The 45710-nt window shown below is 60.7% G+C and carries 38 protein-coding genes and 1 tRNA gene (1 of these 39 cut by a window edge); 18 read left to right on the top strand and 21 right to left on the bottom strand.

The annotated features are described in order from the left end of the window. Window positions 1-110 precede the first annotated feature (110 nt). The gene (gene poxB / locus ACIQY3_RS09935; protein WP_403018961.1) at window positions 111-1835 is read right to left on the bottom strand and encodes a ubiquinone-dependent pyruvate dehydrogenase; all 1725 of its coding nucleotides are present in this window, start codon (window positions 1833-1835) and stop codon (window positions 111-113) included. Between the two features lie 87 nt (window positions 1836-1922). Further along, a complete protein-coding gene (locus tag ACIQY3_RS09930) occupies window positions 1923-3146 on the bottom strand; it encodes an NADH:flavin oxidoreductase/NADH oxidase family protein (RefSeq protein WP_403018958.1) in 1224 nt (407 codons plus the stop codon). A gap of 78 nt (window positions 3147-3224) precedes the next feature. On the opposite strand from ACIQY3_RS09930, the gene ACIQY3_RS09925 reads away from it, so the two are divergent. Next, window positions 3225-3635, top strand: coding sequence for a MerR family transcriptional regulator (locus ACIQY3_RS09925; RefSeq protein ID WP_403018957.1), 411 nt, complete (start codon window positions 3225-3227; stop codon window positions 3633-3635). A gap of 156 nt (window positions 3636-3791) precedes the next feature. Here the strand turns inward: ACIQY3_RS09925 and ACIQY3_RS09920 are convergent, their stop codons facing one another. Beyond that, window positions 3792-5327 (bottom strand): MFS transporter, encoded by a 1536-nt coding sequence (locus ACIQY3_RS09920; RefSeq protein WP_403018956.1) that lies wholly within the window; start codon window positions 5325-5327, stop codon window positions 3792-3794. A 141-nt stretch (window positions 5328-5468) separates the two neighbouring features. Between ACIQY3_RS09920 and ACIQY3_RS09915 the strand changes: the two genes are divergently transcribed. Then, on the top strand, window positions 5469-6335 hold the full coding sequence (locus ACIQY3_RS09915; RefSeq protein WP_403018955.1) for a LysR family transcriptional regulator: 867 nt from the start codon (window positions 5469-5471) through the stop codon (window positions 6333-6335). Between the two features lie 375 nt (window positions 6336-6710). Then, window positions 6711-8270 carry a transporter associated domain-containing protein gene (locus tag ACIQY3_RS09910; RefSeq protein WP_403018954.1) on the top strand — a complete coding sequence of 520 codons (1560 nt, stop codon included), beginning with the start codon at window positions 6711-6713 and terminating at the stop codon, window positions 8268-8270. 142 nt (window positions 8271-8412) lie between these two features. Here ACIQY3_RS09910 and ACIQY3_RS09905 read toward each other — a convergent pair whose 3' ends face one another. Then, window positions 8413-8844, bottom strand: a complete 432-nt coding sequence (locus tag ACIQY3_RS09905; protein ID WP_403018953.1) for a thioredoxin family protein — start codon at window positions 8842-8844, stop codon at window positions 8413-8415. A gap of 356 nt (window positions 8845-9200) precedes the next feature. On the opposite strand from ACIQY3_RS09905, the gene ACIQY3_RS09900 reads away from it, so the two are divergent. The 8 genes from ACIQY3_RS09900 to ACIQY3_RS09865 all read left to right on the top strand — a co-directional run bounded on the left by ACIQY3_RS09900 (window position 9201) and on the right by ACIQY3_RS09865 (window position 15956). Next, the gene (locus ACIQY3_RS09900; RefSeq protein WP_403018952.1) at window positions 9201-10049 is read left to right on the top strand and encodes a transporter substrate-binding domain-containing protein; all 849 of its coding nucleotides are present in this window, start codon (window positions 9201-9203) and stop codon (window positions 10047-10049) included. Window positions 10050-10102: 53 nt separating this feature from the next. Continuing rightward, window positions 10103-10765: an amino acid ABC transporter permease gene (locus ACIQY3_RS09895; RefSeq protein WP_054046642.1), complete on the top strand. Its 663-nt coding sequence runs from the start codon at window positions 10103-10105 to the stop codon at window positions 10763-10765. Between the two features lie 9 nt (window positions 10766-10774). After that, entirely contained in the window at window positions 10775-11437 is a 663-nt protein-coding gene (locus tag ACIQY3_RS09890; protein WP_403018951.1) for an amino acid ABC transporter permease, read from the top strand. Continuing rightward, entirely contained in the window at window positions 11434-12225 is a 792-nt protein-coding gene (locus ACIQY3_RS09885) for an amino acid ABC transporter ATP-binding protein (protein WP_054615006.1), read from the top strand. The genes ACIQY3_RS09890 and ACIQY3_RS09885 overlap by 4 nt, the downstream gene beginning before the upstream one ends. A 23-nt stretch (window positions 12226-12248) precedes the next feature. Further along, window positions 12249-12638: a RidA family protein gene (locus ACIQY3_RS09880; protein WP_403018949.1), complete on the top strand. Its 390-nt coding sequence runs from the start codon at window positions 12249-12251 to the stop codon at window positions 12636-12638. A gap of 230 nt (window positions 12639-12868) precedes the next feature. Then, window positions 12869-13633, top strand: a complete 765-nt coding sequence (locus ACIQY3_RS09875; RefSeq protein WP_403019142.1) for an IclR family transcriptional regulator — start codon at window positions 12869-12871, stop codon at window positions 13631-13633. Between the two features lie 39 nt (window positions 13634-13672). Next, window positions 13673-14890: an amino acid deaminase gene (locus tag ACIQY3_RS09870; RefSeq protein ID WP_403018947.1), complete on the top strand. Its 1218-nt coding sequence runs from the start codon at window positions 13673-13675 to the stop codon at window positions 14888-14890. A 133-nt stretch (window positions 14891-15023) separates the two neighbouring features. Beyond that, window positions 15024-15956 carry a sugar kinase gene (locus ACIQY3_RS09865; protein ID WP_403018946.1) on the top strand — a complete coding sequence of 311 codons (933 nt, stop codon included), beginning with the start codon at window positions 15024-15026 and terminating at the stop codon, window positions 15954-15956. Between the two features lie 114 nt (window positions 15957-16070). Here the strand turns inward: ACIQY3_RS09865 and ACIQY3_RS09860 are convergent, their stop codons facing one another. Continuing rightward, the gene (locus ACIQY3_RS09860; RefSeq protein ID WP_256672389.1) at window positions 16071-16370 is read right to left on the bottom strand and encodes a peptidylprolyl isomerase; all 300 of its coding nucleotides are present in this window, start codon (window positions 16368-16370) and stop codon (window positions 16071-16073) included. Between the two features lie 29 nt (window positions 16371-16399). Beyond that, window positions 16400-18937, bottom strand: a complete 2538-nt coding sequence (locus ACIQY3_RS09855) for a PAS domain S-box protein (protein ID WP_403018945.1) — start codon at window positions 18935-18937, stop codon at window positions 16400-16402. Between the two features lie 131 nt (window positions 18938-19068). Between ACIQY3_RS09855 and ACIQY3_RS09850 the strand changes: the two genes are divergently transcribed. Beyond that, entirely contained in the window at window positions 19069-20178 is a 1110-nt protein-coding gene (locus ACIQY3_RS09850; protein WP_403018944.1) for a PilT/PilU family type 4a pilus ATPase, read from the top strand. A gap of 114 nt (window positions 20179-20292) precedes the next feature. On the opposite strand, the gene ACIQY3_RS09845 is transcribed toward ACIQY3_RS09850, so the two are convergent. The 10 genes from ACIQY3_RS09845 to ACIQY3_RS09800 form a co-directional block, all read right to left on the bottom strand. Beyond that, on the bottom strand, window positions 20293-22248 hold the full coding sequence (locus ACIQY3_RS09845) for an acetoacetate--CoA ligase (protein WP_403018943.1): 1956 nt from the start codon (window positions 22246-22248) through the stop codon (window positions 20293-20295). Window positions 22249-22387: 139 nt separating this feature from the next. Further along, window positions 22388-23161 carry a 3-hydroxybutyrate dehydrogenase gene (hbdH, locus tag ACIQY3_RS09840; protein ID WP_265045337.1) on the bottom strand — a complete coding sequence of 258 codons (774 nt, stop codon included), beginning with the start codon at window positions 23159-23161 and terminating at the stop codon, window positions 22388-22390. A gap of 7 nt (window positions 23162-23168) precedes the next feature. Further along, complete coding sequence (locus ACIQY3_RS09835; RefSeq protein WP_403018941.1) at window positions 23169-24560, bottom strand: GntP family permease; 1392 nt, start codon at window positions 24558-24560, stop codon at window positions 23169-23171. Window positions 24561-24847: 287 nt separating this feature from the next. Further along, window positions 24848-26263 carry a sigma-54 interaction domain-containing protein gene (locus ACIQY3_RS09830; protein ID WP_403018940.1) on the bottom strand — a complete coding sequence of 472 codons (1416 nt, stop codon included), beginning with the start codon at window positions 26261-26263 and terminating at the stop codon, window positions 24848-24850. Between the two features lie 126 nt (window positions 26264-26389). Further along, a complete protein-coding gene (locus ACIQY3_RS09825) occupies window positions 26390-27964 on the bottom strand; it encodes an ABC transporter ATP-binding protein (RefSeq protein WP_403018939.1) in 1575 nt (524 codons plus the stop codon). A gap of 14 nt (window positions 27965-27978) precedes the next feature. Next, a complete protein-coding gene (locus ACIQY3_RS09820) occupies window positions 27979-29001 on the bottom strand; it encodes an ABC transporter permease (protein ID WP_403018938.1) in 1023 nt (340 codons plus the stop codon). After that, a complete protein-coding gene (locus tag ACIQY3_RS09815) occupies window positions 29001-30062 on the bottom strand; it encodes a microcin C ABC transporter permease YejB (protein ID WP_123407743.1) in 1062 nt (353 codons plus the stop codon). The genes ACIQY3_RS09820 and ACIQY3_RS09815 overlap by 1 nt, the downstream gene beginning before the upstream one ends. Beyond that, window positions 30062-31930: an extracellular solute-binding protein gene (locus tag ACIQY3_RS09810; protein WP_403018936.1), complete on the bottom strand. Its 1869-nt coding sequence runs from the start codon at window positions 31928-31930 to the stop codon at window positions 30062-30064. The genes ACIQY3_RS09815 and ACIQY3_RS09810 overlap by 1 nt, the downstream gene beginning before the upstream one ends. A gap of 137 nt (window positions 31931-32067) precedes the next feature. Further along, the gene (locus ACIQY3_RS09805) at window positions 32068-32349 is read right to left on the bottom strand and encodes a peptidylprolyl isomerase (protein WP_008150918.1); all 282 of its coding nucleotides are present in this window, start codon (window positions 32347-32349) and stop codon (window positions 32068-32070) included. A gap of 120 nt (window positions 32350-32469) precedes the next feature. Next, window positions 32470-33351, bottom strand: a complete 882-nt coding sequence (locus ACIQY3_RS09800; protein WP_403018934.1) for an esterase/lipase family protein — start codon at window positions 33349-33351, stop codon at window positions 32470-32472. A gap of 340 nt (window positions 33352-33691) precedes the next feature. Between ACIQY3_RS09800 and ACIQY3_RS09795 the strand changes: the two genes are divergently transcribed. Beyond that, the gene (locus tag ACIQY3_RS09795; RefSeq protein WP_403018933.1) at window positions 33692-34735 is read left to right on the top strand and encodes a hypothetical protein; all 1044 of its coding nucleotides are present in this window, start codon (window positions 33692-33694) and stop codon (window positions 34733-34735) included. A gap of 50 nt (window positions 34736-34785) precedes the next feature. On the opposite strand, the gene ACIQY3_RS09790 is transcribed toward ACIQY3_RS09795, so the two are convergent. After that, entirely contained in the window at window positions 34786-35862 is a 1077-nt protein-coding gene (locus ACIQY3_RS09790) for a 3-deoxy-7-phosphoheptulonate synthase (RefSeq protein WP_403018932.1), read from the bottom strand. Between the two features lie 336 nt (window positions 35863-36198). Further along, a complete protein-coding gene (locus ACIQY3_RS09785) occupies window positions 36199-36327 on the bottom strand; it encodes a hypothetical protein (RefSeq protein ID WP_403018931.1) in 129 nt (42 codons plus the stop codon). A 159-nt stretch (window positions 36328-36486) separates the two neighbouring features. Between ACIQY3_RS09785 and ACIQY3_RS09780 the strand changes: the two genes are divergently transcribed. From ACIQY3_RS09780 to ACIQY3_RS09760, 5 genes are all read left to right on the top strand, one after another. Continuing rightward, on the top strand, window positions 36487-36930 hold the full coding sequence (locus tag ACIQY3_RS09780) for a GNAT family N-acetyltransferase (RefSeq protein ID WP_403018930.1): 444 nt from the start codon (window positions 36487-36489) through the stop codon (window positions 36928-36930). A 126-nt stretch (window positions 36931-37056) separates the two neighbouring features. Further along, a complete protein-coding gene (uvrY, locus tag ACIQY3_RS09775; RefSeq protein WP_082356623.1) occupies window positions 37057-37698 on the top strand; it encodes a UvrY/SirA/GacA family response regulator transcription factor in 642 nt (213 codons plus the stop codon). A 2-nt stretch (window positions 37699-37700) separates the two neighbouring features. After that, window positions 37701-39524 carry an excinuclease ABC subunit UvrC gene (uvrC, locus tag ACIQY3_RS09770; protein WP_403018927.1) on the top strand — a complete coding sequence of 608 codons (1824 nt, stop codon included), beginning with the start codon at window positions 37701-37703 and terminating at the stop codon, window positions 39522-39524. A gap of 32 nt (window positions 39525-39556) precedes the next feature. After that, window positions 39557-40117 carry a CDP-diacylglycerol--glycerol-3-phosphate 3-phosphatidyltransferase gene (gene pgsA, locus ACIQY3_RS09765; protein ID WP_054046593.1) on the top strand — a complete coding sequence of 187 codons (561 nt, stop codon included), beginning with the start codon at window positions 39557-39559 and terminating at the stop codon, window positions 40115-40117. Between the two features lie 63 nt (window positions 40118-40180). After that, window positions 40181-40256 (top strand) — tRNA-Gly (locus tag ACIQY3_RS09760). A 163-nt stretch (window positions 40257-40419) separates the two neighbouring features. On the opposite strand, the gene ACIQY3_RS09755 is transcribed toward ACIQY3_RS09760, so the two are convergent. The 3 genes from ACIQY3_RS09755 to ACIQY3_RS09745 all read right to left on the bottom strand — a co-directional run. After that, a complete protein-coding gene (locus ACIQY3_RS09755) occupies window positions 40420-41310 on the bottom strand; it encodes a hypothetical protein (RefSeq protein ID WP_403019140.1) in 891 nt (296 codons plus the stop codon). 67 nt (window positions 41311-41377) lie between these two features. Beyond that, window positions 41378-43921, bottom strand: coding sequence for a bacteriophage N4 adsorption protein A (locus ACIQY3_RS09750; protein WP_403018926.1), 2544 nt, complete (start codon window positions 43919-43921; stop codon window positions 41378-41380). Beyond that, a protein-coding gene (locus ACIQY3_RS09745) for a glycosyl transferase family protein (RefSeq protein ID WP_403018924.1) crosses the window boundary here: on the bottom strand, window positions 43918-45710 show its 3' portion. Its footprint extends 322 nt past the window's final position; 1793 of the gene's 2115 nt are visible here — the last part of the coding sequence; the start codon falls outside the window, past its right edge — the gene reads right to left on this strand; the stop codon is at window positions 43918-43920. Before ACIQY3_RS09745 ends, ACIQY3_RS09750 begins: the two co-directional genes overlap by 4 nt.

Genomic DNA, 45710 nt, shown 5'->3' with positions numbered 1-45710 from the left:
GGGGGGGGGGGGGGGTGGCGGGGTGTGGGGTTGTTACCTCACTTTTTTCGGCACCCCCCCCCCCCCCCCCCCCCCCCCCCCCCCGCTCCCACATAGGATCTTCACCAGCCTTAACGAAACCAGTTCGTCCGCGCCAACTCAATCACTTCATCCCCACGCCCACTCATCACCGCTTTAAGCATGTACAGGCTGAACCCTTTGGCCTGTTCCAGCTTGATCGTCGGCGGCATCGCCAGTTCCTGGGTCGCGGTGATCACATCCACCAGCACCGGCCCGTCATGGTCCAGCGCCCGGCGCAGTGCCGGTTCCAGGGCTTCGGACTCTTCAACCCGAATCCCGAGAATGCCCATGGCATTCGCCATCGCCGCAAAGTCCGGGTTGTGCAAATCCGTGCCGGTGTCGAGCAATCCGCTGGACTTCATTTCCATCGCGACAAAGCCCAACGATGCGTTGTCGTAGACGATGATTTTCACCGGCAACTTCAACTGCGCCAGAGAAATGAAATCCCCCATCAACATGCTGAAACCGCCGTCGCCGGACAATGAAATGACCTGCCGATCCGGATAAGCAGCCTGGGCGCCGATGGCCTGGGGCATGGCGTTGGCCATCGAGCCGTGGTTGAACGAACCCAGCAGCCGGCGCTTGCCATTCATTTTCAAATAGCGCGCTGCCCACACGGTCGGTGTGCCAACGTCGGCGGTGAAGATCGCGTCATCATCCGCGAGTTCGCTGAGCAGGCGGGTGAGGTATTGCGGGTGAATCGGCCGTCCCGGCGCGGACGGCTGGGCCAGGTCATCGAGGCCCTGGCGCGCTTTTTCATAATGCTTGAGCGACGATTCGAGAAAACTCCGGTCGCCGCGATAGGGCAGGCGCGGCAGCAGCGCGGCGAGGGTTTCGCCGACGTCGGCGGCGATGCCCAGGTCCAGGGTGGTGCGGCGCCCGAGGGCTTCGGGGTTGTGGTCGATCTGAATGATGGTCGCGTCGGTGGGGTAGAACTGCCGATACGGGAAGTCGGTGCCGAGCATCACCAAGGTGTCGCAGTTGAGCATCGCGTGATAACCGGAGCTGAAGCCGATCAGCCCGGTCATGCCGACGTCGAACGGGTTGTCCCACTCCACATGCTCCTTGCCACGCAAGGCATGCACCACCGGCGCGCCGAGGGCATCGGCCAGGGCCACCACTTGATCGTGAGCCCCGGCGCATCCGGCGCCGCACATCAGGGTCACGGCTTTGCTTTGACTCAGCAGTTCGACCAGTCGATCCAGATCCTGGGGCGCGGGCAGGGTGCGCGGCTTGGACAGGGCCGGCCACGGCTTGAGGTTGTCTTCGACTTCCTGCAACGCCACATCACCGGGAATCACCACCACTGCGACGCCGCGATTGAGGATCGCACTGCGCATCGCCCGGTGCAGCACCTGCGGCATCTGCGCCGGGTTGCTGACCAGTTCGACAAAGTGGCTGCATTCCTTGAACAGCTCCTGCGGGTGGGTTTCCTGAAAGTAGTTGAGGCCGACTTCCGACGAAGGAATCTGCGCCGCGATGGCCAGCACCGGCACATGGTTTTTATGGCAGTCGAACAGCCCGTTGATCAGGTGCAGATTGCCCGGCCCGCAACTGCCGGCACACACTGCCAGCCCCCCGGTGACCGCCGCTTCAGCCCCGGCGGCAAACGCCGCGACTTCTTCGTGGCGCACGTGCATCCACTCGATGCTGTCCATGGTGCGCAGGGCTTCGGTCAGACCGTTGAGGCTGTCGCCGGTCAGGCCCCAGATGCGTTTGACGCCGGCCTGTTCAAGGGTGGTTGCCAGTTGCTGGGCAATGATGATTTTCGCCATGAATGAGGTGCTCCAGTGATCGATGAATTGTCCTCGGGGTTCAAAGAGGACAACTCAACGGCACTCATGACTCACACCGATTTGCGCTTACTTGGCCATGGCCTGTTTGTACTGGCGGGTGCGTCGGGCGATGTAGACCTGATCGCGGATCAGCGCCCACAGCGCCGAAACCTGCGGCCGGGGCTGATGCCCACGGCTCAGGCGATGCAACTGGAATTTCACCACCGCCATGGTCGCCAGCGCCGCCAGAGGTTTGCGCTTCCAGTGGATCGGCGGCAGTTGCGGGTGGCTGTTCTTGCCTTCGCGCCAGTGCTTGACCAACTGCGGTTCAACCGCCATCGCGGTGCCGATCCCGGCCATGGCAATGCCGCTATCGAGCACTTGTTCGACGATCGCCAGACGGCGGATGCCGCCGGTCACCATCACCGGCATGCGCGCCACGCTGGCCAATTCGCCGGCCATTTCCAGAAAGTAGGCTTCGCGGGCGAGGGTGCGGCCGTCCCGGGCCTCGCCTTGCATGGCCGGGGCTTCGTAGCTGCCGCCGGACAATTCCAGCAAGTCGAGCTGCTGTTCGTTGAGCCACTGGATCACTTGTTTCGCATCGTCGGCATCGAAGCCGCCGCGCTGGAAGTCCGCGGAGTTGAGCTTCACCGACACACAGAACTGCGGCGACACCGCGTTGCGCACGGCGCTGACCACATTCAGCAGCAGGCGCGCACGGTTTTCCAGGGGACCGCCCCATTGATCGGTGCGGCGATTGGTCAGCGGCGACAAAAACTGGCTGAGCAAATAACCGTGGGCCGCGTGAATCTGCACCCCGGTGAACCCGGCTTTTTCTGCCAGGGTCGCGCTGGTGGCGAAACGCTGGATCACTTCGTGGATATCGCTTTCCGACATCGGCTTGGGCTCAGCGAACATCTTTGAGAACCCACCCAGATCCAGCGCCACCGCCGACGGCGCCCAGGCTTGCTGGCCGAGATTGGCCATGGTCTGGCGCCCCGGATGGTTGAGCTGCACCCAGAACTGCGCGCCACCGGCCCGGCCAATGGTCGCCCACTGGCGAAAACGTTCAAGATGCCGCTCGTCTTCCAGCACCACGCCGCCGGGGCCAGTCATGGCGCGACGGTCGATCATCACGTTACCGGTCAGCAACAACCCGGCTTCGCCCTCGGCCCAGGCTTGATATAAACGCAGCAGCGCATCCGAAGGGGCCTGCTGCCGGTCCGCGAGATTTTCTTCCATCGCGGCTTTGGCAATGCGATTGCCGATGGTCTGGCCGTTGGGCAAATTCAGGGTTTGGAAAGGTGACATGACTTGACTCCTCATCAGTAATGCGTGGAGGCTAAGCTTAAAGTTAACTTTAATGTCAAGCAGGCAAATGAGGCACAGATGAAGATTGGTGAATTGGCGGAGTTAAGCGGGTTCAATCCGTCGCGCATTCGGTTTTATGAGGCTCAAGGGCTGATCCAGAAAGTCGAACGCCGGGCCAATGGCTACCGGCATTACCCTGAGCAGGTGTTGCAGACGCTGTACCTGATCCAGTGCGCCCAGCAGGCCGGGTTCAGTCTGGAAGAGTTGAAGCTGTTGATGCCGGACGCAGCGACGGGTGAGTTCAAGCACGACGAACTGCTGGCAGGCCTGACCCGCAAAGTCGAGCAGATCGAAGAAATGCAGCAGCATCTGGCGCAGAGCAAGGCGAAGCTGCTGGCGGTGATCGACGACATCCAGGCCAAACCCGCAGGCATGGCATGCAACGCCAATGCGGAGCGTGTGTTGGCGTCGTTCAAACAGCCGCGCTGATCGCCGCATGAGTGGCGATTGACAGGGCCTCTTCGCGAGCAAGCCCGCTCCCACAATTGATCATTGCCGAGCACAAATTTTGTGCCCGTCGCAGATCCCCTGTGGGAGCGGGCTTGCTCGCGAAGAGGCCCTCCCATTCAACATCGAATCAAGCGGTCAAACCCGCGCCGTTTCCGGTAAGTGGTTTGAAGGAACCGGAATCGGATTACGCATCAACGTCCCCACCACCAACGCACCCAGCAGCGCCAATAACCCCGCGACCAGCAGCAATAAACTGAAACCGCCAACAAACGCTTGCCGAGCCAACGGTTCAACCACACCGCGTGCTGTGTCCGGCAACAACCCCAGCGCCGCTGTCATATCCCCGGCCACTACCCGCGAGGCGATGCCGCGGATCTGCTCCGGCCATTGCCCCGACAGGCTGTTGCGCAGCAACAACTCGGTATGACTGGCGAGTAACGCGCCGTACACGCCGATGGCCAGCATGATCGCGCTGAAGCGCATGGTGGTGCTCATGCCCGAGGCCATGCCGGCGCGGTCCCGGGGCACGCAAGCCATGATGTTTTTCTGGGTGTCGCCATTCAGCAGCCCGGCACCGGCGCCCGTCACGGCAATCGCCAGGGCGAAGGGCAGGTAGCCGCCGCTGTTGACCGCCCAGGCGCTGAGCAGGTTGCCGCTGCCAACCAGCGTCAGCCCGGTAGCCATCAAAGTCGCGGGGGTGAAACGGCTCGCCAGCCGTGCGCCGATGCGCGGGCAAATCAGCATCGTCAGGGCAAACGGCAACATGCCCAGCCCCGACGTAATGGCCGAAAAACCCAGGCCGTTTTGCAGATAGAACGGCAGCATTGTCATCATCACCTGAGCGCAACCGGCGTAGGCGAACATCCCCAGTAGCGCGCCGATAAAGCGCGGATGCTTGAACAATTGCAGATCGACCATGGGCCGCCGTTGCATGCGCTCGATCACCACGAACAGCCCCAGCAATAAGGCGCCGCCGATCAGTCGAGCGTAGGTGAGGGGACTGCTCCAGCCGATGCGGTTGGCTTCGATCAGGCCCCAGATCAGGCACAACAAACTCGCGCTGAAGGCCAGACTGCCCCACGGGTCGAGACGGGCGGACTGGGTGTCACGGGATTCCGGCACGTTGCGCCAGACCATCGCCATCAGCAAAGCCCCCACCGGCAGGTTGAGGTAGAAAATCCAGCGCCAGCCGATGAACTCGGTGATCAACCCGCCCAGCGTCGGCGCGGCGGTCATGGCCACGCCCATGCACGCGCCCCAGAACGCCCAGGCTTTGGCCCGTTCCACCTCGTCGTGAAAGGTATGGCCGATGGAGGCCAGCGCCGAGGTCAGCAACAGCGCCGCGCCGACGCCCTTGATCGCCCGGGCAATGTCGAGGAACAGCGCATTCGGCGCCGCCCCGCAACCGAGGGAGGCGAGGATGAAAATTCCCAGGCCCCAGAGCAGGGTTTTCTGCCGGCCAAAGCGGTCGGCGATGCTGCCCGCCGGCAGCAACAGCGCGGCGAAGGCCAACATGTAGGCGCTGACCACCCATTCGATGTCGGCAAAATTCGCGCCCAGGTCCCGGGCAATGGTCGGCAGGGTGACGGCGACGATGTTGGTGTCGAGGACAATTAGCGAACACACCCCGGAGGCGGTCAGCAGTGTCAGGCGCGGGCTAACCCGGTTCATAAGGAGATTGCCTTTTGAGTAAGGTGTTTGACGGGCATGCTTTCGGCTCTCTACTGTGGTTGCATCGAAAGCTTATCCCGGTCGATATCAGGCTTTGTTAGCTGTCAGTCGGGACTTCATTACCTTTGAGCTAATCCACTGATGGACATACGCCATTTCCGCTATTTTCTGGCCGTTGCCCGGCAACGCAATTTCACGCGTGCCGCCGAACAACTGGGCATCGCGCCGCCGACCTTGAGCCGGCAGATCCAGGACATGGAAACCGAACTGGGCACTCGGCTGTTCCTGCGCCAGCAACGGGAAGTCAGCCTCACCGAAGCCGGCGCCGCGCTGGTGATCGAGGCCGAGGCCACGGTGCGCCAATTCGAATTCGCCCAACGCAATGCGCAACGTGCCGGGCGCGGTGATATCGGTCATATCGAACTGGGTTATGTGGCGTCGGCGGTGTACTCGGGGTTATTGCAAAAACAGGTGCAAGCCTTCAGTCGCGAGTGCCCGGACGTCAGCCTGAACGTGCGGGAAAGCCCGATGGCCGCGTTGCCGGGCCTGGTGATCGAGGGCCGCTTCGATATCGGTTATGTCCGCTCGCCGATGACCTTACCCGACGGGTTGGAGGCGATTCGGCTGGATGCGGAAGGTTTTGTCTTGGCCGTGTCGAGTGAATCCTGGCTGTGCCGCCTGCCGCAGATCAGCCCGGCGCATTTGCAAAACGAAACCTTCATCCTGCCGGAGCAAATCAACGGCACCCTTCAGGTCGCGGCCCAAGGTGGGTTCGCGCCGAAGTTGGGGCCTCAGCCGGGCGGGTTGGTGGCGGTGATTGCCTTGGTGTCGCTAGGGCAGGGCGTGGCGGTGGTGCCGGAATCGGTGGTCGGGCATGTCGGGCTGCCGGGCGTGGTGTACCGGGAGATCGAAGGGTGTGAGGCGAGTTCGTGGTTGTCGATGATTTATCGGCGGTTTGAGAAGTCGCGGGCGGTGGCCAGGTATATCGAGCAGGTGCGAAACAGCTAAGGGCAAAAGCTTCGCGAGCAAGCCCGCTCCCACAGGGGATCTTCGGTGTGACAGAAATCCAGTGTGGGAGCGGGCTTGCTCGCGAAGGGGGCCTCCCAAACGATGCTGTTACAGATCTTGTAATGATTTCCCGCTGTAGGAAAAGTCCCCAGCACCTGTACGCTCCAGATCCTTTTTCCTTTCAGGACTTGCATGAACACCCTTTCGGAGCCTCCCAGTCAGCCCTTCATCCCGCGCATTCGCGCAGAACTGACGCACGCGAAACACCCGGTTTTCCGTCCCCAGTCTCAGTCTTTTACTACAGTCCTACGGCCCCTGCGCCGCACTTTGCCGTGCCCGGCATTCTGAATTCGCTGAAGAGATCGAGACATTTTTATGGAATGGATAGCTGACCCCACCGCGTGGCTGGGCCTGTTGACGTTGATCGTGCTGGAGCTGGTGCTGGGCATCGACAACCTGGTATTTATCGCGATCCTGGCGGACAAGTTGCCGCCGCATCAGCGCGACCGTGCGCGGATCATCGGTTTGTCCCTGGCGCTGCTGATGCGTCTGGGCCTGCTGGCGAGTATTTCCTGGCTGGTGACCCTGACCCAGCCGCTGTTCGAGGTGTTCGACAAGAGCTTCTCCGGGCGTGACCTGATCATGCTGTTCGGCGGTGTGTTCCTGTTGTTCAAGGCCACCATGGAATTGCACGAACGCCTCGAAGGCCATGTCGGCCAACGGGCGAGCAATACCGTTTATGCGATGTTCTGGCCGATCGTGGCGCAGATCGTGGTGCTCGACGCGGTGTTTTCCCTGGACGCCGTGATTACTGCCGTGGGCATGGTCGATGAGTTGGCGGTGATGATGATCGCGGTGATCATTTCCATCGGCCTGATGATCGTCGCCAGCAAGCCGCTGACCCGCTTCGTCAACGAACACCCGACGGTGATCATGCTGTGCCTGGGCTTTCTGATGATGATCGGTTTCGCGCTGACCGCCGAAGGCCTGGGGTTCCACATTCCCAAGGGTTATCTGTACGCGGCCATCGGCTTCTCGATCCTGATCGAAGTGTTCAACCAGATCGCCCGTGCCCGGCGCAAACGCTCCATGCAGGGCTTGCGACCGATGCGCGAACGTACGGCGCATGCGGTGATGCGTTTGCTCGGTGGTCGCCGGTTGGCCGTGGAAGAGGTCGGCGAAGAGATTGCTGACCTGCTGGATAACGGTGAGGCGCCGAATGAAGTGCTGTTCGACCGCCGTGAACGGGTGATGATCAGCGGCGTACTGCAATTGGCCGAGCGGCCGATTCGGACACTGATGACGGTGCGGGCTGACGTCGATCACATCGATCTGACCGACGATGCCGAGACCATTCGTACACGCCTGATGCACTCGTCCTACTCGCGCCTGCCGCTGATTCGCGATGGCGCGGTGGATGAACCCCTGGGCTTCGTTCATAAAAAAGAACTGTTGAAAGAGTACCTGGCCGGTAATGACCCAGACCTTAAAGACCTGGCGCGCACGACCATTAACTTGCTGGACAGCTACTCGATCCTCAATGCCCTGGAACAGATGCGCCAGGCCTCGACCCACATTGCCTTCGTGGTCAATGAGTTCGGGGATTTCGTCGGCGTGCTGACCATGACCGATATTCTCGAGTCGATTGCCGGCGAACTGCCGGATGCCAGCGAAATCGAAGGTCCGGATGTGGTTGAAGAGCAGGGCGGCTTTATGGTCAGCGGCGCGCTGAACCTGGCGCGGGTGCGGCAATTGACGGGTTTCAGCGCTGAACCTACCGAGGATTACCAGACGTTGGCCGGGTGGGTGATGAGTGTGCTGGATCGGTTGCCGATGGTGGGTGACCGGCATAAACAGGACGGGTGGAGCATGACGGTGATGGCGGTTGAGGAGCGGCGGGTGGTGCGGGTGTTGTTGGCACGTATCGGCGGGTAATTTTGCGTTGGGTTTGAGGGCCTCTTCGCGATCAAGCCCGCTCCCACAGGGCATCGGTGGCGTAAACACAGAGTGTGTTCACCGCAGATCCAATGTGGGAGCGGGCTTGCTCGCGAAGGCGATCTATCTGGCGACCACTCACTCAAACCCTGCCCACCTGACGGGCCCGCGCCACCGTACATAAACCACGCAACGTCCGCCGCAACCACTTCAAATCATGCCTCGGTTTTCGAGCCACATTCCGAGGCTTCACCTTGCCAATATGCGCCACGAAATCCGCCACCAGCGTCTGCGGAGTACCAATCCCCTTAAGCTTCTTCACCAGTTTCCCATCCTTGTAAAACAGCACCGTCGGCGTCCCGGTGACATTCGGATGCCGGGGCGACTCACTGGTGTTCAACATATAAATGTCCGCTCGATGCCGATACGCCTCGGCAATCTCACGAAAAACCGGCCCGGCGAATTCACAGGCAGGACAGTGCTGATTGCCGAAGTACAAGATCACCGGCCGCCAGGTTTTCAAGGCTTTGCGGTAGGTCGGGGCCAATGCCATGGGAGGGGTTGTCGAAGTCATTGATGTCTCCTTTTCACAACGATCATCGAAGGCTCGTTGACGTTAAAGGAGGGCGGAAGGTGGGTCTACTGTCAGAAATTACAGGTGGGGATCACTCATCCTGCCGTGCCACATTTTGAATCGCTACATTTCAAATGTGGTGCAAGTACCCGCCCGCTGTAGCCAACGGTAGCGCTCCCTTGCCCGTGCGTTTGGTAACGCTTTTCCCGTGCTATCACGCATCCCTCTGATTCAAAACACTTTTCAAACTCCCCAACATCGCCCGCACATCCTGTGGCACACTTTCTGCTGTCTATTCCGTTGTTACACACCTATATCCGGTATAACGGAATACACAACACTCTGGAGTGCTTGCCATGCATCGCCGACCTTCCTTGTTCAAAGCGTGTGTTTTTATCCTCGCGGCTTCGGCCGCTGCCATGGGTGTTGCCCAAGCGGCGGACAGCAAGCTCGATAGCGTGCTGGCCCGTGGCAAATTGATCGTGGGGACCGGCAGTACCAACGCGCCGTGGCATTTCCAGGGAGCGGACGGCAAGTTGCAGGGTTTTGATATCGACATCGGGCATATGATCGCCAAGGGCTTGTTCAACGATCCGACCAAGGTCGAGTACGTGGTGCAGTCGTCCGATGCGCGGATTCCGAACCTGCTGACGGACAAGGTCGATATCAGCTGCCAGTTCATCACCGTGACCGCCAGCCGCGCGCAGCAAGTGGCCTTTACCCTGCCGTACTACCGCGAAGGCGTCGGCCTGCTGTTGCCGGCCAACAGCAAGTACAAGGAAATCGAAGACCTCAAGGCCGCTGGCGACAGCGTGACCGTGGCCGTGCTGCAGAACGTGTACGCCGAAGAACTGGTGCATCAGGCGCTGCCCAAAGCCAAAGTCGACCAATACGACAGCGTGGATTTGATGTACCAGGCCGTGAACTCCGGCCGCGCCGATACCGCCGCCACTGACCAATCCTCGGTCAAATACCTGATGGTGCAGAACCCTGGCCGTTATCGCAGCCCGACTTACGCCTGGAGCCCGCAAACCTACGCCTGCGCCGTCAAGCGTGGCGATCAGGACTGGCTGAACTTCGTCAACACCACGTTGCATGAAGCCATGACCGGCGTTGAATTCCCGGCTTACGCGGCATCCTTCAAACAATGGTTCGGTGTCGATCTGCCGACCCCGGCCATCGGTTTCCCAGTCGAATTCAAATGATCCCGTGAGAACGGGGCGGCTCTGAAAGCGCCCCGTTCAAGGTACTGCTGACCATGAACTATCAGTTGAACTTTGCCGCCGTGTGGCGCGATTTCCCCAGTCTGCTGGCGGGGCTCGGTCTGGGCCTGGAGCTGGCGCTGGTGTCGATCGCCATCGGCTGCGTGATCGGCCTGATGATGGCGTTTGCTTTGCTGTCAAAGCACCGCGCATTGCGGGTGCTGGCGTCGGTGTACGTGACGGTGATCCGTAACACGCCGATTCTGGTGTTGATTCTGTTGATCTACTTCGCCTTGCCGAGCCTGGGCATTCGCCTGGACAAGATTCCTTCGTTCATCATCACCCTGTCGCTGTATGCCGGGGCGTACCTGACCGAAGTGTTCCGCGGCGGGCTGTTGAGCATTCCCAAGGGCCAGCGCGAAGCGGGGCTGGCGATCGGCCTGGGCGAGTGGCAGGTCAAGGCCTACGTCACTGTGCCGGTGATGCTGCGCAACGTGCTGCCGGCGTTGTCGAACAACTTCATTTCGCTGTTCAAGGACACCTCGCTGGCCGCCGCGATTGCGGTGCCGGAGCTGACCTATTACGCGCGCAAGATCAATGTCGAGAGCTACCGGGTGATTGAAACCTGGATGGTGACCACAGCGCTCTATGTTGCGGCCTGTTACCTCATTGCCATGATGCTGCGTTACCTCGAACAGCGTCTGGCGATCCGCCGATAGGAGCCTCCCATGTACGAATCCCAAAGTTGGTTGCATGAGTTATGGGTGGCGCGGGAAGTCTTGTGGCAAGGCTTTCTGACCAGTGTCCAGTGTTCGGCCCTGGCGATTTTGCTCGGTACGCTGATCGGCATTGTGGCCGGTCTGGTGCTGACCTACGGCAATGTCTGGATGCGCGCACCGTTTCGTTTCTACGTTGACCTGATCCGCGGCACGCCGGTGTTTGTGCTGGTGCTGGCCTGCTTCTATATGGCGCCGGCGCTGGGCTGGCAGATCAGCGCGTTTCAGGCCGGTGCCTTGGGGCTGACGCTGTTTTGCGGCTCCCACGTCGCAGAGATCGTGCGCGGTGCGCTGCAGGCATTGCCACGCGGGCAGATGGAAGCGAGCAAGGCGATCGGCCTGACGTTTTATCAATCCCTGGGTTATGTGTTGTTGCCCCAGGCGCTGCGGCAGATCCTGCCGACCTGGGTCAACTCGTCCACCGAAATCGTCAAGGCTTCGACCCTGTTGTCGGTGATCGGCGTGGCCGAGTTGCTGCTCAGCACGCAGCAAATCATCGCACGGACCTTCATGACCCTGGAGTTCTACCTGTTCGCCGGTTTCCTCTTTTTTGTCATCAACTACGCCATCGAATTACTCGGCCGGCACATTGAAAAGCGGGTGGCTTTGCCATGACTCAGACTTCTACTGCACCAAACGGCCAGGCCCTGCTGGACATTCGCGGCCTGCACAAACAATACGGCAAGCTTGAAGTGCTCAAGGGCGTTGACCTGACCATGCAGCGCGGCAACGTCGTCACGCTGATCGGCTCCAGCGGCTCGGGCAAGACCACGCTGCTGCGTTGCGTGAACATGCTCGAAGAATTCCAGGGCGGGCAGATCCTGCTCGACGGCGAATCCATCGGTTATGACGAGGTCAACGGCAAACGCGTGCGTCACGCCGAAAAAGTCATCGCCCGCCATCGTGCGATGACCGGCATGGCGTTCCAGCAGTTCAACCTGTTTCCGCACCTGACCGCGTTGCAGAACGTCACCCTCGGTCTGCTCAAGGTCAAGAAGCTGCACAAGGATGAAGCCGTGGCGCTGGCCGAGAAATGGCTGGAGCGGGTTGGCCTGTATGAGCGTCGTGATCACTACCCCGGCCAGTTGTCCGGCGGCCAGCAACAGCGCGTGGCGATTGCCCGGGCGATTGCGATGAACCCGAGCCTGATGCTGTTTGACGAAGTCACTTCGGCCCTCGACCCGGAACTGGTCGGGGAAGTGCTGAACGTGATCAAGGGCCTGGCCGATGAAGGCATGACCATGTTGCTGGTGACCCACGAAATGCGTTTTGCCTTCGAAGTCTCGGACAAGATCGTCTTCATGAACCAGGGCCGGATCGAAGAGCAGGGGCCGCCCAAGGAATTGTTCGAACACCCGAAATCGCCGCGACTGGCGGAATTTCTCAAGAACACGCGTTTTTAATTTTTAAGTCAGGAGAAACACTCATGAGCATTACTCGTTACGGCACCGGCAGCACCGCCGCTGGCGGTCAGCCTCGTCCTTTCGCCCGCGCCGTTGAAGCCGATGGCTGGCTGCATGTGTCCGGGCAGGTGCCGGCGCTGGACGGCGAGATCATCACTGGCGGCATCGTCGAACAGACCCACCAGGCCATGAAGAACCTGATTGCGATTCTCGAAGAGGCCGGTTATGGCTTGGAAGACGTGGTGCGTGCTGGCGTGTGGCTGGAGGATCCGCGGGATTTCACGAGTTTCAACAAGGTCTTCTCCGAGTACTTCAAACCCGAACACGCCCCGGCCCGGGCCTGCGTGCAGGCGAACATGATGGTCGATTGCAAGGTTGAGATTGACTGCGTGGCGTACAAGAAAAAGGCTTGAGATCTGCGGTGGTCTTGAGGGCCACCCCTCACCCTAACCCTCTCCCCAGAGGGGAGAGGGGACTGATTTGTATCGATGCCAATGTTGATGTCAGACAGAGATTCCCGCATCGATACGGTCAGGCTCCCTCTCCCCTTTGGGGAGAGGGCGGGGGGTGAGGGGTGGATCTGACTGACATCAACACTGCGGCCCGTTACTATCCCGGCGACTTTGAATGGGAACCTGAAGAAATGACCGAAGACACCATCAAGCGCCGGGCTCGCGGTCTGGACCGGGCGTTCGATATCCTCGATTTCCTCAAGGAAATCGGCCAGCCCCTGCGCCCGAACGAAATCGCCAGCGGCATCGGCAGCCCGAAATCCACGGTCTACGAACTGGTGGCCTCGCTGCTGGAGCGCCGCATCCTCGAACCCGTGGGCAAGGACGGTCACGTTTACCTTGGCCGTCAGCTGTACTTCCTCGGGCAGGCGCACTTGCGCCATTTCGACCTGACCCGCGAGGCCGATCACGCCTTGCAGGAGATCGTCAGCCAGACCCGGGAAACCGCGCAAATGTGCCTGCTCAACGGGCGCAAATACACCGTGGCACTGATGAAAGAGGGCGAGCGGCATTTTCGTATTTCCTCGGACATCGGCGAAAACGCACCGATTCCCTGGACCGCGTCAGGGCGCCTGTTGCTGTCGCACCTGAGCGATGACGAAATCGTCGACCTGATCGACCACGACGACTTCATCCTGCCCAACGGCGAACGCCTGCCGCTGGAAACGTTTCTCAAGGAAATCCGCCAGGCCGGTATCGATGGGTTTTTCTCTTTCGATAGCGTCGCCGACACCTTCACCCATTGCTTCGCCGCCCCGGTCAAAGACCCCAACGGCGTGGCCATTGCGACCCTGTGCATCGTCGCCCCACGGGCGGATGCCAAGAACAATTACAACGACTATCGTCGGGTACTGATCGACAGTGCCAACAACCTGGCCCGACGTATCAACGAATAACAGCGGCTGCCTGCGGCCGCGAATGTAAGGAGTTCGAACATGTCTTCTGCCGAAACGACTGCTGCCGTAGATAAAGGCTTTGCGCAAACCGGCGCGCACCTGGTGCGCGACGTCAGCCTGCCGGCGCTGGTGCTGCACCGAGAAGCGCTGGAACACAACATCCGCTGGATGCAGGCGTTCGTCAGCAACAGCGGCGCAGAACTGGCGCCCCACGGCAAAACCAGCATGACCCCGGCGCTGTTTCGCCGCCAACTGGACGCCGGCGCCTGGGGCATCACCTTGGCCAGCGCCACCCAGACCCGCGCGGCCTATGCGCATGGTGTGCGCCGGGTGTTGATGGCCAACCAATTGGTCGGCACGCCGAACATGGCGTTAATCGCTGATTTGTTGGCCGACCCGACCTTCGACTTCCATTGCATGGTCGACCACCCGGACAACGTCGCCGACCTCGGGGCGTACTTCGCCTCCCGTGGCGTGCGCTTGAACGTGATGATCGAATACGGCGTGGTCGGCGGTCGCTGCGGTTGCCGCACCGAAGCCGAAGTGGTGGCGCTGGCCCAAGCCATCTCCGCGCAACCGGCGCTGGCGTTGACCGGGATCGAAGGGTACGAAGGCGTGATTCACGGTGATCATGCGGTCAGCGGCATCCGTGAATTCGCTGCTTCTTTGGTGCGTCTGGCGGTGCAATTGCAGGACAGCGGGGCGTTCGCGATTCCCAAGCCGATCATCACCGCTTCGGGCTCGGCCTGGTACGACCTGATCGCCGAATCCTTCGAAGCCCAGAACGCCAGCGGACGCTTCCTTAGCGTGCTGCGCCCCGGCAGTTACGTGGCCCACGACCACGGTATCTATAAAGAAGCGCAATGCTGCGTGCTCGACCGTCGCAGCGATTTGCACGAAGGCCTGCGCCCGGCGCTGGAAGTCTGGGCGCACGTGCAGTCGTTGCCGGAACCGGGCTTCGCAGTGATCGCCCTCGGTAAGCGCGACGTGGCGTACGACGCCGGTTTGCCGGTGCCGTTGTTGCGTTACAAGGCGGGCGTGATTCCGGCGATTGGCGATGATGTGAGTGCCTGCAAAGTGACGGCTGTGATGGATCAGCACGCGTTCATGACCGTGGCAACCGGGGTTGAGTTGCGGGTTGGGGACATCATTTCGTTCGGCACTTCGCATCCGTGCCTGACGTTCGACAAATGGCGCACGGGCTGCCTGGTGGATGAGCAGTTGCAGGTGATTGAAACCATGGACACCTGTTTCTAAGCCCTGAAACCGCGGTGAGGCCTTCGCGAGCAGGCTCGCTCCCACAGGGAAATACATTCCAAAATGTGGGAGCGAGCCTGCTCGCGAAAGGGCCAGACCAGACAACAAAGAAACACCAGAGAACCCCACACCCATGAACACCATCAACACCCTCGGCCCCAACACCCCGCGCATCGCCCTGATCGGCGAATGCATGATCGAGTTGCAGCAACGGCCCGACGGCAGCCTGCAACAAAGCTTTGGCGGCGACACCTTGAACACGGCGGTCTACCTGTCCCGGGAACTGGGCGAAGGCGGCGCGGTGGATTACGTCACCGCCCTGGGCGATGACAGCTTCAGCGACGCCATGTGTCGGAGCTGGGCGGCGGAGAACATCGGCCTGGAGATGGTCCAGCGCTTGCCCGGTCGTTTGCCGGGTTTGTATTGCATCCAGACCGACGCCGCCGGCGAGCGCCGTTTTCTTTACTGGCGCAACGAAGCGGCGGTGCGCAGCTGCTTCACCACCCCGGCGGCCGCACCGATCCTGGCGGCATTGCCTGATTACGATGTGCTCTATTTCAGCGGCATCACCCTGGCGGTGCTGGGCGAGCAAGGCCGGGAAAAATTACTGGAGACCCTGATCGAAGCCCGGCAGCGGGATGCGCGGATCGTCTTCGACAACAACTACCGACCGCGGTTGTGGGCGTCGCTGGAAGAAGCTCGGGCGGCGTATCGCAGCGTGTTGCCATATGTGGATCTGGCGTTGCTGACGGTCGATGACGAACAGGCGCTGTTTCATTTTGCTGATAGCGAGGCGGTGTTTGAGGCTTACGCGCAGATCGGTACGCCGGAAGTAGTGCTCAAGCGCGGTGCCGAGGCGTGTTTGATTCGCTGTGATGGCGAGTCGTACGAAGTGCCAGCGCAGAAGGTCGAGCGCGTGGTGGACACCACGGCGGCGGGGGATTCGTTCAGTGCGGCGTATCTGGCCAGTCGGCTCAAGGGCGGAAGCCCGGTTGAGGCGGCAGAGGCGGGGCATCGGTTGGCGAGCCGAGTGATTCAAGTGCCGGGGGCGTTGATCCCGAGGTAGGCGGAGACTGGCCGTTTGCTGCGCAATCGGTTCGCGAGCAAGCCCGCTCCCACATGGAAGTGCGATCTCCTGTGGGAGCGGGCTTGCTCGCGAAGAGGCCCTCAAGCGAACCACTCAATCCCGATAAAACACCTGCACCAGGTGATACCCGAACTTGCTCTTGATCGGCCCATGCACCACGCGCAGCGGTTTTTTGAAGATCACCGCGTCGATCACCCCGACCATCTGCCCCGGCCGCACTTCACCCAAATCGCCGCCGCGCTTGCCGGACGGGCAGGTGGAGTACTTTTTCGCCAGCACATCGAAGGCTTCGCCCTTGGCGATACGTTGTTTGAGCTGCTCGGCTTCTTCCGAGGTTTTCACCAGAATATGGCGGGCTTGAGCTTTCATTGAGGCAGACCTTGTAACGGTGATGACAACGTGGCGCGGGATTATGCCTTAACTCACTCCGGTTGGCCGATCATCGTGCGAATCTTGTTGGCCAGCAGGTCGATGGAAAACGGCTTGGCCACCATGTCCATGCCTTCCTCCAGGAAGCCCTGGCGCTCGGCGGCTTTCTCCGCGTAACCGGTCATGAACAGCACTTTGAGATCCGGCCGATGCTGCCGGGCGATTTCCGCCAGTTGCCGGCCATTCATCCCCGGTAGCCCGACATCGGTCACCAGCAGATCCACGCGCAGGTCGGATTCGAGCAAGGGCAGGGCGGCCCTGGCGTCTTCGGCTTCGTGGGCGTGATAACCCAGCTCATTGAGCAAATCCAGCACCAGCATGCGCACCGCCGGATCGTCTTCCACCAGCACCACGGTTTCGCCGGCAATCGCCGACGGTGCTTCGCCGGTGACCGGCATCAAAGTGTCCTGCGGCGCGCCGAGGTGCAGGCGCGGCAAGTACAGGCGCACGCTAGTGCCCTGGCCCGGCACGCTGTCGAGGCTGACATGGCCGCCCGACTGCTGGGCAAAGCCGTAAATCATCGACAACCCCAGGCCCGTGCCCTGGCCGATGGGTTTGGTGGTGAAGAACGGATCGAACGCCTTGGCCAGCACCGACGCGCTCATGCCGGTGCCGTTGTCGCTGACGGCGATCATCAGATAGTCCCCGGCCTTCACCGATTCCAGTGGGGTGAGGTCATTGCCATCGAGGTAGACGTTGGCGGTTTCGATCAGCAACCGGCCGCCATCGGGCATGGCGTCCCGGGCGTTGATCACCAGGTTGAGCAATGCGTTTTCCAGTTGACTGACGTCGGTGCTGACCGGCCACACTTCGTCGGCCAGTTGCAACTTGAGCTCGATATGGTCGCCCTTGGTGCGGCTGAGCAGGTCTTCCAGGGAATGGATCAGGTCATTCGCGTTCAGCGGCTTGCGGTCCAGCGACTGACGCCGGGAGAACGCCAGCAGGCGATGGGTCAGGGAAGCCGCGCGGTTGGCCGACGACACCGCCGCTTCGGTGAACCGGCCGATCTCGGCAGTGCGCCCGTCGGCGATGTAGCGCTGCATCAGGTCGAGACTGCCGATGATCCCGGTGAGCATGTTGTTGAAGTCGTGGGCGATGCCGCCGGTGAGCTGGCCGACCGCTTCCATTTTTTGCGCGTGTCTTAACGCGTCTTCGGCACGCTCGCGCTCGAACATCTCGTTTTGCAGGCGCTGATTGGCTTCGGCCAGTTGCTGGGTGCGGGCGATCACGCGTTCTTCAAGGGTTTCATTGAGGTTGCGCAGGGCTTCTTCCGTCTGTTTGCGCTCGGTTTCATCGATCACGAAGATGTAGAAACCGTTGACCGCGCCGTCCGCACCGTGGCGCGGCAGGTAATTCATCAGGGCACTGCGGATGCTGCCGTCACGGTGCGCGGCATTGATGCTGAAGCAGCAAGGCTTGCCCGCCAGCGCTTCGGCGATGTGCTCGGCGCGCAGGGCGTAGGCTTCGTCGCCCAGCACTTCATGGATGGTTCTGCCGAACAGCTCCTGGGGCGTGAGGCCGTACCAGTCCAGGTACGCGGCGTTGTTCAGGCGAAAGCGTTCCTCGCGGTCCACGTAGCTGATCAGGATCGGCATCGCGTTGATGATCAGCTGCAACTCGGTCTGGCTCTGGCGCAGGGCCTGTTCGGTGTGTTTGCGTTCGGTCAGGTCCAGGGCGGCGCCGAGGAAGCGCACCGGCCGGCCATGGTGGTCCTTGTAGCAACGGCCCCGGGCAAACACCCAGCGCAACTCGCCATCAGGCTGCAGCAAGCGGTATTCCTCGGCGTACTCGGTGCCGTGGGTGATGCAGTGCTTGATGCTGCGCGCCACCATGCCCCGGTCTTCCGGGTGCACGCCGTGCAGGTATTCGCTGATCGGCAGCTGGCTGGCCATCGCCGGATCAACGCCGTGCAATTGCGCGAAATGGGCGTCGGCGATGAAGCGGTCTTCGCCAATGTCCCAGTCCCAGGTGCCGACCGCGTCGGTGGCGGCCAGGGCCAGTTGCAGGCGTTGTTCGGTTTCGTGCTGGGCCTTGAGGCTGGCGGCGGAACGTTGTTCGAGTTCGAGGGCGATCCGTCGTCGTTCGTTGGTTTCGATGGCCGTGACCAGGATCCCGGCGACCTCGGCGTGTTCATCGCGGATCGGGCTGTAGGTCAAATCCAGCCAGAAGTCGGAATCCTGCCCATCGCGTTGCAGGGTAAAGCGCTGTTCGCTGTAGGTCCGCACCTGGCCTTGTAGGACGGCGCTGTAGATCGGGTCAGTAAAGTCTTTTAATTCTGGCCAGATCAGGTGCGTCGGCTGTCCGAAAGCGTGCGGATGCTTGCTGCCCGACAACAGGGCGAAGCCGTCGTTGTAGATCTGCGTGAGCTGCGGGCCCCACAGCAGGAGCATGGGCATCGGCGAATGAATCACGATGTCCACCGCGGTACGCAGGCTCTGCGGCCAGGTACTGGCGGCGCCCAAGGGGCTGCGGCTCCAGTCCAGTCGGGCAATCAGGGCCTGGGCATCGCTGCCGGTCGGTGATGCGTTCATCAAGATGTCCTGCACGTCAGTCGGTGTGGCTACGTCTACTATCCTTGCAAGGCGGTAGACGCTGGATGGTCCGATGGGTCACGGATTCGGGCCATATCTGTTCATTGAATGCTTCGCGGGTGCTTTTTGCCATGGAAATCGATTTATTGTTGCGGCAACTGGCCAGCCAGGAGGGCTCCGATTTGTACCTCTCCACCGGCGCGCCACCCAGTGCGCGGTTCGATGGCGTGCTCAAACCCTTGTCCGATCAGCGGTTCAAACCGGGGGAAATCGCGGCCATCGCCGAGTCCATCATGGACGCCGAACAGCGGCTGGAGTTCGATCGGGAACTGGAAATGAACCTGGCGATCTCCCTGGCCGGGGTCGGGCGCTTTCGGATCAACCTGTTCAAACAGCGCAATGACGTGTCGATCGTGGCGCGCAACATCAAGCTCGACATCCCGCGTTTCGAAGACCTCCACCTGCCGCCGGTGCTGCTCGAAACCGTGATGCTCAAGCAGGGGCTGATGCTGTTCGTCGGCGCCACCGACTCGGGCAAGTCCACGTCCCTGGCGGCGCTGATCGATTACCGTAACCGCCACAGCAGCGGGCATATCATCACCATCGAAGACCCGGTGGAGTATATCCATCGTCACAAAAAATCGATCATCAACCAGCGTGAAGTCGGCGTCGATACCCGCAGTTTTCATGCTGCGTTGAAAAACACCCTGCGCCAGGCGCCGGATGTGGTGCTGATCGGCGAAATTCGCGACCGCGAGACCATGGAACACGCACTGACCTTTGCCGATACCGGTCATCTGGTGATCTCTACCCTGCATGCCCACAACGCCAACCAGGCCCTGGACCGCGTCATCAATTTCTTCCCCCAGGAGCGCCGCGAACAACTGCTGCACGACCTGGCCAACAACCTCAAGGCATTCGTGTCCCAACGCCTGGTACGCACCCGCGACGGCCAGCGCCGGGCGGCGGTGGAGGTGATGCTGGGGACGCCGACCATTGCTGACCTGATCCGGCGCAATGAGTTTGATGAGCTCAAGGGGATCATGGAGAAGTCGGTGGAACTGGGGATGCAGACGTTTGACGGGGCGCTGTACGCGTTGGTGGTAGAGGGGGCGATCAGCGAGGACGAGGCGTTGAAACATGCGGATTCGTTGAACAACTTGCGGTTGCGGTTGAAGTTGCATGCCGATGCGTCGCCCAGTCCCCAACCACCACCTGGCGAATGGGGTCTGATGGACTGACGCCTATCAAATGTGGGAGCGGGCTTGCTCGTGAAGGGGCCATCACATTCAACATTTCTGTTGACTGTCACACCGCCTTCGCGAGCGAGCCCGCTCCCACAGTTTTGATCCGGTTCAGTCCTTGAGCTCGGGGCGGTTGCGGAATTGCTCCAGCGCTTCGGGATTCGCCAACGCATCGGTATTTTTCACCGCCTGTCCATGCACCACATTCCTCACCGCCAACTCCACCACTTTGCCGCTGATGGTGCGCGGAATGTCCGTCACGCTGAGGATTTTCGCCGGTACATGCCGGGGCGTGGTGTTGGCGCGGATGACCTGGCGGATCTGCTGCTCCAGGGTTTCATCAAGGCTGATGCCGTCCTTCAGGCGCACAAACAGCACCACCCGCACGTCATCCTGCCACTGCTGACCAATGGCCACGCTATCCAGCACTTGCGGCACTTTCTCGACCTGACGGTAAATCTCCGCCGTACCGATGCGCACGCCGCCTGGGTTGAGTACGGCGTCGGAACGGCCGTGAATCAGCATCCCGCCGTGGGGCAGTTGCTCGGCGTAGTCGCCCTGGGCCCAGACGCCGGGGAACTGGCTGAAATATGACGCGCGGAGTTTTTCGCCCGTAGGGTCATTCCACAAACCAATGGGCATCGCCGGGAAGTGACGGGTGCAGACCAGCTCACCTTTTTCACCGATCACCGGTTGCCCGGCGTCGTTCCAGACCTCGACCGCCATGCCCAGGCTCTTGCCCTGGATTTCGCCACGGCGCACCGGTTGCAGCGGATTGCCGACCACGAAGCACGAAACGATGTCGGTACCGCCGGACATCGAGGCCAGGCAGACATCCGGTTTGAAATCGCGGTAAACGAAATCGTAACTCTGCGGTGACAGTGCCGAACCGGTGCACAGCAGCGTTTTCAGGCAGCTCAGGTCGTGACTCTGACGAGGTTTCAGGCCGTTGCTTTCCAGGGTCGCGAGGAACTTGGGGCTGGTGCCGAAGACGTTGATGCGCTCGTCATCGATCAGGTCGAGCAAGCGCTCGGGACCGGGGTGAAACGGTGAGCCGTCGTACAACACCACGGCGCTGCCGACCGCCAGGGCCGACACCAGCCAGTTCCACATCATCCAGCCGCAGGTGGTGTAGTAGAACAAACGGCTGCCGGGGCCGAGATCGCAATGCAATCCGTGTTCCTTGGCGTGTTGCAGCAGCACGCCGCCGGTGCTGTGGATGATGCATTTCGGCACGCCGGTGGTGCCGCTGGAATACAGGATGTACAGCGGGTGGGCGAACGGTACGGAGACAAAATCCGGCTCGCCGCCGATGTCGTAGAAGTCATCCCACAGCGTCACGTTGGCCTGGGTGCGGAACTCGTGGAGGTGCGCGTGGGGGCGGGCGTAAGGCACGACGATCAACTGTTGCAAGCACGGCAGGCGTTCGAGGATTTCGTTGACCTTGGCGGTTTGGTTGATTTCCTTGCCGGCATAGCGATAACCGGCGCAGGTGATCAGGACTTTTGGCTCGATCTGACCGAAGCGGTCGATCACCCCTTGGGTGCCGAAGTCCGGCGAGGAACAGGACCAGATCGCCCCGAGACTGGTGGTGGCCAGCATCGCCACCAGGGTTTGCCAGGTGTTGGGCATGCACGCCGCGACCCGGTCGCCGAGGCCGACACCCGAGGCTTTCAGGCTGTTCTGAAACCCGGCGACATGGCTGGCCAGTTCGGCCCAGGTCAATTGTTCGCGTTGACCATTTTCAGCGATCGCGACCACCGCCACGGCATCGTCGCGCCGCCGCAGCAGATGTTCGGCGAAGTTCAGGGTCGCGCCGGGGAACCATTCGGCGCTGGGCATCTGCGGGCCTTCACGCAGCACCGCGTCGGGTTGGTCGTGGAAGCGGATATCGAAGAAGTCGACAATTGACTGCCAGAACGTCTCCCGCTGATCGATGGACCATTGGTGCAGGGCAGGGTAGTCGTCGATCTTGAGGTGATGGCGTTGATTGACGAAGCGCCGGAAGGCCTCCATGCGGGTCTTGCCGATGCGTTCGGCGCTGGGTTGCCAGAGGATGTCGGACATGGTTTGCCTCTCTTCAGTCTGATCGTTCCCACGCTCCGCGTGGGAATGCAGCCCGGGACGCTCCGCGTCCCAACAGCGGACGCAGAGCGTCCATTGAGGCATTCCCACGCAGAGCATGGGAACGATCCGGTTAGCGGGATTACTGCGCCAACCACCCACCATCAATATTCCACGCCGCGCCACGCACCTGGCTACCGGCCTCGCTGCACAAGAACAGCACCAGTTCACCCAGTTGCGGCGGGGTCACGAATTCCAGGGACGGCTGTTTCTCTGCCAGCAAATCATGCTGCGCCTGCTGCGGGTCGATCCCGGTGGCCGCGCGATCGTCGATCTGCTTCTGCACCAGTGGCGTCAAGACCCAGCCTGGGCAAATGGCGTTGCATGTCACCTGCGTCGTCGCAGTTTCCAGGCCGACCACTTTGGTCAACCCGATCACCCCATGCTTGGCCGCGACGTAAGCGGCCTTGCCCACCGAACCGACCTGGCCGTGAACCGAGGCGATGTTGATGATCCGCCCCCAGTTCTTGGCGCGCATGCGCGGCAGGCACAGGCGCGTGCTGTGGAACACCGAAGACAGGTTGATCGCGATGATCGAATCCCAACGCTCCAGCGGAAAGTCTTCCACCGCTGCCACATGCTGAATCCCGGCGTTGTTCACCAGGATATCCACGCCACCGAACTCACGCTCGGCGTAGGCAATCATCTCGGCGATCTGTTCCGGGTTGCTGACATCGGCCGGGTGATGCCCGACCTTGCCGCCGAACTGTTGCACTTCGGCAATCACCTTGGACGCATCGCCGAAACCGTTGAGCACCACGTTGGCGCCGGCCTTGGCCAGGCTGAGGGCGATGCCCAGGCCGATGCCGCTGGTGGAACCGGTGACCAATGCGGTCTTGCCTGTAAGAGTCGTCATGAATACCTCACACAATGCCAGTGGCGTAGAAAGTACCGATCACCACAAAAACCGCCAGGGTCTTGATCAGCGTAATACAGAAAATGTCTTTGTAGGCTTCGCGGTGGGTCAGGCCGGTGACCGCGAGCAGGGTAATCACCGCGCCGTTGTGCGGCAGGGTGTCCATGCCGCCGCTGGCCATCGCTGCTACTCGGTGCAGCACTTCCAGCGGAATGTTCGCGGCGTGGGCTGCGGCGATGAAGTCATTGGCCATGGCCGCCAGCGCAATGCTCATGCCCCCGGATGCGGAACCGGTGATGCCGGCCAGCAAGGTCACGGTAATCGCTTCGTTGACCAGCGGGTTGGGAATGCTTTTCAGCCAGTCGGCCAATACCAGGAAGCCCGGCAACGAGGCGATCACCGCGCCAAAACCGTATTCCGATGCAGTATTCATCGCTGCTAGCAGCGCACCGCTGACTGCGCTTTTACTGCCTTCAGCCAACTTGCTGCGAATCGCCTGGAAGCCGAACGCCAGCACCATGATGATCCCGACCAGCAGCGCCGCCTGAACCGCCCAAATCGCGGTGAGCTTGGCGATTTCGGTGGTCACCGGCGTGGCCATGCCCGGCAGCGAGAGGCTGTGGGTCTTGCCGTACCACTGCGGAATCCACTGGGTGAACAGCAGGTTCATGATGCCAACTGCCAACAGCGGCGACAGGGCGATCCACGGATTCGGCAACTTGATATCCGCAGCGGTTTCCGGCTCGTTGCGCAGTTCAGTGCCGTAGCCTTCACCGGCACGCTGGGCCTTGTTGCGCTGGCGCTGGAGGAACAGCATGCCGGCGCAGAACACGAAAATCGTGCCGATCAGGCCCAGCCATGGTGCCGCCCAAGCGGTGGTGTTGAAAAAGGTGCTGGGGATGATGTTCTGGATTTGCGGGGTGCCGGGCAGGGCATCCATGGTGAAGGAAAACGCGCCGAGGGCGATGGTCGCCGGGATCAGGCGTTTCGGGATATTGCTCTGGCGGAACATCTCGGCGGCAAACGGATAGACCGCGAACACCACCACAAACAGCGAAACGCCGCCGTAGGTGAGCAGGGCGCAGACCAACACGATCACCAACATCGCCTGGCGCGTGCCGAGCAGCTTGATCGCGGCCGCAACGATGGAGCGCGAGAAGCCTGATAACTCAATCAGTTTGCCGAACACTGCGCCGAGCAGGAACACCGGGAAATACAGTTTGATGAAGCCGACCATTTTCTCCATGAACACCCCGGTGAAGGCTGGGGCAACGGCGGAAGGGTCGGTGAGCAGAACGGCGCCGAGGGCGGCAATCGGGGCAAAGAGAATAACGCTGTAGCCACGGTAGGCAGCCAGCATCAGCAGCGCGAGGGCTGCCAAGGCAATGATCACACTCATGGGTGTGTCTCCTGGGATTGTTATTTTTGTAGGGTGGATCTTTTGTGGGAGAGGGCTTTAGCGGGAATCGTGCCAATCGATTAAGTTGTTGAAATATAAGGATAAATTTCTTAGTGGGTGGAATGGTTTCGGTAATTTGTCTCTGATTTGAGATGTTTGTTGGGTGGGTGGGCCTCTTCGCGAGCAAGCCCGCTCCCACAGGGGGATGTGTACTACACAAATCCAATGTGGGAGCGGGCTTGCTCGCGAAGCTTTTGATCTTTCTAAATATAGAGACACAAGTCTCTTTATGGAGACTCTGCGATCCCCAACGCCACCATCTTCTTATACAAAGTCGACCTCCCTAGCCCCAACCGCGCCGCCGCTTCAATCACCTTGCCCCCACATTGCGCGAGGGCAGACTCAATCAACTGTCGGTCAAACCGCTCCCGAGCCTGACTGAATGTCTCATGATCCACCGATTCAATCGTCTGATGGGGCACCCGCTCAACCGGCGTAAACGTGCCAATCGCCGCCCGAATGTCCACCGCATTCAACATCAAGTCATCACTGAGCAATGCCGCACGCTCCAGCACATTGCGTAGTTCGCGAATATTCCCCGGCCAGGCGTGTTGGCCCAGCAGCTCCAGCGCTTCGCGGTTCAACTCGTGCTGACTGCGCAGCTCTTCAAGGATCGCTTCGCTGAGGGCCGGGATATCGTCGAGCCGGTCGCGCAGCGGTGGAACCTGGATCGGCAGGACGTTGAGGCGGTAGTACAAATCCGCGCGAAATTCGCCACGCTTGATTGCCGCTTCCAGGTCGGTGGAGGTGGCGGCGATGACTCGCACATCGCTCTGGATCACTTCATTGGAGCCCACCGGCTCGAATTCTTTCTCCTGCAGCACCCGCAGCAATTTGCTTTGCAACGGCAAGGGCATGTCGCCGATCTCATCGAGGAACAACGTGCCGCCCTGGGCTATCTTCAACTTGCCGACCCGACCCTTGCGGTCCGCGCCGGTAAACGCGCCGGGGGCGGTGCCGAAGAACTCCGCTTCCAGCAATGACTCGGGAATCGCCGCACTGTTGATACTGACAAACGCCTTGTGCGCTCGGGGTGATGCACCGTGGATCGCCTGGGCCAGCAACTCCTTGCCAGTGCCGGTTTCACCGAGCAGCAGCACCGGGGATTCGGCGCTGGCACTGCGCCGGGCCCGGCGTTTGACCTCCAGGCTGGCGGCGCTGGTGCCGATGAAGTGGGCGAAGTTGTACTTGGTCTGGCGCGCACGCAGCAGGGAGCGGGTCGAGGCCAGTTCTTCCTGCATGCTCAGGTAGCGCTTGAGCATCGGCGACAGGCTGCGCAGTTCGTCGAACAGGGCAAAACCGATGGCGCCGATCACCGCGCCGGCGTCGTCATGAATCGGCAGGCGCATCACCACCAGCGGTTCCTTGGGGGTGTCCTGCATATCCAGCAGAATCGGCCGGCCGGTGCGCACCACTTCGCGTAACAGACTGCCGGGAATCACGCTTTCACAGGCCTTGCCGATCGCGACTTCCGCCGATTCCAGGCCGAAACGCCGGGCGTAGCGTTCATTCATCCAGACGATATTCGCGTCGCGGTCGACAATCACCGTGCCTTCGCTCGATTGCTCGATGATCTCGAACAACGAACGGATCGCCAGCATGCGAACGCGCTGGTAGTCCTTTAGGCTTTCGGTGGTGTTCATGTCTGTCATGTCCAGAAGTTGTGTTGTCTGTCGGGGCCTCTTCGCGAGCAAGCCCGCTCCCACATGAGATCGCGGTCCCCTGTGGGAGCGGGCTTGCTCGCGAAGGCCACGCCGCGGTTCAAAGGCCTATCCCGGATGCGCCGCCGCCAACAGCTCCTTTGTATACGGATGCTGCGGCGAGTCGAACACGTCATGGCTGGCACCGCTTTCCACCACTTTGCCATCCTTGATCACGATCATGTCATGGGCCAGGGCGCGCACCACTGCCAGATCATGGCTGATAAACAGGTAGGTCAGGCCGTGTTTTTCCTGGAGATCCCGGAGCAGGGCGACCACTTGTTTTTGCACGGTGCGGTCCAGGGCCGAGGTCGGTTCGTCCAGCAGGATCAGCGCCGGCTTGAGCACCAGGGCCCGGGCGATGGCAATGCGTTGCCGTTGGCCGCCGGAAAATTCATGGGGATAGCGATGACGGCTTTGCGGGTCGAGGCCGACTTCTATCAGTGCCCGAATCACTTCGGCCTTGCATTCCTCGGCGGTCAACTGGCTATGCACTTCCAGGCCTTCGCTGATGATCTGCGCCACGGACATCCGTGGGCTCAAGCTGCCAAAGGGATCCTGGAACACCACCTGCATTTTCTTGCGCCATGGTCGGAGCTGTTTTTGCGTGAGGCCGTCCAGTGCTTCGCCCTGAAAGCGAATGCTGCCTTCGGAGTCGAGCAAGCGCAGGATCGCCTGGCCCAGGGTGGATTTGCCCGAGCCGGATTCGCCGACGATGCCCAAAGTCTTGCCACGCTGGACATTCAGGCTGATGCCATCCACCGCGTGCAAATAGGTCTTGCGCTGGAACAGCCCGCCGCCCAGGGCGAACTTGACCCGAAGGTTGTCGACTTCCAGCACCTTCTCGCGCTCGTCCCGGGGCAGGGCTTCGCCTTCCGGTTCGGCATTCAACAGCACGCAGCTGTAAGGGTGCTTCGGTTCAGTGAACAACGTCTCGCAAGAAGCCTGTTCGACGATTTCCCCGGCCTTCATCACGCACACACGCTGGGCAATGCTGCGAACCAGATTGAGGTCATGGCTGATTAAAAGCAGTGACATGCCCAGTCGTTGTTGCAGGGATTTAAGCAGCAGCAGGATCTTGCGTTGCACCGTCACGTCCAGCGCGGTGGTCGGTTCGTCGGCAATCAGCAACTCCGGCTCGCAGGCCAGGGCCATGGCAATCATCACCCGTTGCCGCTGGCCGCCGGACAATTGATGAGGGTAAGCCTTGAGCCGTTCCTTGGGTTTCTTGATGCCTACCAGCTCCAGCAGTTCGAGAATCCGCGCTTGCGCCGCTTTGCCCGCCAGACCTTTGTGCAGCAGCAGGGTTTCGCCGATCTGCTTTTCGATGCTGTGCAGCGGATTCAGCGACGTCATCGGTTCCTGGAAGATCATCGCGATCCGGTTGCCGCGCAGTTCGCGCAGGACCTTGGCATCGGCACCGACCAGTTCCTGGCCGCGATAACGAATGCTGCCGCGGGTTTCAGTACCTTCTTCGGGCAGCAATTGCAGGATTGAGTGAGCCGTCACCGATTTGCCCGAGCCCGACTCGCCCACCAGTGCCAGGCATTCGCCGGGGCGAATGTCCAGGCACAGGTTGCGCACCACGGTCTGGCCGCTGAAGGCCACGCTGAGGTCACGGATTTCGATCAGGTTGTCGCTCATATCCAGTATCCGCTTCATGATCTAGGGTCGAAGGCGTCACGCAACGCCTCGCCGATGAACACCAGTAAAGAAAGAATCAGCGCCAGGGTGAAAAACGCCGTCAGCCCCAGCCACGGCGCTTGCAGGTTCTGCTTGCCTTGGCCGATCAGTTCGCCCAGGGAAGCGCTGCCGGCCGGCATGCCGAAACCGAGGAAGTCCAACGCGGTGAGGGTGGAAATCGCCCCGGTCAGGATAAATGGCAGGTAGCTCAAGGTCGCGTTCATGGCGTTCGGCAGGATGTGCCGCACGATCACTTTGCGGTCGCTCAGGCCCAGCGCTCGTGCAGCCTTGACGTATTCGAGGTTGCGTCCGCGCAGGAACTCGGCGCGCACCACGTCCACCAGGGCCAGCCAGGAAAACAGCGCCATGATCCCCAGCAACCACCAGAAATTAGGCTCGACGAAGCCCGACAGAATGATCAACAGGTACAGCACCGGCAGCCCCGACCAGACTTCCAGCAAACGTTGGCCCAACAGATCGACCCAGCCGCCGTAATAGCCTTGCAGCGCACCGGCGGCAATGCCGATCAGCGCACTGACGAAGGTCAGCATCAAGGCAAACAGAATCGATACGCGCGCACCGAAAATCACCCGGGCCAGCACATCTCGCGCCTGGTCGTCGGTGCCCAGCCAGTTCACCTTCGACGGAGGGCTCGGCGCCGGTTTGTTCAGGTCGTAATTCGGCGTGTCGTCGCTGAACGGGATCGGCGGGAACAGCAGCCAGCCGCCGTCCTTCTTGATCAGCTTCTGTACATAGTCGCTGCGGTAATCGGCCTGGAACGGCAGTTGCCCGCCGAACTCCTGCTCGGTGTGGCGCTTGAACGCCGGGAAGTACAGCGAGTCCTGGTAACTGACGATCAGCGGCTTGTCGTTGGCGATCAGTTCGCCGCCGAGGGTCAGCAGGAACAACCCGATAAACAGCCACAACGACCACCATCCCCGGCGGTTTTTCTTGAACCGTTCGAAACGGCGCCGGCCCAGCGGCGAAAGCTTGAACATCAGGCATTCCTCGCGGCGAAGTCGATACGCGGGTCGACCAGGGTGTAGCAGAGGTCGCCGACCAGTTTTATCAGCAGGCCGAACAAGGTGAAGATGAACAGCGAACCGAAGACCACCGGATAGTCCCGTGATACGGCGGCTTCGTAGCTCATGCGGCCGAGGCCATCGAGGGAGAAGATCACCTCGATCAACAAGGAACCGGCGAAGAACACACTGATGAAGGCCTGGGGAATTCCCGACACCACCAGCAACATCGCGTTGCGAAACACATGGCCGTACAACACCCGTCGCTCACTCAAGCCCTTGGCCCGGGCCGTGACTACGTATTGGCGGGTGATTTCATTCAGGAAGGAGTTTTTGGTCAGGATCGTCAGGGTGGCGAACCCGCCGATCACCAGCGCGGTGACCGGTAACACCAGGTGCCAGAAGTAATCGGCGATCTTGCCCACGGTCGACAGCGATTCGAAGTTGTCCGACACCAGTCCGCGCACCGGGAACCAGTTCAGCGACGTGCCGCCAGCGAACACCACGATCAGGAACATCGCGAACAGGAACGCCGGCATGGCGTAGCCGATGATGATCGCGGTACTGCTCCAGATGTCGAAGTGGCTGCCGTGATGCACCGCTTTGCGAATCCCCAAGGGGATCGACACCAGATAGGTGATCAGCGTCGCCCAAAGCCCGAGGGAAATGGTCACCGGCATCTTTTCCAGGATCAGGTCGGTGACCGTGGCGCCACGGAAGAAACTCTTGCCGAAGTCCAGTCGCGCATAGCTTTTGAGCATCAGCCACAGGCGTTCCGGTGCCGGTTTGTCGAAGCCGTATTGTTTTTCGATCTCTTTGATCAATTGCGGGTCGAGGCCACGACTGGCTCGCGAACTGCCGTGCATTGTCTCGCTGGAACCTCCGCCGACCGTGGCGCCGCCGATGCCTTGCAAGTGCGCGATCGCCTGTTCCACCGGACCGCCGGGCGCGGCCTGGACGATGACGAAGTTGACCAGAAGAATGATCACCAGCGTCGGAATGATCAGCAGCAGACGCCGCAGTATGTAAGCCCACATCAATGCGGCCCTCCGGATTTGCCGCGCTTGATCAGTTCGGCGGTCATCTGCTCGTTGGTCAGGGGCGTGGAGCTCACTTCCCACCAACTCTCGATGGCTTCGTCATTGCTCGCTTGCACATTGGGAATGCCAAAGCGGTTCCACCACACGGTGGAGCTACCAGGCGGGTAATAGTTGGGAATCCAGTAGTAGTTCCATTGCAGCACCCGGTCCAGGGCGTGGGCGTAACGCAGCATTTCGGCCTGGGTGTTGGCGCGGATCAGGCCGTTGATCAGCGTATCGACCGCCGGGTTCTTCAGCACCATGTAATTGTTGGCGCCAGGATCGTTGGCCGATGCCGAACCGAAATAGTTGACCAGTTCGCCCCCCGGGGAGGTGGTCACCGGGTAGCCGGTGATGACCATGTCGTAGTCCCGGGACATCAGGCGGTTGACGTACTGGGACGAGTCGATGCGGCGGATATTGAGGTCGATGCCGATCTGTTTCAGCGTGCGCTTGTAAGGCAGCAGCAGTCGGTCAATGCCGTTCTGGCTGGTGAGGAAGGTGAAGCTCAGCGGCTCACCCTGGGCATTCACCAGTTGATCGCCGTCGGGTTTCCAGCCGGCCTGTTCCAGCAGGCCCAGGGCTTGCAACTGCTTGTCGCGAATCACACCGCTGCCATCGGTCTTCGGTGCTTCGAAGACCTGGGTGAAGACCTCATCGGGAATCTGCCCGCGCAACGGTTCGAGGATCGCCCGTTCGGCGGCGTCTGGAAGCTGTCGAGCGGCGAGGTCAGTGTTGGAAAAGAAGCTCTGCTGGCGGATGTACAGGTCGCGCATCATCTGCCGGTTGCTCCATTCAAAATCCCAGAGCATGGCCAGGGCCTGGCGCACCCGACGGTCCTGGAACATCGGGTTCTGCAGGTTGAAGACGAAGCCTTGGGCCGTTTGCGGTGCGTCGGTTGCCAGGTGCGCTTTGCGCAGGCGACCGTCGCTCAGGGCCGGGCTTTCGTAACCGATGGAATAACCGGTGGCGGAGAACTCACGGTTGTAGTCGTAGGCCCCGCCACGCAATACCTGGCGGGCAACGTCGGTATCGCCGAAGTACTCGATGCTGAAATGATCGAAGTTATAAAGGCCACGGCTGACCGGCAGGTCCTTGCCCCACCAGTCGGCGTTGCGCTCGAAGGTGATGCTGCGTCCGGAATCGACTTTGCCGACTTTGTACGGGCCGCTGCCCAGTGGTGCTTCGTAACCGCCGCCGCTGGCGAAGTCGCGGGTCTTCCACCAGTGCTCGGGGAAGACTGGCAAGGTCGCGATGTCCAGGGGCAGGGTGCGGTTTTCGTTACTCTTGAAGTCGAACCGGATGGTCAGGGGCGACTCGATTTCGGTGCCTTTGACATCCGCGAACTGGGTGCGATAGCGCAGGCTGCCCTGGGTCATCAGCAAGTCGTAGGTGTAGCGCACGTCTTGGGCGGTGATCGGCGTGCCATCGGCGAAGCGGGCCTTGGGGTTCAGGAAGAAGCGCAGGGACAGGCCGTCGTCAGACCGCTCCATCTTCTCTGCCACCAGGCCATACACCGTATAAGGCTCATCCAGCGAGCGCTGGGCCAGTGGCGAATAAAGCAGGCCATCGATCTGGTTCACACCGATGCCTTTGTCGATGTAGGGCAGGATATGGTCGAAATGCCCGATCTCGATGGCCGAGCGGCGCATCGTGCCGCCCTTGGGGGCTTGCGGGTTGGTGTAGGCGAAATGACTGAAACCGGCGGGATACTTCGCCGGCTCGCCATACACGGTCAACGCGTGTTGCGGTGCTGCATTCACACCAGCGGCATTCAATAGCAGGGCCACGGCAGTGAATATCAAAGTGGGGAAAAGCAGTCGCATTGTCAGCCTTAGAGCCGGGTGATCGATAAGCATAATTTGTACGCTAGCGGCGCGTCACTCGCCAGCCGAATCACGTAACCAAATACACAACGGCCCACCTAAAGGCGGGCCGTTGTATTGGAAACACAATCGCCGGATCAGTCCTGGCGGCTGGTCACTTCCAGCAGGTGATAACCGAACTGGGTTTTGACCGGGCCTTGCACGACGTTGATTGGCGCGCTGAAGACCACGGTGTCGAATTCCTTGACCATCTGGCCTGGACCGAACGAACCCAGGTCACCGCCCTGACGGCTGGACGGGCAAGTGGAGTTGGCCTTGGCAACTTCGGCGAAATCAGCGCCGCCCTCGATCTGGGCCTTGAGTTCGTTGCACTTGGCTTCGCTGGCAACAAGGATGTGACGGGCAGTGGCTTTAGCCATGGGAAAATTCTCCATTCAATGTTCAGTAAAGTGCTGAGCCTACCGGATTCAGTGGCCTAATTCTTCTCAAAGTTCCATCCGGAGCCGGTCGGGCCTGGGGGATGCGTATAAAGGAAGGGTTTACAGGCCGGCATTTCTCAAGCGCTCGGCGTGCACGACGTACAAGTCAATCGGGTTGACCCCTTTGCGGCCGCGGCCGGTTGTCTGGCTGAGGCTGTCCATGTGATCCATCGGATAGTCGGAGCGGATCACTTTGCCCAGGTGGGAGCTGTATCGGCCGACCAGTCCGTCGTTTTGCCCGGCCTCGGTGATGAAATACTCGGAGAAGGCCCGGCAAAAAGCGTGCGTCGGGTCGAGGGCGCCGAGCCCGTCATCGAGAATGCTCCCTTGAAGGATGCCGCTCCAGGAGTAATACCGTACGCCATTGACCAGCTCTCGCCCCTTGCCGCCCCAGGTTTTTGGCAGGCCTTGAGGGTACTTGTCGTTGAAAGCGCCGACGCCTTCGGTGGTCAGGGCATTGAGGGCGGCAATGGCATTTTGCGGCAAGTGAAGATTGCCGCTGAGCAGTGACAGGAAATCGGCAAACAGGGTCGCGACCTTTCTGGCCACATGCTCCGGCAAGCGCCCTGGTGTCAGGGCCTTGCGCAAGAAATCCGCCAGTTCCGAGCCGTGGTTCGGGCCGCTGACGGAGGTCACCGATGCCACCCACTGTGGCGCGACGGCTGCGGCGTAGCGTGCGGCCAATGCGCCCTGACTGTGGCCGATCAGGTTGACCTGGTTCGCGCCGGTGCCTTCCAGTACCCGTTCGATCTGGGCCAACAGCTGATCGCCGCGTACCTCGTTGCTATGGGTAGCTGACAGATGGGGGACGAAGACCCTTGCCCCATGACTTCTCAGGGCCTGCTTGACGTCATGGAACAGTTCATATTTGCCGATCCGGTCGAAGCCGAAGAGCCCATGTACTAGCAGAATTGGGTGTTGAGTTGTTGCATTCCGTTGCATGTTCGTGCCTTTTTCGCAGAAGTTCGTGGGGGTGCGCTGGGCTCCACTCTAAAACACTCCCACCGGTAGGCGATGTATGAAAAAGCCGCTGGATTTGAAGGAAAGAGGTATAGAGCAAGCATGAAAATTCGGATCTGGACGAAGCCTTCGTCGGAACATTTCGACATCTTTTTATGCAGTCAGGAGTGATTCTCACCAGCGGCCTACTTTGCATGCTGCATTTGTCCGGGGCATCTGTAGCGATCACCTGACATCGCCAAACATCGCGATGGGCTTAAATGGGCTTCGTTTGCTGCCGGCCTGCCGTGCGGCAGGAATTTCCAAGGACTGGAGTCAATGAATGAGCACATGTGAAGTAGATTCAAAGGAACTGTCACTGCCGGCCCCGCAGTTGGCGCAGGCAGATAACGCGGTTCTCGATCCGGCAAGCAGGAAAGCGGTGGTCAAGCTCATGCCTTATCCAGGCATGGCGAGCGGAGACAGGCTGGTACTGCATTGGTCGGGACTCGACGTCGAGGGGCAGGCCTATCGGCACGAAGTTGCGCATTTTGTCAGCCACGGGCAGGTGGGCAAGGAGGTTGTCTTTATCGTCGCCGGTATACACATCGGCGCATTGGATGGTGGATCACTGGAGGTCTACTACACGCTCACCAGCCGTTCTTTGCCCGAATCGGCACAGTCCAGGCGCCTGCAGCTGAATGTCGGCGATGCCCGCTCGGGGTTGCTGCCGCTGGTGGTGAATGACGCCATGGGTGGCAAGCTCGACCCGGACCGTGTGGTTGACGGTACGCGCGTAACGATTCGACCTTATGCGCGGATGGCGGAAGGTGATCGGGTGGTGCTGTTTTGGGAAGGCGCTTCACCGGAAACCAGCTTCAACGACAGGTTGAGCATCGAAGCCTTTGCGGTGGGGCACGAGCTTTCGTTCTGGGTGAATCCCGAATTCATTGCCCCTGGCCTTGGCTCATCGGTGACGATCAACTACTGCATCGAACAGCATGGGCGGGCGCCGCTTTATTCGGAGCCGGCGCGATTGTCCATCGGAGCTGTGGAGCGCGCGCCGCTTTTGGCTCCCGTGATACTGGAGGCCGAAGAAGGCTGGCTGGATCTGCAGGACTCGATTGATGGTGTCACCGTCGTGATTGACGACGCCCGAACCGAGGAAGGCGAGTTGGTGTATCTGAGGTGCGACGGCGTCAATTTCAGCCACCGGGACGAGCGGGATATTTCCCGGGAGATGGCGGGTGAACCACTGGTGTTTATCGTGCCTTATCGATTCTGGAGAGAGCACCAGGGCTCGACGGTTCGCGTCAGTTATTCAGTTGAACGACTGGACGACGTGAGCCAGCTATCAGATGCGGCGCTGGTGCAGGTGCAAGGTTAGGTCGTTTTGGAGCCCTCCAGTCTTCGATTGAAGACTGGAAGGGGCGTTGGTCATGCCTGCTGCTGGGTGCGAAGCCGGTTGGCAGCCTGGCGTAACAGGTGTTCCGTGCCGCTCCAGCCGAGGCAGCCATCCGTTACCGAGACCCCGTATTGCAGGGACGAACTCAACGGTTGGCAGCCTTCGAACAGATGACTTTCGATCATCATGCCGATCAGTGAGCGGTCACCTTGCAGGCGTTGCTCCAGTACGTCGTTGAACACGGCTGGCTGGCGCAACGGGTCTTTGCCGCTGTTGGCGTGACTGCAATCGACCATGATCCGTGCCGGGATCTTCAATTTGCTCAAGTCGTGGTTGATCCGGGCGACGCTGTCGCGATCGTAGTTAGGCCCGTGATGCCCGCCGCGCAATACCAGGTGGGTATCCGGATTGCCCGGTGTCTGGATGATTGCAGGATGTCCCTGGCTATCGACGCCGAAATGCCTGTGCGGGTGGGCGGCCGAACGCATGGCATCACTGGCAACCGTGACGCCGCCATCGGTGCCGTTCTTGAAACCCACTGGCATGTTCAGGCCGCTCGCCATTTCCCGGTGGATCTGCGACTCGGTGGTGCGTGCACCGATGGCGACCCAGCTGAGCAAGTCATCGAAGTATCCGGCTGCCATCGGTTGCAGCAGTTCGGTGGCAATCGGCAAGCCGAGGCGGAGCATTTCACGCATCAGTTCCCGAGACAGAGTCAGGCCTCCGGCCATGTCATCGCTGCCATCCAGCTGCGGATCGTAGGCCAGGCCTTTCCAGCCGATGGTGGTGCGGGGCTTTTCGAGGTAGGCACGCATGACCAGAAGCATTTCATCGCTGACTTCAGCGGACAGACGGGCAAGGTTGGCGGCGTATTCGAGGGCTGACTGAGGATCGTGAATGGAGCAGGGGCCGACGATGACCAGCAGACGGGAGTCTTCACCGTTGAGGATTGCGCGGACCGCCTGGCGGTGGGCGGCGACCTGCTGGGTCAGAGCGGTGCTGAGCGGCAATTGCTGTTTGAGTTGCAATGAGCTGGGCAGACGCAGGGTCAGCGCTTCATTGGCCGGGCTCAAGGTGGACAGTGGCAGAGCAGAGACGGACGAGTTCATATTCAGGCTTCCTGGGCTGGCAGCGGGTTCGTTCCCGCGTGCTCGGCCCTACTGGGGTGTTCGACAATTGGCCGGATTGGCTGCGTGTGTGTGCTTGCCACCTGTGGGTGACCGATCGGAGGCGGCAGGCTGTCCCGAGCGGAGGCTGGTAAATCGCCAGGCGGTAAAACTGTCGTAACGGTAATAAGTGGCGTAGTTCATTTTCTAAATCCTCAAGTTGTCTGGTGTGTCGCTAAAAATTCAGGGGCTGAAAAAACAAAACCCCCGGTCGGGAGGCCGACCGGGGGTTGAGAATTCTCTGGTGGCGACCCGTTTAAAGTGGGCGCCGTGTAGGTATCAGGCGCGCCAGTGGCTAAACCAATACCCAAAATAAAAGCTGACCGGAGCACAAACGTCATTCACCCGTGCAGCCGCCACCGAGCGCAGGGCGCTGACGGTACGAAGCTGTGAGAGGGTGTTGAGCATGGTCTGTCTCCGATGAATGCGCCGAGCTTACTAGAGGGCGGTGGGCGGGTTCAATCAGAAAATGCTATCGGGGGATCATGGCGTTTTCTATCGCTTGAGTACCTGGAGGGGTGTGACACACTCGGAGCTTCACTAAAGCAATGCCATTTTGGAGCATTGATGGTTTTCGAATTGCGTCAGGCGACGCCTCAGGATCTGGATTTCGCTCGGGGCCTGACCTGTCAAAACATGCTGCGCTATTACATACAGTACGACTTGCTGTGGCTGGATGAAGCCTTCGACGTGGCTTGGGCAGGGCGGGAAAACTGGCTGATCGTGCAGGACGACGTGTCGGTGGGTTATGTCAGCCTGAGTCGCGATGCCAGGGCCTTGTACATCCGCGAGTTGCACGTGGCCGAAGCCTTTCAGGGGCAGGGCGCCGGTTCCTGGGCGATCGATCAGGTATGGGCCATGACCCGGGCGGAACGACGACCTGCCTTGCGCCTGACTGTCTTCAAAAATAATCCGGCGCAGGCGTTGTATCGGCGATTGGGGCTGGAGGTGGTCGGCGAGGACGAGTGTTTCCTGAGAATGCAGCGTGAAATTGATTCCCCTGATCGCTGAAACACGCAGGGGGCAAGCCCTGAAAGATGAATTGAAACTTTTTATATGACGCTTGCCGCTAGGTCTGCCAGTCGCTTTTTGCTAAGGTGTCGGCAACCCAATACGACCATATCGCGAGGTGTCTGCTTGATTAGGGTGCTAGTAGTCGATGACCATGATCTCGTTCGTACAGGCATTACACGAATGCTGGCTGACATCGATGGCCTGCAAGTAGTCGGCCAGGCCGAGTCAGGGGAGGAATCCCTGCTCAAGGCGCGTGAGTTGAAACCCGATGTGGTTCTGATGGACGTCAAGATGCCCGGGATCGGCGGTCTTGAAGCCACGCGAAAATTGCTGCGCAGTCATCCCGACATCAAGGTTGTCGCGGTTACTGTGTGCGAGGAGGATCCGTTTCCTACACGCCTGTTGCAGGCCGGGGCCGCGGGTTACCTGACCAAGGGCGCAGGTTTGCCGGAGATGGTCCAGGCGATTCGCCTGGTATTTGCCGGGCAGCGCTACATCAGCCCGCAAATTGCCCAGCAATTGGCGATCAAGTCCTTCCAGCCAACCAATGATTCGCCTTTCGATGCCTTGTCGGAGCGCGAGATCCAGATCGCCCTGATGATTGTCGGCTGCCAGAAGGTCCAGATCATTTCCGACAAGCTTTGCCTGTCGCCGAAAACCGTGAATACCTACCGTTACCGCATTTTCGAGAAGCTTTCGATCAGCAGCGATGTCGAGTTGACACTGTTGGCGGTTCGTCACGGCATGGTTGATGCCAATCTCTGAAAATGACTGAAGTCTTCGATCCGAGTGCATTTCTGTCGACTGTGAGCGGGCGCCCCGGCGTCTATCGCATGTTCGACAGCGACGCGCGCCTGCTTTATGTCGGCAAGGCCAAGAATCTCAAGAAACGCCTGGCAAGCTACTTCCGAAAAACCGGTCTTGCACCCAAGACCGCTGCGCTGGTAGGTCGTATCGCCCAGGTCGAAACCACGATCACGGCCAACGAAACCGAAGCGTTGCTGCTTGAGCAGACGTTGATCAAGGAATGGCGTCCGCCCTATAACATTCTGCTGCGCGACGACAAATCCTATCCTTATGTTTTCCTCTCGGACGGCCAGTTTCCACGCCTTAGCATCCATCGTGGCGCAAAGAAGGCCAAGGGCAAGTATTTCGGGCCTTATCCCAGTGCGGGCGCCATTCGCGAAAGCCTGAGCCTGCTGCAAAAGACCTTTTTTGTTCGCCAGTGCGAAGACAGCTATTACAAGAACCGCACGCGACCGTGCCTGCAATACCAGATCAAGCGCTGCAAGGCGCCGTGTGTCGGGCTGGTGGAGCCGCAGGTATATGCCGAGGACGTGCGGCATTCGGTGATGTTCCTTGAGGGGCGCAGCAATGCGCTGACGGACGAGCTGTCCGCGGGGATGGAGGAGGCGGCGATCAACCTCGAGTTTGAGCGCGCGGCCGAATTGCGCGATCAGATTTCCTTGCTGCGTCGGGTCCAGGATCAGCAAAGCATGGAAGGCGGGACGGGCGACATCGATGTGATCGCCGCGTTCGTCAATCCGGGCGGTGCCTGCGTCCACCTGATCAGCGTGCGTGGCGGCCGGGTGCTCGGCAGCAAGAATTTCTTCCCGCAAGTGGGGATTGAAGAAGACGTTTCCGAAGTCATGGCGGCGTTTTTAGGCCAATACTTTATCAGCAGTCCCGAGCGGGATTTGCCGAGCGAGCTGATCGTCAACGTGGTCCACGACGATTTCCCGGTGCTGATCGAGGCCATCCATGAGCTGCGCGGTCGCGAATTGTCCATCAGTCATCGGGTTCGTGGTACGCGTGCACGCTGGCAACAGTTAGCGGTCACCAATGCCGAGCAGGCGCTGGGTGCGCGGCTGGCCAATCGTCAGCACGTCGCGGCGCGTTTCGAAGCACTGGCCGAGGTACTGAACCTGGATGAGCCGCCCCAGCGCCTGGAATGCTACGACATCAGTCACTCCAGCGGCGAAGCCACCGTGGCGTCCTGCGTGGTGTTCGGTCCGGAAGGCCCGATCAAGTCCGACTACCGTCGCTACAATATCGAGGGCGTGACGCCGGGTGACGATTACGCGGCAATGCACCAGGCCCTGACCCGACGCTTCAGCAAGTTGAAGGACGGCGAAGGCAAGCTGCCGGACATCCTGCTGGTGGACGGCGGTAAAGGGCAGCTTTCGATGGCCCGTGACGTACTCAATGAACTGGCAGTGCCCGATCTGATTCTGTTGGGCGTGGCCAAGGGTGCGACGCGCAAGGCCGGTTTTGAAACCCTGTACCTGAATGACGCAGCACACGAATTCACGTTGCGCGGTGATTCCCCCGCGCTGCATTTGATCCAGCAGATTCGCGACGAAGCTCACCGTTTCGCCATTACCGGGCACCGGGCACGACGGGGTAAAACCCGTCGCACGTCCACGCTTGAGGGCGTCGCGGGCGTCGGTCCGACACGTCGGCGCGATTTGTTGAAACATTTTGGTGGATTGCAGGAGCTGTCTCGTGCCAGCATCGAAGAGATCGCCAAAGCACCCGGGATCAGTAAAAAGCTCGCAGAGTCGATTTATGCAAATCTGCACAGCGAGTAGAATGCCAACTCACCTCGTAGCCAGTTGTGCCGATGAATATCCCTAATCTGATTACCGTTTTACGCGTCCTGCTCATCCCGATCTTCATTTTACTGTTCTACCTGCCTTACCAATGGAGCTACCTGGCCTCCAGTTCGGTCTTCGCATTCGCCGCTGCCACTGACTGGCTCGACGGATACCTGGCCCGCCGTCTGGAACAAAGCACACCGTTCGGGGCCTTCCTCGATCCAGTGGCCGACAAGTTGATGGTCGCCGTCGCGCTGGTGTTGCTGGTGCAAGAACACGGCAACCTGTGGCTCACGCTGCCGGCTGCGGTCATTATTGGTCGCGAGATTGTCGTCTCGGCGTTGCGAGAGTGGATGGCCGAACTCGGTGCCCGCGCTCACGTCGCGGTGTCGAACCTGGGCAAATGGAAAACCGCCGCGCAAATGCTCGCGCTGGTGATCCTGCTGGCCAACCCGTCGGACTTCACGTTCTGGGTGCTGGTGGGTTACGCCTTGTTGCTGGTGTCGGCTGGCCTGACATTGTGGTCCATGGTCCAATATCTGCGGGCTGCCTGGCCGCATCTGAAGACCGACGTAGAAAAGAAATAAAACTTTTTTGAATCAAAGGGTTGACGGGGCTTCTGGATTCTATAGAATGCGCCACACCAAGACGCGGGAATAGCTCAGTTGGTAGAGCACGACCTTGCCAAGGTCGGGGTCGCGAGTTCGAGTCTCGTTTCCCGCTCCAAATACAGAAAAGCGCCACTCATTGAGTGGCGCTTTTTTTTGTGCGCATTTTTTGTGTTTGATATTGAAAACAGAGGCTTCGGCCTCTGTTTTCGTTTCAGCGATCACCTTTCCTGGTCACGCTTTCAGGTACATCAAAACCCCTATCGAAATCCGGCCCTTCTTTAGTTCGAAGGGGCCTTGAGCGCTGGCGCCATTTGCTCCACCAACTCAGGCGTCACGTAGTGCGGTCCATCGAACAGGTACAGCGGATAGCCGTCATAAGCCGCCAATTGCGGTTTCAGCTCGGCGGCGGTCGCGGAGCGGAATCCGCCACCGAAATTCGGGCGGAAGGCTTCGGCGATGATTCGCACACGGTCCTTGCCCAAGCGCTGGCGCAAGGCGTCGGCGTAGGTTCTGGCGACTGGCGCGGTGCGTGCGTAAACGCCGACGCCGTCCTGGAAGAACACGCCGATGTCATTCGGCAGCCATTGTTTGAGCCATTCAGCGGTGGCGACGGGGCCGATATTGGCCCCGTCGTAAACGCTGATCCACAACGGTCGCGGCAGCTTGGCCAGCAGGGCAGGCAGTTCTTTGGCTCGGGTCCAGGACGGATCGACTTCGGCGGGGAAGTACCAGCCGGTGACGTGCAGCGGCGTAGGCAATTTGGCGATGCGTTCCGAGACAGCGGCTAGTTGCTCAATGTTGTCCCGGGAGCGGTTCTCGCTGAAATAACCCGCTAGCCCAAGGATCACGTCCTGGGCCCAGGGCGCCTTGGCGATGCGCGCCCAGTCCGGCAGCACCGGTACGGCGGGCAGGCCGGTGCCGGGCACGAAGGCCTGATCGTCGACGACGGTCCACTGGACCAGCAGCTCACGGGCGCCCAGTTTTTCCCAATGCCCGTTGATCCCGACCGTCTTGTTGTCTGGCTGCCAGACGATGCCGACAATCCCCGGGTTCCGGGCTTTGGCGGTGGTCACGTAGAGCGTCCCGGTTCCCGCTCCGAGGGCGGCGACAAACAACAAAGCGGCAACCGTTGCGCGACTGGCGGTGTAGCCGAACACGTTCACGCCCATGCCTTCTGGATGCACTGATGCGCTGCGCCAGCACTCGGCCAATCAATTCGAACGTTCATGCAAGGCCTCAATAGGAGTAAGTCAGGCGCGCGAACACGCCCTCAGCGCGATCATCGCCCAGCACTTTAACGCGGTACTGCAAGGAAAAATCCACGTAGGAGCGGGGCGCGTTGTACACATCTTCGCGGAACCAGTAACGAACGTTGTTGCCGACCCCGATTCCGCCAGCCTTGCCCGAGGACGAGTCCGAGCGGCCATCGCTATCGGTCCCGCTGTTCATTTTCGAGTCGTAGTCGAACGCGGCCACCACATGGGGGAAACTCACCCAGCGCGAGCCCGCGCCGCCGATGGCGTAGCTGCGACCGACCTGCCATTCGCTGTTGAAGTAGTTGCGCGAATCGTTGACGTAATGCCCGGCTTCGGCGAACAACTGCGAGGTCCACCAACTGGAGGCGTCCACGCGCAAATCGGTGCCGATGCTGGAGCCGTAGCCCAGGCGCAGCAGCCAGTCGCCGTCGACGTCCGACGAACCCAGCGGGAAGGTGCGCTCGACGGCGGCCATCACGTTCACCGCAGTGAACGGTTTGACCCGCACACCCACGGCGCCTTGCAGCGCATCGAAACCGGTGTCCGAGTCGCCGTTCTTGCTCCATAGCGTGTCGGTGACGCGTCCGTAGAGTTCGACAAAGCGTGCATTGCGATAGCCCAATGGGCGCCAGGACAGTTCGGTGCTGTTTTGCAGGCTGTCGTTGCTATTGCTGCCGCCACTTGGGGCCGAGCTCAAGCCACTGCTGGAGCTGTTGCCGCGATAACTGGTGGTGCTGGTCAAACCGATGGTGCGCGACACATCGGCCACCGCGCGGCGAGTGTCGAACAGCTGTTGCGGCGACATGTCGAGTTGACCGCTGTTTTTCGCATCGATGACGCGCTTGAAATAGCTGACGGCTTGCTCGTCGTCGTTGACCTGCATCGCGTTGTAAGCCGCGTCCTGAGTGGCGGCTGGCGTCAATTGTTTTCCAGCATCGGCCTTGCGGAACGAGGCGTAGGCATCGTCATCGTTGCCGACCTGAACCGACAGATAAGCCTTCTGCAGGTCGCTCAAAGACTCCAGCTCACCGGTGTCCCGCGCTTGTTGCAGCCGTTCCCGTGCGGTTCGGCGCTGGCCGATGGCGGCGTACAGATTTGCCTCTTCGTAAGCGGGCAGGCTGCCGAGAGCCAAGGCCTGGGTGAAATCCTTGCGAGCTCCGGCATCGTCGCCGGTTTGCTGGCGCAGGCGACCGCGCTGGCTCAGCAGTTGGGCATCATCGCCATTGGCAGCGAGACCGCTACTGGCCGCCGCGATCGCTTCGGGCAGGCGTTTCTGGTCGGTCAAGGCGCTGACCAGCAATCGGCGATACGCCGGATTGTGCGGTGCCCGTTGCACGGCCTGGTTCGCCAAAAACGATGCCTTCGCCGGATCTTTGCGGGCCAGGGCTGTGTAGGCCTGGGCTGCCAGATCAGTACCGCCGTCGCGCTGGTTGCCGGGCCAGATATCGCAGACCAGGCCGAAGGCGCTTTCCTGGCAGTTCAGGGCAGGGGCAGGGGCGCGGGCAACCGTGTTCATGCCTTTGTTTTTCTGGCGCAGCGCTATTCCAGCAGCAAGACGTCGACGGGCCACTTCGCCGCCTTCATCAGCAGCCAGTGGTTGCAGATGATCGAGCGCCTGCTGCGGTTCGCCATGGGCCAGTGCAGTGTCCGCGGCGAATAAACGAATGTTGCGGATTTGCGCTTGCGTCAGGCTCTTGATGACCAGGGCGCGGTGCAGATCCGCTTGGGCAGCCTGGGTTTTGCCTTGGCGATCAAGGGCGTAGCTGCGCAGAATCCACGGTGCGATGTCCTGATCATCCTGTGCCAATGCGGCTGATGCGGCTTGCTCGGCCCCAGGGTAATCCTTGGCGGCGAGCAAAGCGCTGATCAGCAATTGTTGATTGGCGCCGATTTGCGGCGCCCAGGCCACGGCTTTCCTGGCCTGTTCCGTGGCCAGCGGGACATTGCCTGACTCCAGCGCGCGATAACCCTGAACTGCCAACGGCGCAGCCAGTTGACGACGAATCCCCTGGCGCCGCATCAGCAACGTATCGTTGCCGGGAAACACCGCCAGTGCCTGATTAGTGGCTTGATCCGCCTCCTGCAACTGCGGCTGGCGCTGCAATGCGTCGATCAGCAGCAAGCGATAATCCAGGCGTTTGGGCGCCTGGGCGATGGCTTTACGCGAAGACACAGCGGCGGCGCCGAAGTCATCGCGGTCATAGGCCTTGAAGGCCTGCGCCGCCGCGCCGAAACCGGGAGCTTGAGGCGATGGCGAGTAGCGTTTCGGATGGTCGCGCAGTTCCTTGTCGCGCTGTGCCAGCGCAATCAGCGTATTCAGGCGAGTGATGTCGGCACGCTGACGCAACGCTTCCCGGGCCTTGGCGATGGCCAGGTCATAGTCTTTGCGTTCGTAGGCGCTGTACGCCTCGTTGGCCGTCACATACGCCGGGCCGGTCAACGGCAGCGGCAGGGTTTCGGCCAGCGCCAGCGCGGGCAGCAGGCCCAGCCCCGTGGCCAGAAGGGTCAGCAAGGGGCGATTCATGCAGGAAGCTCCGCAGGGTAGTGGCTGTGCTGACGTGCCACGGCCTGTTCAATGGTGGCGCGGGGCAACACGCCGCTGTCGACCAGATAGTCGCCGATGCGTCCGTGAAGCTGCGGGCGATAACGCAGCATCGCGCGGCTGAACACGTCGCGATCCAGCAAGCCCATCTCGATCAACAGATCACCCAGCAATGGTGCACGGGCGTCCGGCACGGATTGGCCTTCACGCACGTTCAGTTGGCGCAACTGCGCGACGATTTCGCTTTCCCGGGCAATCAACTGCACCGGTTCGCTGCCCAGCTCATCGCTGACCTGTTGCAGACCTTCGTCCGGCAACGGGCTGGCCACGGCGACTTGCGCGCGGCCGTCGGCATTCAAGCCCAGCGGCACCACGCGCCAGCGCAGGGCGAATTCATCGTCCAGCGTCTGGTTCGAGTTCCGCGCTTTATCGGCCACATCGAAGACTCGCGGCAGGTCGTTCTGGAAGGCGATGGCTTCCGCCAGTGTCTCGTCGTCCAGCCAGCCGTTGCTGAGCAAAATTCGCCCCAAGGGCATGTGCCGGGTTTTCTGTTCGGCGAGGGCGCTTTGCAGGTCCACCTCGTTGATCGCCTGCCACGACAGCAACACGCTGCCGAGCTTGCGCGGCGCGGCGGCGACTAGGTCGGTGGACGGGAAGTCGTGCATGGTCTTGTCCCACACCAGTTTGCGGTTCATGACCTTGCCGACCAGGAACATGCGCCAGGCCCGTGATGCAGCCATGAAGTTGACGAAGTTGCCCACCACCATGCGCGGGATGGACAGCAAACCATGCTGCCAGCCGTACAACACGGTGGTGAAATAACAGCGGTGGGCGATGCGCCAGGCCAGCGCGGCACCGTTGGCCAGCAGCAGGTATTTGATGAAGCCGTTGGTTTCGAACGGCGTCGGGAAACTCACGTCCCACAGGCCGCTGTGGCGTAGGATGATCAGGCCCAGCAACTGCGCGAGAATCACGTAGGCGATGATGCTGACGAACGCCGTGACCACGCCTTTGCGGTCACGAAACAGCAGATAACGATTGGCCAGCGAACCGTTCCAGCCCATTTGCTCCCAGCCTTGCAGGCCGATGCCGAGCGTCCAGCGGGCCTTCTGGCGGAACGCAGTGCGGAAGGTGTCGGGAAAGAATTCCCGCACGCACAACGGCATCTGTAATGTCGACTCGTAAGGCTTGCGAAACCAGGATTTGCGCAGCACCCGAAACTGTACCGGGAAGCGCACAAAGATCGCGTTCATGCCGACCTTGGCCAAACGCGCACCGACGTCGTAATCCTCGGTCAGGCTGTCGGTGTTGAACGGCTGGTTCTGGGTTTCCCCGGCCAGCACGCGCAACGCACGATGGGAAAAGCACGTGCCGACCCCGGCCGACGGCACGGTATCGGTCATGCTTTCGCGCACCACCAGATCCTTGCCATGCCATTCCGCGAACTCGTCCATGTAAGTGCCGGCGACCCATTCGTACCAGTTGCGCTCCAGGGAAACCACGGGCAACTGGATCATGTCCTTGCGTGGCAGCAAGTAGTTGAACAGGCGCAATTCCAGTGGATGCAGCACGTCTTCGCTGTCGTGCAAAACCACGCCGGCGAAGGTCATGCCGTGGGTTTGTTCGTGCAGGAAAATTGCCTGGATCACCCAGTTCAGGCAGTCGGCCTTGCAGGTCGGCCCGGCATGCGGGACTTCCACGCGATGCAGCTGCTTGTAGCGCCGGCGCATGCGCTCCACTTCATCGATGGTGCGCTGGTCGTTGATGTAGG

Source organism: Pseudomonas sp. NPDC096950 (assembly GCF_044762525.1).
Taxonomy (GTDB): domain Bacteria; phylum Pseudomonadota; class Gammaproteobacteria; order Pseudomonadales; family Pseudomonadaceae; genus Aquipseudomonas.
Note: the sequence above shows the minus strand (reverse complement) of the source record. Positions and strands in the feature narration are given on the sequence as shown.

Bases quoted from the DNA above. Each gene is read 5' to 3' on its own strand.
- ACIQY3_RS09810 (WP_403018936.1), bottom strand. From the start codon at position 31,930: ATGCGACTGCTTTTCCCCACTTTGATATTCACTGCCGTGGCCCTGCTA.
- ACIQY3_RS09800 (WP_403018934.1), bottom strand. From the start codon at position 33,351: ATGCAACGGAATGCAACAACTCAACACCCAATTCTGCTAGTACATGGG.
- ACIQY3_RS09785 (WP_403018931.1), bottom strand. From the start codon at position 36,327: ATGCTCAACACCCTCTCACAGCTTCGTACCGTCAGCGCCCTGCGCTCG.
- poxB (WP_403018961.1), bottom strand. From the start codon at position 1,835: ATGGCGAAAATCATCATTGCCCAGCAACTGGCAACCACCCTTGAACAG.
- ACIQY3_RS09870 (WP_403018947.1), top strand. From the start codon at position 13,673: ATGTCTTCTGCCGAAACGACTGCTGCCGTAGATAAAGGCTTTGCGCAA.
- ACIQY3_RS09815 (WP_123407743.1), bottom strand. From the start codon at position 30,062: ATGTGGGCTTACATACTGCGGCGTCTGCTGCTGATCATTCCGACGCTG.
- ACIQY3_RS09790 (WP_403018932.1), bottom strand. From the start codon at position 35,862: ATGAACTCGTCCGTCTCTGCTCTGCCACTGTCCACCTTGAGCCCGGCC.
- ACIQY3_RS09795 (WP_403018933.1), top strand. From the start codon at position 33,692: ATGAGCACATGTGAAGTAGATTCAAAGGAACTGTCACTGCCGGCCCCG.
- ACIQY3_RS09820 (WP_403018938.1), bottom strand. From the start codon at position 29,001: ATGTTCAAGCTTTCGCCGCTGGGCCGGCGCCGTTTCGAACGGTTCAAG.
- ACIQY3_RS09850 (WP_403018944.1), top strand. From the start codon at position 19,069: ATGGAAATCGATTTATTGTTGCGGCAACTGGCCAGCCAGGAGGGCTCC.
- hbdH (WP_265045337.1), bottom strand. From the start codon at position 23,161: ATGACGACTCTTACAGGCAAGACCGCATTGGTCACCGGTTCCACCAGC.
- ACIQY3_RS09805 (WP_008150918.1), bottom strand. From the start codon at position 32,349: ATGGCTAAAGCCACTGCCCGTCACATCCTTGTTGCCAGCGAAGCCAAG.
- ACIQY3_RS09930 (WP_403018958.1), bottom strand. From the start codon at position 3,146: ATGTCACCTTTCCAAACCCTGAATTTGCCCAACGGCCAGACCATCGGC.
- ACIQY3_RS09905 (WP_403018953.1), bottom strand. From the start codon at position 8,844: ATGACTTCGACAACCCCTCCCATGGCATTGGCCCCGACCTACCGCAAA.
- ACIQY3_RS09915 (WP_403018955.1), top strand. From the start codon at position 5,469: ATGGACATACGCCATTTCCGCTATTTTCTGGCCGTTGCCCGGCAACGC.
- ACIQY3_RS09780 (WP_403018930.1), top strand. From the start codon at position 36,487: ATGGTTTTCGAATTGCGTCAGGCGACGCCTCAGGATCTGGATTTCGCT.
- uvrC (WP_403018927.1), top strand. From the start codon at position 37,701: ATGACTGAAGTCTTCGATCCGAGTGCATTTCTGTCGACTGTGAGCGGG.
- ACIQY3_RS09825 (WP_403018939.1), bottom strand. From the start codon at position 27,964: ATGAGCGACAACCTGATCGAAATCCGTGACCTCAGCGTGGCCTTCAGC.
- ACIQY3_RS09925 (WP_403018957.1), top strand. From the start codon at position 3,225: ATGAAGATTGGTGAATTGGCGGAGTTAAGCGGGTTCAATCCGTCGCGC.
- ACIQY3_RS09865 (WP_403018946.1), top strand. From the start codon at position 15,024: ATGAACACCATCAACACCCTCGGCCCCAACACCCCGCGCATCGCCCTG.
- ACIQY3_RS09750 (WP_403018926.1), bottom strand. From the start codon at position 43,921: ATGAATCGCCCCTTGCTGACCCTTCTGGCCACGGGGCTGGGCCTGCTG.
- ACIQY3_RS09880 (WP_403018949.1), top strand. From the start codon at position 12,249: ATGAGCATTACTCGTTACGGCACCGGCAGCACCGCCGCTGGCGGTCAG.
- ACIQY3_RS09755 (WP_403019140.1), bottom strand. From the start codon at position 41,310: ATGGGCGTGAACGTGTTCGGCTACACCGCCAGTCGCGCAACGGTTGCC.
- ACIQY3_RS09895 (WP_054046642.1), top strand. From the start codon at position 10,103: ATGAACTATCAGTTGAACTTTGCCGCCGTGTGGCGCGATTTCCCCAGT.
- ACIQY3_RS09900 (WP_403018952.1), top strand. From the start codon at position 9,201: ATGCATCGCCGACCTTCCTTGTTCAAAGCGTGTGTTTTTATCCTCGCG.
- ACIQY3_RS09855 (WP_403018945.1), bottom strand. From the start codon at position 18,937: ATGAACGCATCACCGACCGGCAGCGATGCCCAGGCCCTGATTGCCCGA.
- ACIQY3_RS09890 (WP_403018951.1), top strand. From the start codon at position 10,775: ATGTACGAATCCCAAAGTTGGTTGCATGAGTTATGGGTGGCGCGGGAA.
- ACIQY3_RS09920 (WP_403018956.1), bottom strand. From the start codon at position 5,327: ATGAACCGGGTTAGCCCGCGCCTGACACTGCTGACCGCCTCCGGGGTG.
- ACIQY3_RS09910 (WP_403018954.1), top strand. From the start codon at position 6,711: ATGGAATGGATAGCTGACCCCACCGCGTGGCTGGGCCTGTTGACGTTG.
- ACIQY3_RS09885 (WP_054615006.1), top strand. From the start codon at position 11,434: ATGACTCAGACTTCTACTGCACCAAACGGCCAGGCCCTGCTGGACATT.
- ACIQY3_RS09845 (WP_403018943.1), bottom strand. From the start codon at position 22,248: ATGTCCGACATCCTCTGGCAACCCAGCGCCGAACGCATCGGCAAGACC.
- ACIQY3_RS09835 (WP_403018941.1), bottom strand. From the start codon at position 24,560: ATGAGTGTGATCATTGCCTTGGCAGCCCTCGCGCTGCTGATGCTGGCT.
- pgsA (WP_054046593.1), top strand. From the start codon at position 39,557: ATGAATATCCCTAATCTGATTACCGTTTTACGCGTCCTGCTCATCCCG.
- ACIQY3_RS09830 (WP_403018940.1), bottom strand. From the start codon at position 26,263: ATGAACACCACCGAAAGCCTAAAGGACTACCAGCGCGTTCGCATGCTG.
- ACIQY3_RS09875 (WP_403019142.1), top strand. From the start codon at position 12,869: ATGACCGAAGACACCATCAAGCGCCGGGCTCGCGGTCTGGACCGGGCG.